The sequence below is a fragment of the Pseudophaeobacter leonis genome (assembly GCF_002087335.1).
GTDB classification, from domain to species: domain Bacteria; phylum Pseudomonadota; class Alphaproteobacteria; order Rhodobacterales; family Rhodobacteraceae; genus Pseudophaeobacter; species Pseudophaeobacter leonis.
This window is the reverse complement of record NZ_MWVJ01000033.1, coordinates 1-56,804: the sequence shown is the minus strand read 5'-3', so window position 1 is coordinate 56,804 and position 56,804 is coordinate 1. Positions and strand designations below refer to the sequence as shown.

The 56,804-nt window shown below is 58.7% G+C and carries 48 protein-coding genes, 1 tRNA gene and 9 pseudogenes; 30 read left to right on the top strand and 28 right to left on the bottom strand.

What is annotated here, in order from left to right; all coding sequences use genetic code 11:
• Positions 1 to 187: 187 nt before the first annotated feature.
• Both B4968_RS08730 and B4968_RS08725 read right to left on the bottom strand, forming a co-directional pair.
• Positions 188 to 934, bottom strand: a complete 747-nt coding sequence (locus B4968_RS08730) for a sensor histidine kinase (RefSeq protein WP_161492561.1) — start codon at positions 932 to 934, stop codon at positions 188 to 190.
• 199 nt (positions 935 to 1,133) lie between these two features.
• On the bottom strand, positions 1,134 to 2,588 hold the full coding sequence (locus B4968_RS08725) for an ABC transporter substrate-binding protein (RefSeq protein WP_083098262.1): 1,455 nt from the start codon (positions 2,586 to 2,588) through the stop codon (positions 1,134 to 1,136).
• Positions 2,589 to 2,708: 120 nt separating this feature from the next.
• On the opposite strand from B4968_RS08725, the gene B4968_RS08720 reads away from it, so the two are divergent.
• The 4 genes from B4968_RS08720 to B4968_RS08705 all read left to right on the top strand — a co-directional run bounded on the left by B4968_RS08720 (position 2,709) and on the right by B4968_RS08705 (position 7,899).
• On the top strand, positions 2,709 to 4,664 hold the full coding sequence (locus tag B4968_RS08720) for a sensor histidine kinase (protein ID WP_083098261.1): 1,956 nt from the start codon (positions 2,709 to 2,711) through the stop codon (positions 4,662 to 4,664).
• A gap of 38 nt (positions 4,665 to 4,702) precedes the next feature.
• Positions 4,703 to 5,131: a response regulator gene (locus B4968_RS08715; RefSeq protein ID WP_083098259.1), complete on the top strand. Its 429-nt coding sequence runs from the start codon at positions 4,703 to 4,705 to the stop codon at positions 5,129 to 5,131.
• Positions 5,132 to 5,765: 634 nt separating this feature from the next.
• Positions 5,766 to 6,548 carry a nidogen-like domain-containing protein gene (locus B4968_RS23015; protein ID WP_139792667.1) on the top strand — a complete coding sequence of 261 codons (783 nt, stop codon included), beginning with the start codon at positions 5,766 to 5,768 and terminating at the stop codon, positions 6,546 to 6,548.
• Complete coding sequence (locus tag B4968_RS08705) at positions 6,535 to 7,899, top strand: M10 family metallopeptidase C-terminal domain-containing protein (RefSeq protein WP_241525648.1); 1,365 nt, start codon at positions 6,535 to 6,537, stop codon at positions 7,897 to 7,899. Before B4968_RS23015 ends, B4968_RS08705 begins: the two co-directional genes overlap by 14 nt.
• A gap of 188 nt (positions 7,900 to 8,087) precedes the next feature.
• On the opposite strand, the gene B4968_RS08700 is transcribed toward B4968_RS08705, so the two are convergent.
• From B4968_RS08700 to B4968_RS08690, 3 genes and pseudogenes are all read right to left on the bottom strand, one after another.
• Complete coding sequence (locus tag B4968_RS08700; protein ID WP_241525647.1) at positions 8,088 to 8,492, bottom strand: TetR family transcriptional regulator C-terminal domain-containing protein; 405 nt, start codon at positions 8,490 to 8,492, stop codon at positions 8,088 to 8,090.
• A 166-nt stretch (positions 8,493 to 8,658) separates the two neighbouring features.
• Positions 8,659 to 9,759 carry a flavin monoamine oxidase family protein gene (locus B4968_RS08695; protein WP_083098254.1) on the bottom strand — a complete coding sequence of 367 codons (1,101 nt, stop codon included), beginning with the start codon at positions 9,757 to 9,759 and terminating at the stop codon, positions 8,659 to 8,661.
• Positions 9,759 to 10,423: pseudogene (locus B4968_RS08690) on the bottom strand (cupin domain-containing protein). The gene B4968_RS08695 and the pseudogene B4968_RS08690 overlap by 1 nt, the downstream one beginning before the upstream one ends.
• A 307-nt stretch (positions 10,424 to 10,730) precedes the next feature.
• On the opposite strand from B4968_RS08690, the gene glnE reads away from it, so the two are divergent.
• The 4 genes from glnE (at position 10,731) to B4968_RS08670 (ending at position 15,751) form a co-directional block, all read left to right on the top strand.
• Positions 10,731 to 13,529 carry a bifunctional [glutamate--ammonia ligase]-adenylyl-L-tyrosine phosphorylase/[glutamate--ammonia-ligase] adenylyltransferase gene (gene glnE / locus B4968_RS08685; protein WP_083098253.1) on the top strand — a complete coding sequence of 933 codons (2,799 nt, stop codon included), beginning with the start codon at positions 10,731 to 10,733 and terminating at the stop codon, positions 13,527 to 13,529.
• Complete coding sequence (locus tag B4968_RS08680; protein ID WP_083098251.1) at positions 13,513 to 13,785, top strand: hypothetical protein; 273 nt, start codon at positions 13,513 to 13,515, stop codon at positions 13,783 to 13,785. Before glnE ends, B4968_RS08680 begins: the two co-directional genes overlap by 17 nt.
• Positions 13,786 to 13,967: 182 nt before the next feature.
• Positions 13,968 to 15,182: an RSP_2647 family RNA methyltransferase gene (locus B4968_RS08675; protein ID WP_083098421.1), complete on the top strand. Its 1,215-nt coding sequence runs from the start codon at positions 13,968 to 13,970 to the stop codon at positions 15,180 to 15,182.
• A gap of 8 nt (positions 15,183 to 15,190) precedes the next feature.
• Positions 15,191 to 15,751 (top strand): RSP_2648 family PIN domain-containing protein, encoded by a 561-nt coding sequence (locus tag B4968_RS08670; RefSeq protein WP_083098250.1) that lies wholly within the window; start codon positions 15,191 to 15,193, stop codon positions 15,749 to 15,751.
• 13 nt (positions 15,752 to 15,764) lie between these two features.
• On the opposite strand, the gene B4968_RS08665 is transcribed toward B4968_RS08670, so the two are convergent.
• The 8 genes and pseudogenes from B4968_RS08665 to B4968_RS08635 all read right to left on the bottom strand — a co-directional run bounded on the left by B4968_RS08665 (position 15,765) and on the right by B4968_RS08635 (position 23,534).
• A complete protein-coding gene (locus B4968_RS08665; protein ID WP_083098419.1) occupies positions 15,765 to 16,760 on the bottom strand; it encodes an LLM class flavin-dependent oxidoreductase in 996 nt (331 codons plus the stop codon).
• Between the two features lie 93 nt (positions 16,761 to 16,853).
• Positions 16,854 to 17,540 carry a M48 family metallopeptidase gene (locus B4968_RS08660; protein ID WP_083098248.1) on the bottom strand — a complete coding sequence of 229 codons (687 nt, stop codon included), beginning with the start codon at positions 17,538 to 17,540 and terminating at the stop codon, positions 16,854 to 16,856.
• A gap of 91 nt (positions 17,541 to 17,631) precedes the next feature.
• Positions 17,632 to 18,861 carry a putative bifunctional diguanylate cyclase/phosphodiesterase gene (locus tag B4968_RS08655; protein ID WP_083098247.1) on the bottom strand — a complete coding sequence of 410 codons (1,230 nt, stop codon included), beginning with the start codon at positions 18,859 to 18,861 and terminating at the stop codon, positions 17,632 to 17,634.
• 5 nt (positions 18,862 to 18,866) lie between these two features.
• Entirely contained in the window at positions 18,867 to 19,229 is a 363-nt protein-coding gene (locus tag B4968_RS08650; protein ID WP_083098245.1) for a hypothetical protein, read from the bottom strand.
• Between the two features lie 251 nt (positions 19,230 to 19,480).
• Positions 19,481 to 20,666: pseudogene (locus B4968_RS08645) on the bottom strand (vWA domain-containing protein).
• Between the two features lie 20 nt (positions 20,667 to 20,686).
• Positions 20,687 to 20,854, bottom strand: coding sequence for a hypothetical protein (locus B4968_RS23705; RefSeq protein WP_162843567.1), 168 nt, complete (start codon positions 20,852 to 20,854; stop codon positions 20,687 to 20,689).
• Between the two features lie 42 nt (positions 20,855 to 20,896).
• Positions 20,897 to 22,294 (bottom strand): DUF2927 domain-containing protein, encoded by a 1,398-nt coding sequence (locus tag B4968_RS08640; protein ID WP_083098417.1) that lies wholly within the window; start codon positions 22,292 to 22,294, stop codon positions 20,897 to 20,899.
• 400 nt (positions 22,295 to 22,694) lie between these two features.
• The gene (locus tag B4968_RS08635) at positions 22,695 to 23,534 is read right to left on the bottom strand and encodes an AAA family ATPase (RefSeq protein WP_083098244.1); all 840 of its coding nucleotides are present in this window, start codon (positions 23,532 to 23,534) and stop codon (positions 22,695 to 22,697) included.
• A 186-nt stretch (positions 23,535 to 23,720) separates the two neighbouring features.
• Here B4968_RS08635 and dksA point away from each other — a divergent pair, with 186 nt between their 5' ends.
• Positions 23,721 to 24,143, top strand: a complete 423-nt coding sequence (gene dksA, locus B4968_RS08630) for an RNA polymerase-binding protein DksA (protein ID WP_083098415.1) — start codon at positions 23,721 to 23,723, stop codon at positions 24,141 to 24,143.
• Positions 24,144 to 24,241: 98 nt separating this feature from the next.
• Positions 24,242 to 25,414, top strand: a complete 1,173-nt coding sequence (locus tag B4968_RS08625; protein ID WP_083098242.1) for an FAD-dependent monooxygenase — start codon at positions 24,242 to 24,244, stop codon at positions 25,412 to 25,414.
• Positions 25,415 to 25,743: 329 nt separating this feature from the next.
• Here B4968_RS08625 and xth read toward each other — a convergent pair whose 3' ends face one another.
• Positions 25,744 to 26,550 (bottom strand): exodeoxyribonuclease III, encoded by an 807-nt coding sequence (gene xth / locus B4968_RS08620; RefSeq protein WP_083098241.1) that lies wholly within the window; start codon positions 26,548 to 26,550, stop codon positions 25,744 to 25,746.
• A gap of 366 nt (positions 26,551 to 26,916) precedes the next feature.
• Here xth and B4968_RS08615 point away from each other — a divergent pair, with 366 nt between their 5' ends.
• The 4 genes and pseudogenes from B4968_RS08615 to B4968_RS08605 all read left to right on the top strand — a co-directional run bounded on the left by B4968_RS08615 (position 26,917) and on the right by B4968_RS08605 (position 29,357).
• A complete protein-coding gene (locus B4968_RS08615) occupies positions 26,917 to 27,222 on the top strand; it encodes a DUF6749 family protein (protein ID WP_139792665.1) in 306 nt (101 codons plus the stop codon).
• Between the two features lie 119 nt (positions 27,223 to 27,341).
• Positions 27,342 to 28,163 (top strand): annotated as a pseudogene (locus B4968_RS08610) (DUF6902 family protein); the annotation flags it as partial.
• A 22-nt stretch (positions 28,164 to 28,185) separates the two neighbouring features.
• Entirely contained in the window at positions 28,186 to 28,542 is a 357-nt protein-coding gene (locus tag B4968_RS26110; protein WP_420916496.1) for a DUF6902 family protein, read from the top strand.
• Between the two features lie 5 nt (positions 28,543 to 28,547).
• Entirely contained in the window at positions 28,548 to 29,357 is an 810-nt protein-coding gene (locus B4968_RS08605) for a DMT family transporter (RefSeq protein WP_338153233.1), read from the top strand.
• 268 nt (positions 29,358 to 29,625) lie between these two features.
• Here the strand turns inward: B4968_RS08605 and B4968_RS08600 are convergent, their stop codons facing one another.
• On the bottom strand, positions 29,626 to 29,943 hold the full coding sequence (locus tag B4968_RS08600; protein ID WP_083098238.1) for a HesB/IscA family protein: 318 nt from the start codon (positions 29,941 to 29,943) through the stop codon (positions 29,626 to 29,628).
• Between the two features lie 107 nt (positions 29,944 to 30,050).
• On the opposite strand from B4968_RS08600, the pseudogene B4968_RS08595 reads away from it, so the two are divergent.
• The 9 genes and pseudogenes from B4968_RS08595 to B4968_RS08560 all read left to right on the top strand — a co-directional run bounded on the left by B4968_RS08595 (position 30,051) and on the right by B4968_RS08560 (position 38,211).
• A pseudogene (locus tag B4968_RS08595) lies at positions 30,051 to 31,202 on the top strand (deoxyguanosinetriphosphate triphosphohydrolase).
• A 225-nt stretch (positions 31,203 to 31,427) separates the two neighbouring features.
• The gene (locus B4968_RS08590) at positions 31,428 to 31,682 is read left to right on the top strand and encodes a YciI family protein (protein WP_241525645.1); all 255 of its coding nucleotides are present in this window, start codon (positions 31,428 to 31,430) and stop codon (positions 31,680 to 31,682) included.
• 214 nt (positions 31,683 to 31,896) lie between these two features.
• A pseudogene (argS, locus tag B4968_RS08585) lies at positions 31,897 to 33,643 on the top strand (arginine--tRNA ligase); the annotation flags it as partial.
• 363 nt (positions 33,644 to 34,006) lie between these two features.
• Positions 34,007 to 34,537: a hypothetical protein gene (locus tag B4968_RS24280; RefSeq protein ID WP_241525644.1), complete on the top strand. Its 531-nt coding sequence runs from the start codon at positions 34,007 to 34,009 to the stop codon at positions 34,535 to 34,537.
• On the top strand, positions 34,537 to 35,400 hold the full coding sequence (locus tag B4968_RS24275; RefSeq protein WP_241525643.1) for an SPOR domain-containing protein: 864 nt from the start codon (positions 34,537 to 34,539) through the stop codon (positions 35,398 to 35,400). The genes B4968_RS24280 and B4968_RS24275 overlap by 1 nt, the downstream gene beginning before the upstream one ends.
• On the top strand, positions 35,400 to 36,404 hold the full coding sequence (nagZ, locus tag B4968_RS08575) for a beta-N-acetylhexosaminidase (protein WP_083098236.1): 1,005 nt from the start codon (positions 35,400 to 35,402) through the stop codon (positions 36,402 to 36,404). Before B4968_RS24275 ends, nagZ begins: the two co-directional genes overlap by 1 nt.
• Positions 36,397 to 37,194, top strand: coding sequence for a segregation and condensation protein A (locus tag B4968_RS08570; protein WP_083098235.1), 798 nt, complete (start codon positions 36,397 to 36,399; stop codon positions 37,192 to 37,194). The genes nagZ and B4968_RS08570 overlap by 8 nt, the downstream gene beginning before the upstream one ends.
• Positions 37,191 to 37,869: pseudogene (gene scpB, locus B4968_RS08565) on the top strand (SMC-Scp complex subunit ScpB). Before B4968_RS08570 ends, scpB begins: the two are co-directional and overlap by 4 nt.
• 111 nt (positions 37,870 to 37,980) lie before the next feature.
• Positions 37,981 to 38,211 (top strand): hypothetical protein, encoded by a 231-nt coding sequence (locus B4968_RS08560; protein WP_162843566.1) that lies wholly within the window; start codon positions 37,981 to 37,983, stop codon positions 38,209 to 38,211.
• Between the two features lie 219 nt (positions 38,212 to 38,430).
• Here B4968_RS08560 and B4968_RS08555 read toward each other — a convergent pair whose 3' ends face one another.
• The 9 genes from B4968_RS08555 to B4968_RS08515 form a co-directional block, all read right to left on the bottom strand.
• On the bottom strand, positions 38,431 to 39,510 hold the full coding sequence (locus B4968_RS08555) for a 2'-deoxycytidine 5'-triphosphate deaminase (protein WP_083098233.1): 1,080 nt from the start codon (positions 39,508 to 39,510) through the stop codon (positions 38,431 to 38,433).
• 134 nt (positions 39,511 to 39,644) lie between these two features.
• Positions 39,645 to 39,721, bottom strand: a tRNA-Pro gene (locus B4968_RS08550).
• 76 nt (positions 39,722 to 39,797) lie between these two features.
• Entirely contained in the window at positions 39,798 to 40,028 is a 231-nt protein-coding gene (locus B4968_RS08545) for a hypothetical protein (protein WP_083098232.1), read from the bottom strand.
• Between the two features lie 7 nt (positions 40,029 to 40,035).
• Positions 40,036 to 41,319: a MerR family transcriptional regulator gene (locus B4968_RS25175; RefSeq protein ID WP_083098230.1), complete on the bottom strand. Its 1,284-nt coding sequence runs from the start codon at positions 41,317 to 41,319 to the stop codon at positions 40,036 to 40,038.
• Between the two features lie 79 nt (positions 41,320 to 41,398).
• On the bottom strand, positions 41,399 to 41,701 hold the full coding sequence (ihfA, locus tag B4968_RS08535) for an integration host factor subunit alpha (protein WP_083098229.1): 303 nt from the start codon (positions 41,699 to 41,701) through the stop codon (positions 41,399 to 41,401).
• Between the two features lie 93 nt (positions 41,702 to 41,794).
• Complete coding sequence (locus B4968_RS08530; RefSeq protein WP_083098227.1) at positions 41,795 to 42,766, bottom strand: beta-ketoacyl-ACP synthase III; 972 nt, start codon at positions 42,764 to 42,766, stop codon at positions 41,795 to 41,797.
• A 19-nt stretch (positions 42,767 to 42,785) separates the two neighbouring features.
• Positions 42,786 to 43,892, bottom strand: coding sequence for a phosphate acyltransferase PlsX (plsX, locus tag B4968_RS08525; RefSeq protein WP_083098226.1), 1,107 nt, complete (start codon positions 43,890 to 43,892; stop codon positions 42,786 to 42,788).
• 39 nt (positions 43,893 to 43,931) lie between these two features.
• Complete coding sequence (rpmF, locus tag B4968_RS08520; protein WP_083098224.1) at positions 43,932 to 44,138, bottom strand: 50S ribosomal protein L32; 207 nt, start codon at positions 44,136 to 44,138, stop codon at positions 43,932 to 43,934.
• Positions 44,139 to 44,359: 221 nt separating this feature from the next.
• Positions 44,360 to 44,902 (bottom strand): YceD family protein, encoded by a 543-nt coding sequence (locus B4968_RS08515; protein WP_083098223.1) that lies wholly within the window; start codon positions 44,900 to 44,902, stop codon positions 44,360 to 44,362.
• Between the two features lie 100 nt (positions 44,903 to 45,002).
• Between B4968_RS08515 and B4968_RS08510 the strand changes: the two are divergent.
• The 3 genes and pseudogenes from B4968_RS08510 to B4968_RS08500 all read left to right on the top strand — a co-directional run bounded on the left by B4968_RS08510 (position 45,003) and on the right by B4968_RS08500 (position 48,383).
• Positions 45,003 to 45,471: pseudogene (locus tag B4968_RS08510) on the top strand (outer membrane protein assembly factor BamE).
• A gap of 215 nt (positions 45,472 to 45,686) precedes the next feature.
• Positions 45,687 to 46,451, top strand: a complete 765-nt coding sequence (locus B4968_RS08505) for a GNAT family N-acetyltransferase (RefSeq protein ID WP_420916500.1) — start codon at positions 45,687 to 45,689, stop codon at positions 46,449 to 46,451.
• 102 nt (positions 46,452 to 46,553) lie between these two features.
• Positions 46,554 to 48,383 (top strand): annotated as a pseudogene (locus tag B4968_RS08500) (ABC-F family ATP-binding cassette domain-containing protein).
• 233 nt (positions 48,384 to 48,616) lie between these two features.
• On the opposite strand, the gene B4968_RS08495 reads toward B4968_RS08500, so the two are convergent.
• On the bottom strand, positions 48,617 to 49,372 hold the full coding sequence (locus B4968_RS08495; protein ID WP_083098221.1) for a 3-hydroxyacyl-CoA dehydrogenase: 756 nt from the start codon (positions 49,370 to 49,372) through the stop codon (positions 48,617 to 48,619).
• 62 nt (positions 49,373 to 49,434) lie between these two features.
• Entirely contained in the window at positions 49,435 to 50,382 is a 948-nt protein-coding gene (locus tag B4968_RS08490) for a GNAT family N-acetyltransferase (RefSeq protein ID WP_083098219.1), read from the bottom strand.
• Positions 50,383 to 50,409: 27 nt separating this feature from the next.
• On the opposite strand from B4968_RS08490, the gene B4968_RS23465 reads away from it, so the two are divergent.
• Positions 50,410 to 50,565, top strand: a complete 156-nt coding sequence (locus B4968_RS23465; protein ID WP_161492560.1) for a hypothetical protein — start codon at positions 50,410 to 50,412, stop codon at positions 50,563 to 50,565.
• A gap of 474 nt (positions 50,566 to 51,039) precedes the next feature.
• Here B4968_RS23465 and tyrS read toward each other — a convergent pair.
• A pseudogene (tyrS, locus tag B4968_RS08485) lies at positions 51,040 to 52,297 on the bottom strand (tyrosine--tRNA ligase).
• A gap of 226 nt (positions 52,298 to 52,523) precedes the next feature.
• Here tyrS and B4968_RS08480 point away from each other — a divergent pair.
• Positions 52,524 to 53,630 carry an anhydro-N-acetylmuramic acid kinase gene (locus B4968_RS08480; RefSeq protein ID WP_083098401.1) on the top strand — a complete coding sequence of 369 codons (1,107 nt, stop codon included), beginning with the start codon at positions 52,524 to 52,526 and terminating at the stop codon, positions 53,628 to 53,630.
• 72 nt (positions 53,631 to 53,702) lie between these two features.
• Here B4968_RS08480 and B4968_RS08475 read toward each other — a convergent pair whose 3' ends face one another.
• Positions 53,703 to 54,131, bottom strand: a complete 429-nt coding sequence (locus B4968_RS08475; protein ID WP_083098218.1) for a cupin domain-containing protein — start codon at positions 54,129 to 54,131, stop codon at positions 53,703 to 53,705.
• 54 nt (positions 54,132 to 54,185) lie between these two features.
• Between B4968_RS08475 and B4968_RS08470 the strand changes: the two genes are divergently transcribed.
• A complete protein-coding gene (locus tag B4968_RS08470; protein ID WP_083098216.1) occupies positions 54,186 to 55,604 on the top strand; it encodes a protein adenylyltransferase SelO in 1,419 nt (472 codons plus the stop codon).
• Between the two features lie 260 nt (positions 55,605 to 55,864).
• Positions 55,865 to 56,563, top strand: coding sequence for an endonuclease/exonuclease/phosphatase family protein (locus B4968_RS08465; protein ID WP_083098214.1), 699 nt, complete (start codon positions 55,865 to 55,867; stop codon positions 56,561 to 56,563).
• Positions 56,564 to 56,804: the final 241 nt, after the last annotated feature.

Below are 56,804 nucleotides of genomic sequence, written 5' to 3'. Positions count from 1 at the left end.
AATTTTGTGTTTTTTGGATGATGATTTTCTACTTAAAGTATCGGGATGGCTGAATAAGTAAGGGTTTTGATTATCAGTTTCGGACGAATATTAGAAAATTTTAATAAGTAACTGTAAGCCCTGTGTTACTGGGCCGGTATTGCGCGGGGGGCTGGTTCTGTTTGTGGCTGCATTCGCCTATGGCAGATTATTGTGCGCTGTCGCTGTCGCTGTCATGTATTGGAAGGGAGACCCCAAACACAGAGCCGCGTTTTTCCGCAGGCGAGCTGTCGACCCAGATGTTTCCACCGTAGTGGTCGCAAATTTTCTTGCAAATTGATAATCCCAGGCCGCTGCCTTCAACCTGATCCCGTGACTTTAAGGTTTTCATCATTTCGAAAATCTTGTCCTGCCACTGTGGCTCTATTCCAGGGCCATCATCCGAAAACAGGATTTTCACAAACCCATCTTCAATATGAGAATTTATTTCCAGCCGACCGTGATCCTGATCACTGTGTTTGATCGGGTTCGAAATCAGACATTTGAAGAGGGCTGTAAGATCATGTTTGGACATACGCAGGGTGCAGGGCGACACATTGTTAATGATGTCCCATGTCTCCGGATAGGCAGTCTCCTCCAGTATCCAGCTCAGAACCTTGGAGGGATCCAATGTTGCAAGGCCTTGATAGCGGCCAACACGGGAGTATTCCAGGAAGCCCTGCATCATGTTTTCCAGGCGATTTGAGTGGCGGATGAGCAGACGCAGGTGGTTATTGATCTCTTCTGGCAGAACGATATTGGCATCGGACAGATCTTCAATAATCCATTGCGGTATATCCGAGATCGCACGCGTAGAGCCCCCCAAATCATGTGAGATATGGTACATGATTTTGTCGAATTCGGCCTGCAATTTTTCGGCCTGCAGGTTTTCAGTCTGTAATTTTTCGGTCTGCATCTGGGGGGTTGTCACTGCCATAGTCGGGGCTTAGAGAGCCATCCATCAATTTGTCTCGCCGCTTTGTTTTCTCACTGACCAGAGATTATGAGCCATTTGTGAACATCAGGTTATGTGGTTTGAGGGCGGGGCGCAGTGAACAGCGTTCACCCAGGTCTGGTTCAGCAAAAGTCCGCCGGTTAAGCAATAGTCCGCCGGTTCAGGAATAGTCCCTCAGCCGGTTGCGGACCGCCAGGGGATACTTGCCGCGCAGCTGCATCCACCGGTTCTGTTGCTTTTTCAGACCGGCCCGCGCCGAGATCAGCGACCAGCTTTCGCTGACACGTTTCAGCGCTTTCTCCGGAGATATCTCCCGGCGCAAGGCGCGGTTCAAGCCGTCGCTCAAGACCTGAAAGTACTCTCCCTGATGGGCAAGGTACAAATCCGGGATCGCGTTTTTCATACTGGTGGCATGCACATCCAGGAAGGCGTCAGAGTAGGTTTCGCGGATTTCGGCATCCTCATAGTGTTCTGGCCGGAAGGGATCAAAATATCCCTTTTGTTGCCGTACGGACCGTGTCGACATCTCTGAGCTGGAGGCAAAGAGCGCAAAAAGATAGGCGATTTCAGGCTCTTTTGAACGCGAGGTTACCACATAGTTCCAGCCCCAGTTGAAGTAGGGGGTCAGCAGCAGCTCGCCATCGACAATGCCACCCGGCGTCGGTCCAAAGGCCATCTTGCCGCGCATCTTTGAGGTGGGCCCATTGAGATACTTTTGGGTGCCGCCCCAGCCAATATTGCAGTAAACATTGCCCTCAGCGTAGCGTTTCCAATTGTCAAACAGCCCAAGAGTGGAGGCTTCGTGGCAGAGGTGCTCGGTGAACCGAATAAGATCCTCAAGCGCGGTGACACCGGCCTCGGCATCAATTTGGGGCACCAGAGTCTCGGACAGGGGCCAATAGCCTTTTGCATGAAACCGAACCCACCATTCCCAGGCGACATAGCCTGGGGTGCGAAACAGAACGCCACCGGCCAGGTCTTCATCGGGGCGGTTGAAAAATTTGATCTGTTGGTCCAGCTGCTCCCAGGTCTCGGGGATGTCCAGCGGGTAGCCAAAGGTGTCGGAAAACCGTTTTTGTTCGCCGTCATCCTTGAGCAGGTCCTGATGGTAAAACATCAGATAGGCATCGCCATCCGTCTGAAACCCGTAGGTTTGGCCATCAAAACTATCGCCTGTTGGATAGAGCACACCCTGTCTGAAATCGTCGGGTTCGTGTTTGTCTGCATAGTCTGAAAGAGGGATGATCGCGCCGGTTGACACAAGGTCAGGCCTGCCAAACGTCGCGGGAAGTGCGAGGTCATAACTGCCTGCATCGCTTAGGGTGTCCAGGGTGAGCTGAACGTTGATATTGTCCACCGGAGTTTCAACGGGCTTGACCAGAATGCCTGTCGCTGCTCTGAATGCTTCAATAGCGGGATTTACGTTGGCGCTGCTTCCTTGTGGCATTAAGAGGCCAAGCTCTACGTTGCGCCCGTCAGCCAAAGCAGCCGCAGCCTGTGCTGCGTACTCATGCAGGGCAGCTTGCGTGCGCGCAGAGGGCAAACGAGGCGCTGTCACAGCAAAGGCCGCTGAGGAGAGGCCAAGGAGTGTCCGTCGACGTGTCAAGTTTTTCATATGACTTCCTTGCACTGAAACGCCCGCTAATACAGATAGTTATGGGGTAATACACTTAACAGGGCATTAATAATTTTAAGTTTACATGTTGGGTGCATCAGGGGGCAACGGAAAATATTAATGCTTGGACTTTTATCAAAGTTAACGACGCGCTGGAGGACAAGTGTTGTCTTTAAGTTGAGCGTTGCGACCTCTGCCATAGTCCTTCTTGTTGCAATGCTGCAGTTAATTGTTGGAACCCAGATCATTCGACTGAACGGCGCTCAGGCGTCGATATTAACAGATTCGATACCACTGTTGGACAAGGCACAGAAATTTTCCAAGCTGACGGCACTGACAGTAAGTGAGACAAAGCTTTTGGAAGAGCACCTCACAAAGACTGAATTGGATAAGCTGCGCATCCGATATCTTAAGAATGACGCAGAGGCTCAGGTCATCTTTTTTGATATCCTTTCACTTGATAGAGATCGCTTGGATACCGCTCTGTTTCAGTACATCCGGGATGAATTCGTCGCGGCAAACGAGGCCCTGTTTCAAAATCAGTTTACACAACGCGACCTGGAGCGTGAGGTTCAGGAATACAGTGCCTACCTTTTAAGCCTGACGAGCAGTTTTGAGGATATTATTGACCAATTGCTCATTGTATCCTCAACCGAGGTATTGTCCCGGTCCGCTGACCTTGGTGCCACCAGCGGGTTGGTGCAAAAAGAGTTGGATATGTTTCTGGTTTTTGCGCGGGAAGTCGAAGTTCTGAACTCTTTGAAAAGTGGCGCGGTCGATTTTTCCAATATGATTCAGGGCCGCTTTGGTCAGTTAAGCCAACATGACGTAAGCGCTCTTGCCGACAGGTTGAATTTCCGACTGAAAAGCACCTCTCTCTCTTTGACCCTGCTGGGAAATTCCGAGGCACGTGCCAAACTGGCGCAACTGGCCTCGGAGCTGAGCAAAGGTTTATTTTCTGACCCGGGATATCTCTATTTTCTACGAGAGCTTCAGGCCTCTCGCGAGGATGTTGAGACGCTCAAGCGCCATAGGGATGCTACGGTGTCTGACATCGGGGACCAGGTTCAGCTCATTATGCAAGAGGCAACGGGGAGTTTTAGGGCAGATATTGCGCTGACATCCAGGCTGACGCAAAATATCAAGCTGATTGGCATTGCCACAACCGTTGTCGTTCTTGCGGTGCTGGTTTTGTTGAATGGTCAGGTCATTAATAAACAGATCAGCCAACGTTTCACCTTGCTGACCGAAGATGTCCTGAATTTCGCACGCGGCAACTACGCCCATGAAATTCGGGTCAGTGGCGAGGACGAACTGGGAGATATAGCCAATGCGCTCAACGTGTTCAAAGAGCAGGCCGCCGAGCTGGAACGCTCAAATGCCGAGCTGCAGCGTTTTGCCTATGTCGCCGCGCATGATCTGCGTTCTCCGTTAGATGCGATTCAGGATCTGGCGACCTGGACGCTTGAGGACGAGCGCGACGACCTTTCTGCGGCCTGTATTGCGAATTTGGAGTTGTTGATAAAACGCAGCGCGCGCTTGTCAGCCCTGCAGGCCGACCTTCTTACCTATGCGCAAGTGGGCCAAATCGACACAACCATCGGACCAATCTCGTTGAGCGAGGAGGTCAATAAAATGTCCGACATGCTGGACCCGGGCGGCGACTTCCAGATCACGCTGCTGAATGATCCTGGAACGGTCGTCACCTATAGTCTCCCCTTGCGGCAAATCCTGCTGAACCTTTTGACCAATGCGATCAAGCACCATGATCTGCCCACAGGTAAAATCGTGGTGACATTCTCTCGCAGTCCGGGTGTTCTGCGATTTGCGGTCGAAGACGACGGCCCCGGCATTGAGCCCCGGTTTCAAAAGCGAATTTTTGGATTGTTCAAAACCTTGAAGTCGCGGGACCGGGTCGAGGGCAGTGGCCTTGGCCTGGCTTTTGTGCTCAAGCTCACAAGCCGGTTGGGAGGCAAGATTGAGGTCGAATCTCATGCCCCTGAGCAGCGCGGAACCCGGTTTATTTTTGAGATTGCCGACTTGTGCGAAAATGATAAGGTCTCTGATGTAGCATAGATCAGTAACGTGTATATTGAGGCGAGGTTTTCGAAACTATGGACTTTGAACCGGTAAAGTTCCTGATCGTTGATGATGACGAAGTCAGCATCATGAAAATCAAGCGGGCGATCAAGAAAGCCAATCTGGGCAACCCCGTTTTTGTTGCTATGGATGGCATTGAAGCGCTTGAAATGTTGCGCGGAGACGCCGGCCAGGAGCGGATTACCCAGCCCTATATTGTGACCCTCGACATCAATATGCCGCGCATGGACGGGCATGAGTTTCTGAAAGAAATTCGAGAGGATCCAAATCTTCACAATGTGGTGGTCTTCGTTCTGACCACGTCTAACAGTGAAGCCGATATTCAGGCCGCATATGAAAAGAACGTCGCCGGCTATATTCTGAAGGAAAATTCAGAATACAGCTTGATCGAAAAGATCAACATGCTTGAGCGGTTCTCAAACCTCGTTGTTCTGCCGAAATAGTGTCCTGCCGCAATCCGCTGCTGCCGGGTGGGCATGTTCGGACTGCTCATGCTGCAATCTGGTGGCTTGCAGCCGACCTTTGGGAGGCGCAGTTCATGTGAAGGATGCGCTGCCACAGGAGCTGATGCCATGGGCTGCCATGGGCCTGCGCAACACGGCGGCCTCACCGTCAGTTACGCATCCTGTTGTTACCAGAGATATTTTGGTCCGCTGTCCGACGCTGCCTGATCTGCCTCACATCGCTCGTGAAAACATGGCCTGCGAAAGCAATGGCCTGTGAAAACAATGCCTGTGAAAAAGTTTGTTTCCTGCAAACAAAAGGGAATAGTATGACTGAAAGTGTCGAAATTTCTCCCGCCTGATCTATGTCAAAGAAAAAAATTCATCGCAAATTTAACATACAAGTATGGGGGTGGCTTGGTCGCAGGTTCGGGGACAGGAGCGCAGGGAAACAGTTGTTCAAAACTGCATCTGCCCCGGAACACATTCGATGCTTGCCTCAGCTGCCTTTGCCTCAGCTGCCTTTGCCTCAGCTGCCTTTGTCTCGGCGTCCTCTGGGCGTTCGGGAGGTCCGGTTTGAACACTGGACGAGGGCATTCACCAGCTTGATTACTGCTTGAAAGGGCCAAATCCAATGCCAGTACGTCAGACCTATGAATCCCTCCTCGTCAGCGGCACCGAAGGCTGGCACAACGGCAGCGGCACGATCACCTATTCCTTTCTGGGGACCGAGATGCCCAGCTACTACCGCGAGATAGATACGGATGGGGATGGGACCGATGATGCCTGGAATGTGGGCAGTGACACGGTGCCGTTTGACAGTGATTTCTCCATGACAGTCGAGCAGCGGGCAATGGCATCGCAGGCCATTCAGGCTTGGAATGAAGTTGCCAACGTCAACCTGCAGCACGGTACCATTGCGCGCGGCGGCACCGGCGATGGCACTGGCGACCAGGTCAGCGGCGATGGCACCCTGGTCAATGCGGGGGGGATCGCACTCTCCGTCAATGATGACGGATCCTCGCTGGTTGATATGTCGGCGGTCTTTGAAGATGGGCTGAACTTTTTTGGCGCCGAATATGATGCCAGTGAAATCTATGTGAACACCAATGGCAACATCACCTTTGGAACTGGTCTGAGCCAGTATACCCCCTCGGGCATCTCGGCTGGTAGCACGCCCCTTATTGCGGCGTTCTGGGCTGATGTGGACACCCGGGCGGGCGCCCCGATCTATGTCGATGTTGACGCCGAGGCCGATGTGGTCACGATCACCTGGGACAATGTTGGGTTTTTCAGCGAGCACGCGACGCCCAGCAATTCCTTCCAGATGCAGCTGTTTGACCGTGGGGAAGGCGATTTCGACATCGTTTTCCGCTACGAGGATATCAACTGGTCCTCGGGAGATGCCTCCAAATAGTGATGAGACGTTTGACGGAACCGGTCTGGGTGGTACCCCGGCCCGCGCGGGTTTCTCAGCCGGGAATGGCGCCGATTTCTTTGAGCTACCGCAATCGGGCAACGAAAGCGCCATTTTGGATTTGGAGAATACCACCGGGAATACCGGCGTAGACGGGCTCTGGGTCTTTGAAGTGCGCGGCGGCGCTGTTGTCGGCGATATCGCCTTTGGCAGCGCCGAGTTCGACGATGTCGATCTTTATGGCTTTGTCTCGAACTTCCCCAATCCGGATCACCTTGGCGATCGGCCTTCGCGGGCGGGTGACCTGTGGAGCAACCGCTCCAACGAGGACCAGTTCGTTCAGGATGTCGGCGAGAATGGCGGGCCGGTCTTTGGGCACACCAGCTGGAGCACCTATCTGCATGAGATGGGCCATGCGCTGGGGCTGCGTCAACCCAATGAAAGGCCCAACAATCCAAACACCAATGGCCAATATACGGTGATGTCCTATGTGCCGCACCCTGAAGAGGCTGATGACGCGCTGGTCGATCAGGCCTATTCGCTCACGCCGATGCTCTGGGATATTCAGGCGCTGCAGGATCTTTATGGCGCGAACACCGAAACCCGGACCACTGACACGGTCTATTTCGGAATTGGAGATGGTCTCGCAGACGAGTTCGAATATCAATATGCCACCAACACGGACAATGATCTTGGCATGCAGGTGCTGGGGGAGGACGGGGAATACCGGGATGTGATCCTGACCATCTGGGATGCCGGTGGCCACGATTTGATCGATGCCTCTGATCTGGAGACGTCCAGCCGCATTGATCTGCGTCCCGAACACTATTCTTCGATTGGGGAGATCGACGACAATGTCGCCGTGGCTGCGGCTGTGCGCGAAGGTGGAGAGGTGATCAACTTTATTGAGGATGCCTGGGGCGGCAGCGCCAATGACCGGTTGATCGGCAACAATGCAGACAACGCGCTGCATGGCAACGGTGGTCGCGACCGCCTGGACGGCGGCAAGGGCCACGATCTGTTGCTTGGTGGCGAAGGAAATGACAAACTGTTTGGCAATGGTGGCCATGACGTCCTGGATGGCGGCGCTGGCAATGACCGCTTGACCGGCAACCGTGGCGCTGATGACTTTGTCTTCTCCGAAGGCCGTGACTATGTATTTGGTTTTCGTGGCCAGGATCAGGTCGATTTGAGTGACGCCAGCGGCATTACTGACTTTTCCGATCTCATGCTCAACCACACCACTCAGGGCAGCAGAGGCGTGGTGATCGAGGATGATTTCGGCAACAGCATGCGCCTGACAGGGGTTGATCTCGAAACCCTGGAGGCTGGCGATTTCATTTTCTTATGATCGCGTCGTTTTGATGTTCTTGAGCGCAGCTTTGCAAAAGGCTGCGCTCATTTTTGTCTAGGCGCGCACCCTGTGAAAAGAGCTGCGCACAGAGTTGGCCGTCAAGTGACGCCAAAAGGAAGCGAGGCCAGCAGCGCCCCAATACTGAAACAGCCCGGCGAGGTGCATGTCCTTAAATGTGCATGTCTTTAACAGAGGCGGTCGCGAAAGGCCTGCGTGGCGATGTCGAACCGCGTCGGATCCCCTGTCATTCGTGCAGAAAGCTGCGCCCCCTCAACTAATGCCAGAGCTGCGGCGGCCTCGTGTCTGGGCGCGCCAAACCCCTTTGGCAGGCTTTGGTATGTCTGCGCCTGTTCAAACCGCAGCCTCAGCCAGTGCTCTACTGCGCGGCGATACTGGGTGATCTCGTGCCGGGTTTCAGGGGCCAGGCCGTCGCGGCTCACGATAAAGGCAATGCACAGACAAAGACTGCCCCCCTCCTGCAGCGCCGCCCGGTAAAGATCGACAAAGGCGCAAAGCTGTTGTTCGGGCCGCTCCATCGCCTCTACATAGCGCTCAAGCTGCAGCAGCACCTCAGTCGCGTACCGCGCCATGAGGGCGGTCAGAAGGTCGGATTTGGCTGGAAAATGGTAGTGAATGCTGGCTTTGCGGATCCCAACCTCTGCGCTCAGGTCGGAATAGCTGAAACCATCAATCCTTTGCGGCGGACCTGCTGCTCGGCGGCAAGCAGCAGTTTTTCTCTGGTGTCAGAGGCCACCATCAGATCAGCTCTTTCTTCATATCGGCGGCGGTCTGTTCGGCCGCCGCAAGCGCGCCTTCCAGATAGCCTCCCATTTCGGGGGCGACTTCGCTCACACACAGCGACAGCCGACCGCCCCATATGCTGTGCAGGGCCACTGGCAGGCCGTAGGCGGGATGCTGGTTGGGCGGGATCAGGTCGCGTGGGGTTGCGGTGTGCCTGTCCTGGGCCCAATCCTGCAAAACGGTTTTGATGGGATGCGCGGCCTGCGGCCCAAAAATGCGGCTCAGCTGTGCCAGCGCCGCGCGAGTAAGCTTCGCCTCTTGTCCCTGGCCCTGACGCGCCACAGCAGAGGTTCCGACAAAACCAAACAGCGCGGCAGGTGAGGCAGGCTCCGGCTTTTGTCCCGAGAGGGCACCGGGGGCTGATGCGTCGTGAATTTCAGCCAATGGACCACTGCGGCTCATGGCATCCCCGGATAAGCCAGCCTCGCGCCAAAACGCATCCTTATAGAGGGCGACAAATTTGGCATGTCCGCCCATCCAGGTTGGAATATTTTGCAAAGCTCGCAGCTGCTCTCGGCTCAGCGCAGGGGTAAAAGAAATCTCAGCCGCAAGGCGCGGGGGCAGGGCCAGGATAATCTTTCGGGCTTGCCAGCGCTGACCAGAACGAAACCGGATCTCACCGGGCTGCGTGATGGCCTGCACCTCGTGATCAAGGTGCAGTCTTTCTGAGGGCAGCTGCTCTGCCAGTCCCTTGATCAGGCTCCCCATGCCGCGCTTTAGTCGCCAGGAGCCCTGCATCGAGGCAAAGCCCATGTTGCGAAAAACCTCGCCGGTCTCGCTCTCATAGGACACCGCGCCCTTGGCATATTGATCAAACCTTTCCAGGCCGAGCGCCTCGGCAAGTGCGGCGATCCTGTGTTGACCGGGCCAAAACCACGCGGGGCCAAGGTCAAATGCAGCACCGTCGTGCTGCAAGGAGTGAATGCGGCCGCCAAAGCGACTGCGTGCCTCGAACAGCTGAAAGTCGCAGCCTTCGCGGGCCAGATTGCGGGCCAGATGGCGGGCCAGAGCCAAGCCGGACAGCCCGCCACCTATGATGGCAATATCCGTTTGCATCAGACTGCGGGTGGCTTGGCAAACGGCAGATGCCCGGTCTTCATCCAGAGGCGGGCGCCTTGGCACCGGCTGAGGCGGGCAGAGCCTCGCCTTCGGGCAAGCGCAGCCAGGACCCCTGCGCAAGCGTGTCGCCCGCGTCAGTAATGCCACCCAGGACCAGGATCTCAATGCCGCCGGGGGCCAAAACCTCAAACCGGGCGCCAGGATCGAGCTGGTGATAGCTTACCACTTCGCGGGCATCCCGGTGCAACTCGTGCGAGGCATGACCCTCACTTGTCGCGCTGAGATCTGCGGCCATGTCCTTGCGAAACTGGCGGCGGTCCTCCATGTCAAACTGCCAGAGTTTGACAAAGATGGTGCAACCCGCCTCAGAGCCCGGTGTATGGCTGGTTGTTGGCGGATTGCGCACATAGGTGCCTGCCGGGTAGTCGCCATGTTCGTCCTGAAACACGCCCTCCAACACGATAAATTCCTCACCGCCCGTATGGGTATGGGCAGAGAAATGGCTGCCAGGCGCGTAGCGCACAATGGAGGTGGCCCGGGCGACTTCGCCACCGATCCGGTCCAACATCCGGCGATCAACCCCGGCCATAGGAGAGGGGCGCCAAGGCTCATCTGCTGCGTGAACCAGAACGCGTTTGTTGAAATCTGCATTGATTTCCATTGCCTTGTCTCCAATTCTTAATCGTACGGCGCAGCCTTGGGGCACCATGATCAGGGATGCATTCTGTGGTGGGTCTCATTTTGTCTACCTACTGGTAGGTTGAAAATTGATTGACGTAAAGATCCCGCTGATCACAGTTTTGTGGCATCACCTTTGAACGCTGATCTGTTGGCGGCAACAGGCCTGCCCCTAAGCGGGCAAAACGGGCCTGTCTTTTCACCGGCTTTTCGCCGGGTTTTGCGCTTTCTTGTCGCTCTGGCAGCGATGCCGCATTGACGCGACAGCGGCAGCAGAACAGTGTCGGCGCATGACTGATCGCCTCAAAATATCCCGCCTTCCCCGCGCCTATGATCCAGCCCTAGGCGCAGAAACCCGTGAGCTGGTTCAAGGCCTGGATAAGGACTGCGCGCAGCTGATTGCAGGGGCCGCAGGATCCAGCCCCTATCTGCGGGGATTGATTACGCAGGAGGCGGACTGGATTGGGCCTGGCCTTGCGGCGCCCAGGGCGGCGTTGGCCGAGGTGTTTGACGCCTGTCGCGCCCTGGCACCGGATCAGATGAAGCCGGGTCTGCGTCAGGCCAAACGCAGAGTGGCGCTGTTGACGGCCCTTTGTGATCTGTCGGGCGGCTGGAGCCTGGAAGAGGTGACCACCGCCCTGACCAATTTTGGCGCACTCTGTGTTGATGTTGCTCTCAAGGCGGAAATAGCCACCTTGATCCGACGCAAAAAACTACCGGGCATGAGTGAGGCGGATGTGGAGACCGCGGGCGGGCTGTCGGTTCTGGCCATGGGCAAGATGGGGGCCTATGAGCTGAACTACAGTTCAGATATTGATCTCATTTGCCTGTTTGACGAGACCCGATACGAGCCGGATGTGTTTTTTGAAGCGCGTCAGGGCATGGTCCGCGCCACCCGCAATATGTGCGCCATCCTGAGCGATCGCACTGCCGATGGCTATGTCTTTCGCACGGATCTCCGGCTGCGCCCGGACCCGGCGGTGACGCCTGTCTGCCTCGCGATGGAGGCGGCGGAGCGCTATTACGAAAGCCTTGGGCGGACCTGGGAGCGGGCGGCCTATATCAAGGCACGCCCCTGCGCCGGGGATCTGGCTGCGGGTGAGGCCTTTCTGAAAACCCTGCGTCCCTTTGTTTGGCGCCGCCATCTTGACTTTGCCGCCATTCAGGACGCCCATGACATGCGCCTGCGTATTCGCGAGAACAAAGGCACCGGTGGGCTGGTAACCGTGCCGGGGCATGACATGAAGCTGGGGCGCGGCGGTATTCGCGAGATCGAGTTTTTCACCCAGACCCGTCAATTGATTGCGGGCGGGCGGGACGAGAGCCTGCGTCTGCGCGGCACGGTCGAAGGGCTCGAGGCCCTGGCAGCTAAAGACTGGATCCCGCAGGAGGTTGCCGCCAGCCTGAGCACGCATTACCGCGCGCACCGCGAGGTGGAGCACCGGATTCAGATGGTGCATGACGCGCAGACCCATAAGATGCCAAATTCGGCAGAAGGTATTGCGCGGGTTGCCTGCCTGATGGGGCAGGACCCGGCGGCGCTACAGGCTGAAATCCACCGCCGCCTGGTAGAGGTCCATGATTTGACCGAGGGCTTTTTTGCCCCTGATGTGGCCCCATCTGCAAGGCCGGATGTCCCCGAGGATCTTGACGAGGCCGTCATCGGGCGCTGGCCAACCTATCCTGCGTTGCGCTCACAGCGTGGCGCGCAGATCTTTGAACGCCTTAAACCGGAATTGCTGAGCCGCCTGGCGCGCACGGCAAAACCTGCCGAGTCTCTGCTGGCCTTGGATGGCTTTCTGGCGGGATTGCCCGCTGGTGTGCAGTTGTTTTCCCTGTTCGAGGCCAATCCGCAGCTGCTGGATCTGCTGGTGGATATTGTGGGAACCTCACATCCGCTGGCGACCTTCTTGTCGCGCAACTCGGGGGTCTTTGATGCTGTTATTGGCGGATCCTTCTTTGAGGACTGGCCCGGAGGTCTCGCCCTGACAGAGGAGCTAAAGGCGGTTCTGGCGCTGGAAGACGACTATGAGACCCAGCTTGATGCCGCCCGGCGCTGGTGCAAGGAATGGCATTTCCGTATCGGCGTGCATCACCTGCGCGGGCTGATTGATGGGAAAGCGGCCGGCGCGCAATATGCCGAGCTGGCAGAGGCGGTGATTGCTGCCCTGTTGCCGCGGGTTATTGGCCAGTTTCCCCTCAAACATGGCCCGCCCCCGGGCAGCGGCCCAATCGTCATCGCGATGGGCTCCCTTGGGGCCAACCAGATCAACGCCCAGTCTGACCTCGATATCATTGTGGTTTATGATCCGGAGGGGCTAGAGACGTCGGAAGGGCGCAAGCCGCTGGCGACACGCGCCTATTATGCGCGGCTGACCCAGGCGCTGATTACCGCGCTTTCGGCCCCAATGTCACAGGGGCGGCTCTACGAGGTGGATATGCGGCTGCGTCCCTCTGGCAATAAGGGACCTGTGGCCACCAGCTGGTCTGGCTTTACGCACTACCAGGAGAACGAGGCCTGGGTCTGGGAGCATCTGGCGCTGACGCGGGCCCGGGTCGTGGCTGGATCTGCTGATCTGATGGCGCGGTTCAATAGCTTCCGTAGGGGTGTTCTGGCGCAGGACCGGGCAAAAGACGCGGTGTTGGGCGAGGTCGCCAATATGCGACGCCGACTTGCTGCTGCCAAATCCCCAACGGGGGTGTGGGACGCCAAAACCGGCGCGGGCCGGATGATGGATATCGAACTGCTGTCGCAGGCCGGGGCCCTGTTGGCGGCAGCTGAGAGCCGCGACGTCGCTTGTGGGCTGCAACAGGCCGTCGCTTGCGACTGGCTGGATGCCGCAGATGCGCTGGTTTTGCAAAAGTCATACGCCCTATACTGGTCGGTGCAAACCGCCGCGCGGCTGGTGACGGGGGCGACGTTGGACCGGCAGGCTTTGGGCGAGGGGGGCGCACAGTTTTTGAGCCGCAGTGCTGGTTTTAATAGATTGGAAGACCTGGAGCAGGCTCTGGAGCGGGCGTATCAGGACTGTGCCGAAATTATATCGCGGACCTTAGGAAAGGGGAGCGCCCATGCAGAGCCTGACTGACCTCGACCATAAGCAGTTGATCCGTGAAGCCTACCGGATTGAGGGGATCACCGCGAGCCAATGCCGCAGCATTTTTCTGGACTGGGCGCTGAGCCTGCCGGTGGGGCAGGACAGTGGCGCGGCCATCGAACAGCTATTGGCGCATTACAGGGGGGAGGCGTCAGCTCACCCCATGACAGAGGTGCTTCAGCAGGGGCTGGCTGAAATGGAGCAACCACGCCGCCGTGGCGGCTGGCGCGCGCGGCCCAGAGACTAGCCGGAGATTGGCCAGAGACTAGCCGGAGACTAGCCGGAGACTGGCGAGCGCAGCATACGGGGGTGGGCCAGACCGCGTTGCAATGATTTCTTGCGGCACTGCAGTGGGCGCATGCCATGGGGCTGCATCACGCCGATCTGCGCCCCCTTTCCCTGTTGTCGGGATGGGTCTATGAGAGAGCTATGACAGCCACATCCTCCGCGCCCGAGCGCGCCCGCGTAAAACTCCTGCCCAAAGCCAATGCCCGTGCCCTGCGCCACGGCTTTCCCTGGGTCTATTCCAACGAGCTGGTCACCGACCGGCGTACCCGCAAGCTTGAGCCCGGCAGCCTGGCCGTTCTGCTGGATGAGGCCCAGACCCCGATGGGCACAGTGGCGGTCAACCCGACAAGCAAGATTATCTGCCGGATGCTGGATCGCAACCCCGATGCGGTGATTGACCAGGCCTGGTTCGCACAGCGTATCTCGCAGGCTTTGGCCATGCGCGCACAGCTCTATGATGCGCCCTTCTACCGTTTGGTGCACGCCGAAGCCGACGGGCTTCCTGGGGTGGTGATCGACCGTTTTGGCAGCACCTGCGTGGTGCAACCTAATGCGGCCTGGGCCGAGATGCATCTTGAGGCTCTGACGGCCGCCCTGGCAGAGGTCACGGGCTGCACCACCATCCTCAAGAATGCGTCGGGGCGCACCCGTGGCCTTGAAGGTCTGGACGACGTCAGCACCTGTTTGCTGGGGGAGGCACCTGTCGCGCCAGTTGCGGTCGAGATGAATGGCGCCACCTATATGGCAGATCTGATGGGCGGACAGAAAACCGGCCTGTTTTACGATCAGCGTGACAACCAGGCCTTTGCCGCACGTCTGGTGCCGCAGGGTGGTGAGGTTCTCGACGTCTTTTCCCATGTTGGCGGCTTTGGTCTGGCGATGCGTGCTGCCGGTGCTGGCTCTGTCACCTGTGTTGATGGCTCGGCCGCGGCACTGGCTTTGGCGGCACAGGGGGCCGAGGCTGCTGGTTTTGCTGACAGCTTTGCAGCGCTGCAAGGGGACGCCTTTGATCAGCTGGCCAATCTGGCTGAGGAAGGCCGCAGCTTTGATGTGGTGATCTGTGATCCACCCGCCTTTGCGCCTTCAAAACAATCCCTTGAGGCGGGTTTGCGCGCCTATGAACGGATTGCCAAGCTGGCAGCCCCTCTGGTGAAACCCGGTGGATACCTTGGCCTTTGCTCTTGTTCACATGCTGCGGATCTGTCTCGGTTCCGCAATGCCTCGGCACGGGGCATTGGTCGCGCCGGGCGCCGTGGGCAGCTGATCCATACGGGCTATGCCGGGGCGGATCATCCGCAATTGCCGCAGCTGGCCGAGAGCGGCTACCTCAAATCCGTGTTCTTCCGGCTGGATTGAGAGCCGCGATGAAGCTGCTGTTGGACACCTGTGTGCTCTACCCGACCGTGATGCGAGAAATGCTGATCGGTGCGGCAAAACACGGGTGTTTTACACCGCTGTGGTCGGCGCGTATCCTCGAGGAATGGCGCCGCGCCGCCCTCAAACTCGGACCCTTAGGCGCCGCCCAGGCCGAGAGCGATCTGGCCTTGCTCAAGGCCGCCTGGCCCGATGCCAGTGTGCCCCCTGCGCCGGGGGTTGAGGCCCGGCTCTGGCTGCCGGACCAAAACGATGTACACGTGCTGGCCAGTGCCATCAGCGGCCATGCCGATGCCATTGTCACCCTCAACAACAAGGACTTCCCCCGCAACACACTTGCTGAGGAGGGGCTTGAGCGGCTTGGCCCCGATCAGCTGCTGTATGATCTTTGGCTCAAAGACACCGCCGGGATCGAGGCGCTGGGCGCGCGGGTGCTGGCCGAGGCCAATCGGTTGTCTGGCGGTGGCTGGGAAATTCGCCCATTGCTGAAAAAGGCCCGCCTGCCGCGCCTTGCCAAAGCCCTGGCCGGGCTGAGCGGCGGACGGTCTTGAGAAGTCGGCGTTGTTAGATCGTCGCTAACGCCTCAGCCGCAATCTCAAACGAGCGCAGCCTTGCGCTGTGGTCATGGATCTGACCGGTGATGATCACCTCATCCGGTGCATAGCGCTCGACAATCTGGGCGAGTTCACGCCGGACCGTATCCGGACTGCCTGTGGCCGAGACCGACAGGGCCTCGTTGACACCAGACAGCACCGCAGCCGACAGGTGTTCGGTGATATCGTCTACCGGGCGCGGCAGTTTGCCGGGTTGTCCCAGGCGCAGCCGGGCAAAGGCCTGCTGCATCGTGGTGCGCAGCCGGATGCCTTCGGCGTCGCTGTCGGCGCCAAACACATTCACCGCGATCATGGCATGTGGACGATCCAGAAAGGCAGAGGGCCTAAAGGCGCGGCGATACAGCTCCAGCGCCTCTTCCAGTGCCTGCGGTGCAAAATGCGAGGCAAAGGCATAGGGCAGCCCCAGCTGCGCCGCCAGCTGTGCGCCATAAAGGCTGGAGCCGAGGATCCAGACCGGCACATTGGTGCCCTGACCGGGAAAGGCGCGCACCTTGGCCTCGGGATCCAGTGGCCCAAGAAAACCAATCAGATCAATCACATCCTGCGGGAAGCTGTCAGCTGCACCATGGCCAGAGGCCATGCCACGGCGCAGGGCATAGGCGGTCTGCATGTCGGTTCCCGGGGCGCGGCCCAACCCCAGATCAATGCGATCCCCGTAAAGGGAAGCCAGAGTGCCAAAGGCCTCGGCGACCATATAGGGCGCGTGATTGGGCAGCATAATGCCGCCAGCCCCGACCCGGATTGTTTTGGTCTGGCTGGCGATATGGCCAATCAGCACGGCGGTGGCCGCAGAGGCAATACCGGGCATATTGTGGTGCTCTGCCAGCCAGTAGCGCGCATAGCCCCAGCTTTCGGCCTGTTGCGCCAGATCCGTGCTGTTTTGGAAGGACTGCGGAATTTCACTGCCCTCGGGCACCGGGGCAAGGTCAAGAAGAGAGTAACGCATCAGGGGGTCCAATCAGGCTTCCAGTCACGGGAACTTGAGAATTGGGATCTTCGCGCGCCTTTGACAAGAGCTGCCTGAAAAAATGACGTGATGTCAGCTGTTTTTCCAACCGGCCTCAAGCCGTTCCAGCGCGGCGATGCGCTCGGCGGTTTTTGGGTGCGACATCAACCAGGCAGGCGCCATACCTGCACGCGACTGGGTCAGCGCCTCAAGCTTGAGAAACAGGCTCTTTTGTGGCTCAAGCCCGATGCCTGCCTTGGCCAGCAGGGCGGCGGCATATTCATCGGCCTCGTATTCGTCGCTGCGCGACAGACGGGCCGCGAGCAGATTGGCCAGCAGCCCGGCAATCCAGGGGCCGACAAAGGGCACATAGCGTCCGAGGATCATCATCAGCGCGGTGCGCAAGGCGTTCTGGCCAGAGAAATCAATCACGCGTTTCTTGGCATGTCCCAGCGCCACATGGCCCAGCTCATGGGCGATCACCGAGGCAAGCTCTGCCTCACTCACTTCGCCGCTTTGGTATTTGCGGTAAAAGCCACGGGTGATGAAAATGCGGCCATCCGGTGCAGCAAGCCCGTTGACCGGATCGACCTCGTATATAAACACCGGGATCCGCTCGATTTCCAGTGCGGCGGCCATGCGGTCGGTCAGGCGGCGCAGTTTGGCATCGGCCAGCTCGGTAGAGCGCGCATCGAGTTCACGATGCGTGCGCCAGACAGAAATCCGGTACATGACAAGGCCGTAAACCACAGCGAGGATAATAGGGGTCAAGCGTAGCATGCGCTAGATATGCGTGCGCAGCGAGGCCATGGCAAGGGGCATTGCCAAAAGCCGCCAGACCTCAGGCGGGAGCGAATGCTTTACGCTGCTTTTACCCGGCCTTTGGCATCTCGGCAGTTCCCTGTGTCGGGAGGGCTGTGTCACGCCGGTAGAGTTCAGACCATTTTGTTTCCAGCAACCAGTCGGTTTCTTCTGCCGTCATGGGTTTTGAAAACAAAAATCCCTGACCCAGCGGGCAGTCAACACCCTGTAAAAACGCAAGATCACTGGTGGACGCAATCCCTTCGGCCGTTACAGACAGATTAAGCCCCTGTGCCATCGCCAGAATTCCGGCAACGATTTTTTGATTTTCCGGGCTTTCGCTGATGTCGGAGACAAAGCTCTGGTCGATCTTGATCCGGTCAAAAGGCAGTTGGCGCAGGTTGGACAGCGAGGAAAACCCGGTGCCAAAATCATCAAGCGCCAGCGTGACCCCCAGTTGACGCAGCTCCCGGATGGATTTTTTGGCCAGCTCAAAGTCGAGCATGATGGCGCTTTCGGTGACTTCTATTTCCAGTCGGCGGGGGTCGAACCGGGTCTTGTTCAGCACGTCTTTCACTGTGCTGACCAGATGCGCATCGCGAAACTGGTTTGGCGGGAAGTTTACCGCCAGTTTGAGCGAGGCATCCCACTCGCGTGCGGCCAGGCAGGCGTTTGTGAGGATCGTCCAGCCCAAAGGCGCAATCAATCCAATGTCTTCCGCGATGGAAATGAAAATATCGGGAGAGATCATTCCACGGGTCTTGTGCTCCCATCGTGCCAGGGCCTCAAAGCCGCAGAGCTGATTGGTTGCGATGTCAAAAACCGGCTGGAAATGGGCGTCAATATCTCCATCGCGAACGGCCTGTCGCAGATCCTGTTCCAGAATGCGCCGCTCCTTGGCCGCGCTGTCAAGCTGCTCATCATACCAGGCAAAGGTTCCCCGGCCGTTCTTTTTGGCAAAATGCAGCGCCTGATCTGCGCAATGCAGCGCTGACGAGGGCTCCAGATCCTTCTCAAGGCAGGCCAGGCCAATGCTCGACCCGATGGAGAGCTTGATTTCATTGTAGATGAAAGGGGAGGCAACAGAGGCGGCAATCCGTCTCGCGACGCTTTCAGCCTTTTCTGCGCCGGTTCCGGGCGCCAGCGCGACTGCGATTTCATCGCCCCCCAGTCGCGCGACAAAATCACCGGCAGCCAGTTCCTTCTGCAGCCGTTTTGCGGTTTCGCTTAAAACAAAATCTCCGCAGGCGTGACCATGCAGGTCATTGATCGCTTTGAACCGGTCCAGGTCAACCATCATGACTATCAGCCCGTCCAGATTGCCGCTCCGGCGTATTTGGCCAGATGGCTGGTGTAGGCGCGGCGGGTGGCCAGACCGGTCAGGGAATCGTGGCGCGCAATGCGTTGCGCCTCCAGTTCTGCCAGATCGCGCTCTTTTACTGTGCGTGACAGCGTTTTTGCGTGCAGGAAAAGGTAGCAAAGCAAGGCAGCCAAAACATTCAGGCTCAGGACTGCAATCTCATCAAGTGCCCAGTTTTCATGGGCGCGGCTAAAGTCATAGAACCTCTCGAACAACTCCAACTCAGCGCTGATACGAAAGCAGATGAGTGTTGCTACGACAAAGGTGAGCTCTAGCTTCAGCTGCCTGAGACGGTCAAAAAAGCGCAAAATTACGAGCCCCCAAAATCTGTTTAGAAGCTTTTCGTAGCAGAGAGACTTCTAAGATTAAGTTGATGATTTGCGAGCTTTTTTAGATGTTTGCAGGTTTTTGGCGCCAGTAAAAATACCGCCGCTACAGCCGCGTCATGGCCCCTAAAAACTGCGCCCCAGTAGCTGGCCTTTAAGACTGGGCCTTCAAGACGAGGCTCTCAAGACTGGGCCTTTAAAACTGGCCCCTCACGGTGCTGGGTAAAGATTCGCTACCTCGTGAGGTCACGCATGCCGCGCTCCAGCCCGTCGAGGGTCATGGGAACCATCCGGTCTTCAAAAATCTCGCGCACCATGCCTATGGACTGGGCGTAGTCCCAATGGGTTTGCGGCACCGGGTTGATCCAGAGATGCGATTTCCACTGCTGCCGCGCGCGCTCAAGCCAGACCTGGCCTGCTTCTTTGTTCCAGTGCTCGTTGGCGCCGCCGGGATAGGCGATCTCATAAGGGGACATCGACGCGTCGCCAACAAAGATACATTTGTAGTCGGGCCCATAGGTGCGCAGGACCTCGTGCGTCGACATCTGGGCGTCCCAGCGGCGCCGGTTGTCGCGCCAGACGCCCTCATAGAGACAGTTGTGAAAGTAAAAATATTCCAGATGTTTGAATTCGGTGCGGGCGGCCGAGAACAGTTCTTCCACCACCTTGATATGCGGATCCATCGAGCCTCCTACATCGAGAAACAACAGCACCTTTACGGCATTGTGACGCTCGGGGCGGGTTTTGACATCCAGATAGCCATGCTCTGCCGTTTAACGGAGGGTGTTGTCGAGATCCAGCTCTTCGTGGGCACCTTCACGGACCCAGCGGCGCAGGCGTTTCAGCGCCACCTTGATGTTGCGGGTGCCCAGCTCAACATCGCCATCGAGATTACGGAACTCGCGTTTGTCCCAGACCTTGACGGCGCGCTGATGGCGGCTTTCTTTCTGGCCAATCCGCACCCCTTCGGGGTTATAGCCATAGGCGCCAAAGGGCGAAGTGCCGCCGGTGCCAACCCATTTGTTGCCGCCCTGATGCCGCCCCTTTTGGTTACTCAAGCCGCTGTTTCAGAGTCTCCATCAGCTTGTCAAAGCCGCCCAGGGCTTCGATCTCGGCCTTTTCCTCGGCGGTCATGTGCTTTTCAGCCATTTTGCGCAGCCATTCTTCGGGAATGTCTACGGCCTCCATCACGGCGGAATTGGGGATCGCTTCCAGCCCCTTAAAGGTGGCGGCAAAGGCGCGGTCGAATTTGTCTATATTGCGCTCATCCTTGACCATGGCGGCGCGGGCCAAAAAGTAGAACGCCTCGATGTCATAGGTCACCAGGCCCTTTTTCATCCCCTCAAGGAACGTAAGATATTCCCGCAGCGAGACCGGGATTGCGGCCCCGCGCAGATTTTCAAAAAAGGGCTGAAACATGGCGTGTCTCCTGCGAGGGTTTAGGCCAGTACGCGATGGATCACGATGGTGGCGATGACCCCGACAATACCAAAGGCGATGGCATAGACCGCGCCATATTGCAGCATATCGGCGATATTGCCGCCACGTTTTCGCGCCTGAAAGACACCAAGAAGGACACCGAGCAGCACTGCGCCAATTACGATCATGTTTTATCCGCCTGTTTTCGCGCGTTTGTTAGTTGGTCATTGTCAGTTGGTAGAGGGGCGCAGATCTGCGACTTCCCGCATCTTGGATTGCACCGCCCATTCCGGGCCAAATCCGTAGCGCGCCCATCCAAGGCTGTCCAGCCTGACCGTATTGGCAGTGGCAAATTGGCCCAGCAGATCCAGGGCTTCGGCCTTGATCAACAGCGAGGTTGCCAGCAGCGCAGCATTTTCATGGCGCATCGCCACGGGCAGGACCGGGTTTATCTGTTGCAGGGCAGCTTCTCCGTTGCCGAGGGCGATCTCATAGGCGGCCATGCGCGGACGAATGATCGCCTGGTGCAGATCACTGCCTGGCGACTGGCGGAGAAAACTGAGCGCGGTTTGAAAGTGGCGTTGGGCCCGTTCCGGCTCATCCGCCTGGATCATGCGTCCCAACACATAGTGGCTATAGGCCCGGCGGTGGTCGGACCACCCAAGGTCCCGGGCCAGTGCTACAGCCTGATTAGCAGCGCGTTTGCGGCCGTTGAGGCTGCTGCCGGGACCAAGGGCGGCCTCAATTGCATTGATCCAGCTGCGCGGCGTTGCGGGCAGGGGGCGCGAGGCAATGCGCGTGCCCGCCGGATTTAGCCGCGCCAAAAGCCCTGGCAGCACTGCCGCGACCTCGCGTCGCCTCATGCCGATGCGCAGTTCAGGCGCATAGCTGGCGCGCAAAACCAACATGTCAAACCCGGTGAGCACCGTGTGGACATTGTCATCATTAAAGACGGAATCGGACAGTCGATAGAGATCATTCAGCGGGCCAATCGCCTGCGCCAGCTCCTCGTGCAGGCAATCGCGGGCTTCCTGCGGGCTCACATCTATCGGAATAAACACGGCGAGCCTGTCGCGGCTGCGCAGCTGGGACCAATCGGTATCCGGGCTGCGCCGTTTACGCCGCAAGTCAGCCAGTGAGTCGACATTGGGCACGACAAAACACGCCGCCTGTGGCAGCGCCCGCTGGATTTCACGGCTGGTGACCGCCTGCAGGGTGATCTCGGCCGGGCCAGAGCTGACCGGTTGAATGTTGATGTCGGCCTCATTTTTGAGCCGCGCCAGGATACGGTTGAGGTCCTGCATAAACCCGGTGCTGGGCGTGCCGGTCACGCGCACCCGTATCGGGCGCTCAAAGCGGGTAAACACCGGCAGCACAGTGCCGCCTTCAAGGCTAAAGTGGAGGTCGAGAAAATCCCGGGCAATATCGCGGTTCGAGCGTTGTGGCGGCAGCGGTCTTGGCGTCGAAAAGGACTTGGCCGGGGGCAGGCTGTTGCGGGCGAGTGCTGCCCGGCTGGCCGGGGTCTGGTTTTCCGGAAAGCCAGAGGCGGCCACAGAGGCGGCCACAAGCACAGCTATGCCTAGCCGGGTTGCGGCGCGACCAAATCGGCCCAGGGTGGCAATAAACATGGCGGCACTCACCATGGCGCGCGTCCATTGGGGGCTTTGCAGCGGCCACATTGCGCCGCGCCCCAGGCGGCTGGTTTCTGGGTCATGCCTGAAACTGCAATCCGGTCTGGTGCAGCTGTTGGGTCGTCTTGAAACTCTACGGGCATCTCAGGGGCTCCAAAACGGCTCAAAAATTGGCCCGAAAACACCCGAGCAATAGATCGTTCCCAAATGATAGGACAAGAGGGGGGGGATTTGAAGAGACGGCAGCAGCTGCAAGAAACAGGTTGGTTGTTCTGGCAACGGTTCGCGTCAAACCTCGGCGTGGCATGTCGTGTCGTGCTGGGCGCGGCGTTGTCAGGTCAGCCAAGACTGACTGGGCTGACCTGACAACAGAGTAGGGCTGTGCTCTGCGCGGGTGCTAGCGGCGGCCGCGCGCCATAAAGGCAAGGCGTTCAAAGAGATGCACGTCTTGTTCGTTTTTCAACAGAGCGCCGTGCAGTTTTGGCCAGGCATCCGCCCCATTGCGCGCCAGATCCTCCGGGCTCAGATCTTCGGCCAGCAACAGTTTGAGCCAGTCCAGAACCTCGGAGGTCGAGGGCTTTTTCTTGAGGCCGGCCGTGTCGCGGATTTCATAGAACTGGGTCAGCGCCGTCGTCAGCAAAGCCTCTTTGATGTCAGGGTGATGCACGGCCACGATCTTTTTCATGGTCTCGGCATCCGGGAACTGGATGTAGTGAAAGAAGCAGCGGCGCAAAAAGGCGTCTGGCAGCTCTTTTTCGTTGTTCGAGGTGATGATCATGATGGGACGGTTCACTGCCCGGACCGTCTCGCCGGTTTCATAGACGTGGAACTCCATCTTATCGAGTTCCTGCAAGAGATCATTGGGGAATTCAATGTCGGCCTTGTCGATCTCGTCGATCAGTAGCACGACCTTCTCACCGGCTTCAAAGGCCTCCCAGAGCTTGCCCTTTTTGATGTAGTTCCTCACATCATGCACGCGCTCTTCGCCAAGCTGGCTGTCGCGGAGCCGGCTGACCGCATCGTACTCATAGAGGCCTTGCTGGGCGCGGGTGGTGGATTTTACATTCCACTCGATCATGCGCAGCCCCAGGGCATCAGCCACTTGACGCGCCAGCTCTGTCTTGCCGGTTCCCGGCTCGCCCTTGACCAGAAGCGGACGCTCCAGCGTCACGGCAGCATTGACCGCGATCTTTAGATCATCGGTGGCGACATAGTCTTTAGTCCCTTGGAATTGCATAAGTAATACTGTTCCCCTGGTTGCAGTCTTGCGATCTGGCGCATTTAGCACGGTTTTAACCCGGTCTGTTTACTATTGTGTAGTGACAATCGGCTTGTCAGAAGATAAACGCAGCGGCATGGGGAGCCAGGACGTATGGCAAAAATAGAAGACACATACAGAATGGACGATACCGAAGGAGCCGAAATGAAACAAGAAATGTTTCTGCCGGAAGACTACCGTCCGGCCGAAGACGAACCTTTCATGAATGATCGGCAGCTTGAGTATTTCCGTCGTAAGCTTCTGAACTGGAAGCAGGATTTGCTCGCTGAAAGCCGTGATACCATTGAGGGGTTGCAAGATATTACTCGTAACATTCCTGATGTCGCTGACCGCGCCAGCGAAGAAACTGACCGGGCACTGGAGTTGCGGACGCGGGACCGCCAGCGCAAATTGGTTTCCAAAATTGACTCTGCGATCCGCCGGATTGATGAGGGGGAATACGGCTACTGTGAAGTGACCGGTGAGCCGATTTCCCTAAAACGGTTGGATGCACGGCCCAATGCCACAATGAGCCTTGAGGCGCAGGAACGTCATGAGCGGCGCGAAAAAGTGCATCGCGACGACTGACAGTGCCAAGATTCAGGTGAAAAACAACGACGCCGGGGCCTGTTGCTCCGGCGTTTTTCGTTTATGCACAGCTGAACAGCGCAACGCAGCAGGGCTTGATGACACTGAAACACCTCAATATCACGATTGGTGGCGCCGGGATTGGCGGCCTGTCGGCGGCTTTGATTTTGCAGCGCAAAGGCGCGCAGGTCACAGTGCTGGAGCAAGCCGAAGCCGTGTCGGAAGTTGGCGCCGGGCTGCAGATCTCGCCCAACGGGGTGGCTGTGCTCAAAGCGCTTGATCTGGGCGATGCTCTGGCCTGGGCCTCGCAGCGCGCCCGCGCGGTTGTCTTGCGCTCTTATCAGCAGGGTCGCGAAGTGGTGCGCCTGGATCTGGAGCAATATGCAGGGGATCTGAGATTCTATTTTGTGCATCGGGCCGATTTGATCCGAATTTTGGTTGATTCGGCGCGCGATGCAGGTGTTCAGGTGCGGTTGCTGCAAAAGGTGCAAAGCGTGGGTTATGCGCCAAAGCCGGTGGTGCATCTTGCCAACGGGGCGCAGTGTGGTGGCGATTTGGTGATTGGGGCGGATGGGCTGCACTCAAAGACGCGTAGGGCGCTGAATGAAGTGGGCCAGCCCGCGTTTACCGGGCAGGTGGCCTGGCGGGCGATTGTGCCCAATCACGCAAACCTGCCTGCTGAGGCACAGGTCTTTATGGGCCCCGGGCAACATCTGGTGGCCTATCCGCTGCGCGATGGCTCATTGGTCAATCTTGTCGCCGTGCAGGAGCGCCGCGCCTGGGCGGAGGAAGGCTGGCATACAGCCGACGACCCAGAAAACATGAGACGTGCCTTTGCGCGCTTTGGAGGCGAGGCGCATCAGCTTTTGTCACAGGTGCGCGACTGTGCGCTCTGGGGGTTGTTTCGTCATCCGGTGGCGCCCCATTGGCACCGCGGCGCTGTCGCGATTTTGGGCGATGCTGCGCATCCAACACTGCCCTTTATGGCGCAGGGCGGCAATTTGGCATTGGAAGATGCTTGGGTGCTGGCGCATGCGCTAGAGGCGAGCCGTCACGATATACCCGCAGCACTGGCCGCGTATCAGGACCGTCGCAGAGCGCGTGCTGTAAAGGTCGTGGATGCGGCCAGTCGCAATGCCTGGAAGTATCATTTGCGCGCGCCTCTGAGTTGGCCTGCGCATCAAATCCTGAAACTGGGCGGGCATTTTGCGCCTCAGCGGATGGTCGAGCAGTTTGACTGGATCTATCGCCATGATGTGACGGCATCATAGGACACGCTGGCTGATTTGCTACTTTTTCTCAGGGGGCTGGATTTTGGCGCCTTTCCGTTGGGGTCTCAATCCAGGGTTTGGGGGTGTGGAGGTCTATTTTGGCTGTTTCTACCTAGGTCTCATGACTGGCTTTGAGGCGAGGTGGCGCTCCCGCCCGGAGTTGGGCCTTTACAGGCCCATCCTCCCGTTGGGCATAGCGCCGCGCCTTGCGCGGCGTGCGAGCCTGGACAGCCGGTGCGCAACAAAGTTACCTGGGAGCGCAGGGCTACCTCAGAGCACAGGAGCGGGGGCAGGAGGGGGAAATTGCGCAGGAGCCTTTTTGCACAGGATCAGATGTCCAGCTCGACCCAGATCGGTACATGGTCTGAGGGCTTGTCACGGCCGCGGATCTCTTTGTCGATCTGGCAGTCCAGCAATAGGTCTGCGGCCTGCGGGCTGAGCAGAAAGTGGTCGATGCGAATGCCGTCATCCTTGTTCCAGGCTCCGGCCTGGTAGTCCCAAAAAGAATAGTGGCCGGGGCCCTGATGGCGCGCCCGAAAGGCCTCGGTAAAGCCCAGGTTGACAATGCGCTGATAGGCGGCGCGGCTTTCGGGGCGGTGCAGTGCATCCTCGATCCATGCTTCGGGCCGCTTTGCATCCTCGGCCTGCGGGATAATATTGTAATCACCGGCCATCAGAGCCGGCATTTCGCTTTTCAGCAGCGCCTGAGCACGGGCTTTCAGGCGCTCCATCCAGGCCAGTTTATAGGCGTATTTGCCACCAGCAACGGGGCTTCCATCCGGGTTGAGTTCAACCGGGTTGCCATTTGGCAGGTAGAGGCCGCAGATGCGCAGCGCCTGCTTGCCCACAACCGTAGCCTCGATCCAGCGCGCCTGGAGGTCGTCGTCGTCCCCCGGCAGGCCACGGCTCACATCCTCCAGCGGAAGTTTTGACAGAATGGCGACCCCGTTAAAGCCTTTTTGCCCGTGGGTTTCGACGTTGTACCCACGGTCTTCAAAAAGCGCGCGCGGAAAGGCTTCGTCCACGGATTTGACTTCCTGCAGCACGACAACATCGGGCTGCGCCTCGTCGAGCCATTGCGGCAGGGCGGCGGCGCGCGCCTTGATACCGTTGATGTTAAAGCTGGCGATTTTCATTAAGCGTCTCCTGCCACGGCGATTGTGATGCTGAGGCTGATCTATCGCTGAATAGTCGCGGTGGAGCAAGGGGGCGACTGTTTTTGCGAATCAAAGGTGAGAATTACGCCCCGGCTAACCGAGGTTTTGCATCCGTAGTCTATGCAACCTGCGGGAGCTTGCCTTGCTTTGCGTTTGCAGGGCTGTGGATAAGGGGGGATAGGGTCTGGGGATTGAATTAGTTATTTGAAAAGTAACATGTAAATATGGATAAAAGTTAAGGTTGGTAATTCCTGTATAGCAGCCATGGGTTGAAAATTTCTATTTTAAGGGGTGTTTGGTCATGCAAGCGTCTTGGGGTGACTGTTGAAATCTATGGAGGTTCCCATGACTGCTTTGTTAAAGTCCCAAACCGCTAGTGTTGTTGTTGCTCAGGTTGATGCTGAGGCCGGGGCGCACAGCCTGTTTCACGGCGATGGGGTTGAGCTCTATTCTTCTGGATCGGCGCCGCAGATGAGCGACAGCTGGACAGGTGAGGGCACGATGCTGTTTTCCTCGGGCTCGGCACCTCAGGCGAGAGGGGACCAATCGGCGGGCGCGCTGGTGGAGCTGTTCTCTTCCGGCTCCTCCCCGGCAACAGCCGCAGGCGTTGAGACCGGCGAATGCGTCGGCCTGTTTTCTTCCGGCAGCTAAGGCCCGGCAGCTAAGATCTCGGCGCGCGCCACAAAGGTTGGCGCGCGCCATGCCCGCCCCAGTTGGCATGCCCTGTAAAAGGCGGGGATGAGCACAGAAAACATGAAGAGAAGGCAGAAATGGCGCAGATCCTGAGGTTTCCAAACAAAAATGAGCCACAAAGCCGCGCGCAGACCTATGGCCGGTTGATTGCTGCCTTTGCCCAGGGGCGCCGCGACCAAAAGGATGTCTTCTGGCTCAAGGAAAACGCCGAGCTGCTGAATATTCTGCACTGCACAGGCGCGCTGCACGGCGCACCGCTTTTGCTCAGTGAGACCGCCCTTGCACCGCTGCGCGCGTTCTACGCAGGGGCTGCGCGGCATCTGTGTTTCTTTCGCCAATACTACCGGTTTATCCTCTCCATCTGCATGGATCTTGAGGATCTTGGCCTGGTTGGGGATGGCGTTGGGCATGGCCGCCCACATTCAGGGTTTGGGTCTGGGATGTCTCAGATGGGTCAGGTGCCGAGCGAAGCTTTGGCCCAATGGGTGCACCAGCAGGATCTTCCGGCTCATGAGCTGTCGGATCTGCAACGGGCAGAGGCCCGTCGGTTGCTGGCGCGTCGTGGGGTGGAGCTGGAGGTCCCGGGGCTCAATGAGCGGCTACACCGGTTTATGGACGCCACGGCCCAGTTCGCTTTACCCAACCGCAAGGCGGCCTATGAGCTGACGCATATCGTGTTCTATCTGAGCGACTATGGACGGTGTGATCCGGGACTTTCGCCTGCGGCGAGGCAAAGCCTCAACCATGTTGGAACGCTGGCATTTTTGGACCGCGACGCGGATCTGTTGTCTGAGGTCTGCATTGCCTTGCGGTATAGCGGACAGACCCCCTCAGAGCTCTGGGAGGCCTGGTTGCTGAACCATCACCGGGGTTTTGCGCTTTTGGCTGACGAGGTTCAGAGCGCGCCGCAGCTCGCTCAGGATGACTATCACATGTTTCTTGTTCAGCAATTGGCATCAGGCGCTGCGGGTTGGCCCGGCCTTCCAACATGCGGTTCCGGAGGGGGCATTGCGGTTTCAGGCCCCGGTGCAACAGGGGATTTTGCACAGCCTCTCGCAGGCGGTGTTTTCCGTCGGGGACACTGCCGCAGACTGGGCAACAGACTCGGCAGCAGACTGGCAGTCTCTGCGCTCTCGGGTTGCGGCCGAGCTATCTGAGGCCGACAATGCGCTCCTTGGCGCGGCAGAGCAAAGCTGCATGGATTTCGAAGTTTTCTTTGAAGGGTTTGCGCGTCTGGGCACAATTGGAGCTGAGCCTGCGCAGGCCGCGAGAAGATGATCCAGATGTCCAAACCGCTGGTTGGGGCATTAATGGTGGTTGTCTACACCGGTGTTATTTCTTCGGCGGATGGCATCACAAAATTGCTTGCGGGCAGCTATGAGGCGGCCCAGATTTATGCGCTTTCCGGTGCCGTGATTGCGGTTTTGTCGGTCTTGGTCTGCTGGTGCCACAAGATCTGGCCTATAGAGCGTTCAGGGCATCAGGGGGATGGCAAGCCTGATGCGGGAGGCGGCGTTTGGCGCACAAAATGTCCGGGCGCCATGGCCCTGCGCAGTTTGGCGACGTTGCTTGCCGCCTCGTGTTTCTTTTATGCGTTCCGCCTGCTGCCCTTTGCGCAGGTTTTTTTGTTTATCGGGCTGATGCCGCTGATGGCTGGCGCTTTGTCGGGCGTCATCCTGCGCGAACGGATCAGGCCGTCGGCCTGGATCGCACTGGTGGTGGGGTTTGTCGGAGTACTGTTCCTGTTCCCCGGTGGTGTGTCTTCGATCTCTGCTGGGCATTTTTTTGCTCTGATGGCTGCGGGTCTTGGGACGCTTTCGATGATTATGGCCCGCTACATCAGCCGGTTTGACAGCGATCTTTTGCCACAGGTTTTCTATCCTAATCTGGCCCTGTGCCTGGCCATGTTGCCGCTGTTGCCGCTGGTCTGGCAGCCGATGCCCATTGGGGATCTGGCCTGGGCACTGTCCTATGCGGCCTTGCTTTTTGCCGCGCGTTGGCTGGCGGTTGCGGCCCTGCGCCTGTTGCCTGCCTATGTGGTGATGCCCCTGATGAACCTGCAATTCATCTGGTGCTGTCGATTGGGGCGGTGATCTTTGGCGATGCCGCCAAAGCAGGGAACCTGGATTGGCGGCATCATTGTGATCGCGTCCGGGCTGTTCCTGCTAAAGGGGCAGGTGTTGCCAGCGACACCCCACCGGCGCATCTTTCGGCGCGCTCGGACAGAGGAGGCATCGCGCCGCGACCCTGTGCTTGAACGCGATCCCGTGCTTGAAAGCGGGTAGGCGGGCGGCGATAGCACAGAGGCTCACCGGCCCGTGCGGACCCTTGCTACCCGGTCCGAGCCGACCCTTGCTACATCTAAAAAGAGGTGCCGCAGCCGCAGCTGGAGGAGGCATTGGGGTTCTCGATGGTGAAACGCGCGCCAATCAGCTCTTCGCTAAAGTCGATCACCGCGTTTTCCAGAAACGGCAGTGAAATGCTATCAAACACCACCTTTTCGCCCTGTTTTTCGAGCACAAGATCGTCGTCCTTTGGTGCGTCCAGTGCGATTTCGTATTGAAAGCCCGAACAGCCCCCGCCCTCAACGGCGATACGCAGCGCCTGGCCCTGCGTCGCAGCACCAATTTCAGTCAGGCGGGCAAAGGCCCGATCGGTTACTTTTGGTGGCAGGTGCATATGGTCTCTCCCAATGCTGTATTGCAGTGCTGTCCATTATATAGAAAGGTGCGGCCAATACGACAAGATTTCATGACGACAAGATTTCGTGGGGAGAAAGATTAGTGTTGCATGCCTCTTATGCCACCAAACCGGATCAAAGCCGGGGTCGGCTGATCTGCGAGGAGGAAAGCAGCTTTCCTCCCCCTATCAGCGCGACCGGGATCGGATCATCCATGCCAGTGCCTTTCGCCGCCTGAAACATAAGACCCAGGTCTTTGTTGAACATGAGGGCGACAATTTCCGCACCCGCCTGACGCATTCAATCGAGGTGGGGCAGGTCGGCCGCACCATTGCGGCTGCGCTGGGTCTTAATCAAGAGCTGACTGAGGTCTGTGGCGCTGGTACATGATCTGGGGCACACGCCCTTTGGTCATACCGGAGAGGACGCGCTGCATGCGCTGATGGCGCCTTACGGGGGCTTTGATCACAATGCCCAGGCCATCCGCATTGTTACCTGCCTTGAACGTCACTATGCCGAGTTTGATGGCTTGAACCTCACCTGGGAAACCCTTGAAGCGATTGCCAAACATAACGGGCCTGTGCTGGGCGAGTTGCCCTGGGCGCTGGCGGAATGTAACGCCGCGATGGATCTTGAGTTGCACACGCATGCCAGCGCCGAAGCACAGGTTGCCGCTCTGTCGGATGATATCGCCTATAACAATCACGACCTGCACGACGGGCTGCGTGCGGGGCTGTTTCGGGATGACGAGATCACCCACCTGCCAATAATAGGCGCGGCCTACGCTGAGGTTGACCGCAAGTATCCCGGTCTCGATCCCCTGCGCCGCCGCCATGAGGCGCTGCGCCGGGTTTTTGGCGTTATGGTCGCAGACGTGATCGACACGTCGCGCCAGGCCCTGACTGAGAGCGGCGTTCAAAGCGTCGAAGAGGTGCGGGCACTGGGGCGGCCTGTGGTAGTCTTTTCACCAGATTTGTGGCGGGATCTGAAGGAAATCCGCGCCTTTTTGTTCCGTCGCATGTACCGCGCCCCCTCGGTGATGGAGGTGCGGGTCCGCATGGCGCGCGTGGTCGAAGCGCTTTTCCCCTATTTTCTGGCCAATCCTTTGCAGATGCCAGAGCGCTGGCATGAAGAGATCAAGGCCGCGGAAGGTGACGTCGCATTGGCGCGCATTATCTCGGACTACATTGCGGGCATGACCGACCGGTTTGCGCTGCAACAGTATGAACAGCTCAAGCAGGCGGGACTGATCGCCTAAGCCTCCAGAGGGAATACTGGCGGAGGGCTGTTGGCGCAGTCTTGTCACAGGGTGTCTTGGCACTGGCTGACTTGGCACTGGCAGTAACGCTGATGAAAACTGGCCCTATGATGGCACGTGCCTTGGCTTTTTCTATGGGGCGAGCGCGAACAACAGGTCAGACATCACTATGATACAGAACTTGCTATGAGGCAGTGGACCGTAAGCTTTCAGGATGCGCCGGAGATGACCCGGATCCGGGCAGATAAGGCCCGTCGAGTGGCCCATATCGCCTTTGTGCGGGCGCAGCCGCACCTGCAGATCGGGGGCGCACTGGCGATGCGCCCGATGCAGGACTTCCCGGCTGCCATCTGGAATGTCTCAGCTGAAAGCCGGACAGATGTCGAGCGGCTGATTATATCTGATCCCTACTATGTCGCCTCTTTGCGCCGCTATAAGATCACAGAGTGGGACGCTGTAGCGGTCGGCCAAACCGTATAGTTAGCCACTGCTGCATTGGAGAGTTACCGGTCCAGCTGCCTCAGCGGCGCTGGGAACAGATAGCAGCCTTGGGTAAAATTCTGGCAGCACCGATGGATCTGCTTTATGGCTGGAACGGCCGCAGGGGCGCGCCAGACGCAAAGTGACGCATAGAAAGGTTGACCCTTGGGCTAGGCATGATAAGCCGCAAAGCCGAACCAATGGGACGCCAGAGATGAACCTTTTTTCCGATATCCGCTCGCTTGTGATCGACAGCCTCACTGCAATGACCGCTGAAGGCGCGCTGCCTGAGGGGCTGGATTTTGCCAATGTGGCCGTCGAGCCACCACGCGATGCCGCGCATGGGGATATGGCGACCAATGCGGCCATGGTGCTGGCAAAACCCGCCAAGATGAAGCCGCGTGACATTGCCGTGGCTCTGGCTGCAAGGCTGGATGCGGACGCGCGCATCACCTCGGCTGAGGTGGCTGGCCCCGGGTTCCTCAACCTGCGTCTGGCGCCTGCCGTCTGGCAGGGGGTGCTGGGGGCGGTTCTGCAGGCGGGGCTTGACTTTGGCCGTGCGGGTCTGGGGCAGGGCAAGACAGTCAACGTCGAGTATGTCTCGGCAAATCCCACCGGTCCCTTGCATGTGGGCCATACCCGTGGCGCGGTTTTTGGCGACGCACTTGCCTCGCTGCTGGCCTACGCCGGCTATGAGGTTACCCGCGAGTATTACATCAACGATGGTGGCGGTCAGGTGGATGTTCTGGCGCGCTCAGTCTACCTGCGCTACCTGGAGGCCCACGGCCAGGAGGTTGCTTTTGCCGATGGCACCTATCCCGGTGACTATCTGGTGCCTGTCGGACAGGCCCTCAAGGACAAGGTTGGGGATGCCTATGTTGGTAAGCCCGAGGAGGTCTGGCTGGCAGAGATCCGGGAATTCTCAACGGATGCAATGATGGATCTGATCCGGGCTGACCTCGCTCTGTTGGGCATCGAGATGGATGTTTTCTACTCGGAAAAATCCCTCTACGGCACCGGCCGGATTGAGGCGGCGCTTGCATCTTTGGAAAGCAAGGGGTTGATCTATCAGGGCGTTCTTGAGCCGCCAAAGGGCAAAAAGCCTGACGATTGGGAGCCACGCGAGCAGACGTTGTTCAAATCCACCGATCACGGAGACGATGTGGATCGGGCGGTGAAAAAATCGGATGGCGCCTGGACCTATTTTGCACCCGATATTTGCCTATCACTATGACAAGATCAGCCGTGGCTTTGATGAGCTGATTGATGTTTTTGGCGCCGACCATGGTGGCTATGTCAAACGGATGAAGGCTGCTGTCTCGGCACTGTCCGATGGCAAGGTACCGCTGGATATCAAGCTGTGCCAGCTGGTAAAGCTGTTCAAGGACGGCCAGGAATTCAAGATGTCGAAACGGGCGGGGACCTTTGTCACCCTGCGCGATGTGGTTGAGGCTGTGGGCGCGGATGTCACCCGCTTTATGCTGCTGACCCGCAAGAACGACCAGGGGTTTGATTTCGATCTCGACAAAGCGCTGGAGCAATCAAAGGACAACCCGGTTTTCTACGTGCAATACGCCAATGCCCGGATTTGTTCCACGCTGCGCAAGGCGGCGGAGGTCGGATTTGAGACCAGTGATACGGTCCTGCAAGGCGCTGATCTCAGGCTGAGATCAGCCATCCGGCGCAGCTGGCTGTGTTGCAGAAACTGGCAGAATGGCCGCGCCAGGTCGAAATTGCTGCCCGCAGCAACGAGCCGCACCGGATCGCCTTTTACCTCTATGATCTCGCATCCGAGCTGCACACGCTGTACCATCTTGGGAAGGCAGAAACTGGTTTACTATTTGTTAACGAGAGCAGCGAATCGGCAACACATGCCAATTTGGCGCTGGCGCGCAGCGTTTCCATTGTTATTTCCGCAGGGCTTGGTATTCTTGGCGTCAAACCCGGCGCAAGAGATGCGAAAACAAAACCGCCACACCGCCGGACTGAGGCGGTTCAAGAGACCCAAAAGCAGCCAGCGAGAGTGATCTCGTCTGGTGCTGCGGGCAGTGAGGCGGATTATGGCGTATTTTGCGCAGGCGGGCGCCGGTCAGGCCAATTCCAATGGTGTCACCCGCAACGAGGGCGCCAATGATCAATATGCGCAGCCGCAGGCGCCAGACCCACAGCCGCAGGCGCCAGGCCAGCGGGCGGGCGGGCCACGAGTGACAGTGCAGCCACATTTGGCTGTTCGGACTGCTTTTCCCGCTCACTCTCATTCGGATCCGCGACCCCAGTCTCCTGTGTCGCCTTCTCCTCAGGTTAGGTCGAACAGTCTCTTCCCTGTGGAAGGTCCGGACTTGCACGCCAACTACCGGCCAAGCGTTCTGGAGGGAGACGCGGATCAGGACGTCGCCGTCTCGGTCTCCTTTTCAAATCCAGGCCCGACTGCCGAGGCTGTTCAAAAACCAAAATTGCAGGACTACGTCAGCGAAGACTACGCCGTGCCCGGCATCGGGGCACAGAGTTATGGTGTGTCGTCCAGCGATGCCGCATTTGGCGCTCAGGGGTTTGCGGCGCAAAGCTACCCTGATCAGAACTTTGCTGATCAGACGTATGCTGATCAAGAGTATGAAGCCGCCAATGACGCCTATCAGAACACGGCGGCGACTGCGTCGCAGGGGTTGGCCTATGGCGCGGCACAGCAGCATAGCTATGGCTATGAGGCTGAGCCAACTGAAGACTACGGCTATGACGACACGAGCTATCCGGCGCCGCTTGCCCGTTCTGGCGTGGCACGGGCGGCCAGCCTTTTGGGCGCGGTTGCCTCCCTTGCGATTGTCGTTGGGATTGGGGCCGGGGATATAGTTTGGTGATGCGCGATGTCAGCGGTGTTCCGGTCGTGCGCGCGGTTGATGGCCCAATGCGGGCGCAGCCTGCAAATCCGGGCGGCAGTCAGGCGGACCATCAGGGGCTGGCCGTGAACTCTGTGGCAGCCAACGGCGCTGCCGAAGCACCGGCTGACCGGCTGACCCTGGCACCGCAACCCATTGAACTGGCGGAAGATGACAAGCCGATGTCCCGTCTGGCGATACCAATGGACGATTTTCAGCCCCAGGTGATCAACCAGGGGGCCGCGCAGACGGCGCAGGTCTCTGAGGCATCGGTGGCGGCCTATCGCAACGGCGATATTGACGCCTTGGTGGCAGAACTCACCGATGGGATTGAACCGTTGGGAGAAAGAGCGAGACCGGTTGCTGCGACCCCGCTGGCGCAGGCGCCTGCCATCGTCCAGCCGACACCGCTTGTACCGATCGAAATTGCCGCTGTCAGCGCGGCTTCCGCCCCGGTCTCTGCCCTGCGCAGCGCGCCAGGTATCAAAATCTCACTGCGGCCCAATCTGCGTCCGGCGCGTTTCAGCTCTGCTGTGGCGCAGCCTGCTGCGGGCGCAGCTCGGGCGACTCTTGAGGCCGACCCCAATAATCTGCCTGCCGGGACACGCCTGGCCCAGCTTGGCGCCTATGAAAGTGCAGAAGTCGCACGCGCAGAATGGGATCGGATCTATGCCCGGTTTGAGGACTACCTTGAGGGTAAGACCCGGGTGCAGCGCGCCGAAAGTGGCGGCCGGACGTTTTATCGTTTGCGTGCCATGGGGTTCGCCGGGCTGTCGGACGCACGTCGGTTCTGCTCCACATTGGTGGCCAGCAATGCGGATTGCATCCCGGTCACCACGCGCTGATGGCGATTGGGGCGACCATTCTCGATGCCGAAGGGCTACGGCTGACCGCAGCTGAAAAGGCATTTTTTCGCGACGCCAACCCTTTTGGCTTTATCCTTTTTGCCCGCAATATCGCCAGTGCGGATCAGGTTCGCAACCTGTGCGCCGAGCTGCGGGAGACGGTCGGGCGTCAATGCCTGATCACCATTGATCAGGAGGGCGGACGGGTGCAGCGCCTGCGCAGCCCGCTGGCGCGTGAGTGGATGTCACCGCTGGAGCATGTGGCCACAGCCGGGGAGCAGGCGGCACGGGCGCTATATCTGCGGTATCGGCTGATTGCGCAGGAATTGTATGATCTGGGTGTCGACAGCAACTGCGCGCCGGTTGCGGATCTGCTGTCACCTGTCACCCATCCGTTTTTGCAAAACCGCTGCTACGGCGACAGTGTTGAGCAGGTAACAGAGCTGGCCCGCGCGGTTGCTCAGGCGCATCTTGATGGCGGCGTGTTACCGGTGCTGAAGCACATGCCCGGACATGGACGGGCCACTGCAGATAGCCACAAGGATCTGCCGCATGTGGCGACGGCATTGCCCGAGCTTGTAGCGCAGGATTTTGCGGTGTTCCAGAACCTGAATGACCTGCCGCTCGGCATGACAGCGCATCTGGTTTATGAGGCGCTGGATCGCCAGCCAGCCACCGTATCAGCAAAGGTCATGGCGATGATCCGGCGCGATATTGGCTTTGACGGGCTGATCATGAGCGATGATATCTCCATGAAGGCCCTGCAGGGCACGCCAGCGGAAAATGCCGCTGCTGCCCGCCGCGCAGGCTGCGATCTGGTGCTCTATTGCAATGCCAGCCTGGAGGACCGTCGCGCCGTGGCCGAGGCCGCCGGAGAGATGGATGCAGCCGGGCTTGTCCGGGCCGAGGTCGCTTTGGCCCAAAGGCTTTCTCCCAAGGCGCTTGACACAAGAGGCGCTGAGGCCGAACTTGACGCCCTGATGGGCGGAAAGGTCTATGTCTGAGCAGAACCTGTTTCACGAGGTCACCTCGCAGTCGGTCGAAGAGAGGCTGGCGGCCGAGGCCCTGATCGTTGATGTCGACGGCTTTGAAGGGCCGCTCGATCTGTTGTTGAGCCTGTCACGCACCCAAAAGGTCGATCTGCGGCGTATTTCGGTGCTGGAGCTGGCCCGTCAGTATCTGACCTTTGTGGAGCACGCCAAGGAACTGCGGATTGAACTGGCAGCCGACTATCTGGTTATGGCGGCCTGGCTGGCCTATCTGAAATCGCGCCTGCTGCTGCCGCCGGACCCCTCCGAGGAGGGCCCGTCAGGGGCAGAACTGGCCGCACATCTGGCCTTTCAGCTTGAGCGGTTGCAGGCGATGCGCGATGCTGCCGCCCGTCTGATGGGACGGGATCAAATGGGGCGAAATTTCTTTGCCCGCGGTCAGAACGAAGACATTCAGCGTATTCGCACCGTGACCTATTCTGCCAATCTTCTTGATCTGATGCAGGGCTATGCCCGGATCCGCACCAAGGATGATTTCCGGCCTTTTGTAATGGACCGCGACAGCGTCTTTACGATGGAAGAGGCACTGGAGCGGATGCGCGCCCTCCTTGGTTTTACGGGGGATTGGACAGATATGTTGAGCTACCTGCCTGATGGCTGGCACAAGGACCCGGTCAAGCGGCGCTCGGCCACGGCGGCGACCTTTGCCGCCTCCTTGCAACTGGTCAAGGAAGGGCGGCTTGAGATTCGCCAAAATGAGGATTTTGCGCCTATTCAGCTGCGCAGCCTGGACGGGGACAGATGACGGATATTCACAGCGCGACGCCACCCGGCGCACAGCAGAGCGACAGCGACAGCCTGTTTGACGCACCACCAATGGCCGAACAGGAACGTATGGTCGAAGCGGTGCTGTTTGCCAGCTCGACCCCGGTGACGCTGCGGGATCTGGAGAGCCGGATGCCGCATGGCTGCAATCCGGGTGAAGCGGTGGAACATCTGCGCAAACGCTACGAGGGACGTGGCGTGCGGGTGGTGCGGGTCGGTGACGCCTGGGCCATGCGCACCGCACCCGACCTTGGGTTTTTGATGCAAAAAGAGATTGTTGAGACCCGCAAGCTGAGCCGTGCCGCGATTGAGACGCTGGCAATCATCGCCTATCATCAGCCAGTGACCCGCACCGAGATTGAGGAAATTCGCGGTGTTTCAGTGTCGCGCGGCACAGTGGATCAGCTTTTGGAGATGGAATGGGTCCGCATCGGTCGGCGGCGGATGACACCGGGGCGTCCGGTGACCTTTGTGGTGACACCGGTGTTTCTTGACCATTTCGGACTAGAGAGCGCCCGCGACCTGCCCGGTCTGAAAGAGCTGCGTGCGGCGGGTCTTTTGGAAAACAGACCGCCTCCGGGATCTCTGCCACTGGGGCAGGGCGGCGGATGACGATGACGAGGTCGGTGATCAGCCCGAACTGTTTGGAGACTGAAAACACTGATCGCTGCTAGTAAGGCGCGGTCAAGGAATTGCCCGATTTTGCTGCTAGGGTTTTTCAGAGCCCAGTGATGCAGCCGGGAATGACGGATGTTGGAGAGCAATAATGAACCTTGATATGATCCTGAAAATGGTGATGCGTCGCCTCCTGGGCAAAGCCGTCAATGCCGGGGTGGACGCTGGTCTTGGCGCATTTTCAGGGAGCAAACGGCGCAGGTCTGCACAGGCAGGCCAGATGGGCAACGCGGTTGAAACCGAAGCAGAGACTGAGGCCCGCGCCGAGCGGGAGCGCATTCGCGCAATCAGACAGGCGCGTCGGGCAAAACGGAACCAATAGAGGCAGGCCTCAGGCTCAGCATGGATTCCAGTGCTTCCAGCAGGCGCAGGATTGCGCGGGCGCGCCCGGCCGCTCGCCAGACCACTAAAGGCAAGCGTTGCACCCGCAGCTATGTGAGGCTTTCAACCCATCTGGAGCGGGCTTTGCAGGCAGATCCTGCCCTGTCACATTCTGGCCTGAAGGTTTGCTAGCCCCGAGGTTTGTTAGCCAGATGACTTGTTAGCCAGGTGACTTGAAGTGTTTTGAGAGTTTCAGCCCCTGGCCCTGATAATTGGAGGCAATACCGGCGCCATAGAGCTGTTCTGGCAGCTCTGCCATGCGTTCATAGACCAGACGCCCCACCACCTGCCCATGTTCCAGCACAAAGGGCGCCTCGTGACAGCGGACTTCCAGCACGCCGCGTGATCCGGTGCCACCGGCGGCATCATGGCCAAATCCGGGATCAAAAAACCCTGCATAATGCACCCGGAATTCTCCGACCATGGCCAGATAGGGCGCCATTTCGGCGGCATAGGCGGGCGGGATTTGGACGGCTTCGCGGCTGACCAGAATGTAAAAGGCACCGGGGTCGAGAATGATTCGGCCAGAGGTGCTGCGCACTTCCTCCCAGTAATCCTGCGGATCATAGGCGCCGATCCGTTCCAGATCGATGACGCCAGTGTGCGGCTTGGCGCGATAGCCAACCAGATCTGACCCTGGCAGGCGCAAATCGACAGAGAACCCCAGCCCATCCTCAATGACAGCCGTGCCATCCACCAACGGGCTTTTGGCGTGCAGCTCTGCGAGTTCAGTGTCGCTCAGTACCGCCTGGCCGGCGCGGAAACGGATCTGGTTCAGGCGCATGCCGGGGCGCACCAGCACAGAGAAAGAACGCGGGCAAATCTCGGCATAAAGCGGTCCGGTATAGCCGGGTTTGATCCGGTCAAACTCCACGCCGCCATCTGTAATGGTGCGGGTCAGCAGGTCGAGGCGACCGGTTGAGCTCTTTGCATTCGCCACCGCCGAGATACCCTGTGGCAGCGCCAGCCCCTCCATCAGGGGCACAAGGTAGACGCAGCCCTTTTCCAGCACGGCGCCCTCGGACAGATCAATGCGGTGCATCTCAAATTCGCTGATGCGATCTGCGACGCTGCAGGCTTTGCCAGCCAGGAATGAGGCGCGCACCCGATAGGCGACGCTGCCCAGACGCAGGTCAAGACTGGCGGGCTGTATCTGGCCATCGATCAGGGGAGAGGACAGGGTGATCTCACCGCGTTCCAACATTTTTTCAATGGCTTGGCTAGGTAGAACGCCTGTCATGATCCATCTTCCTCTGCGTCGGGGCTATTGGCATTTCCGACCGATACCACCTCTTTGGTGATTTGGCAAAACCTGTGAAAAGGACGGCTAAAATGCAAAAAACCGCCTGAGTGAATTTCACTCAGGCGGTTTTTTGGTCGGGCTAGCAGGACTCGAACCTGCGACCTTCCGTCCCCCAGACGGACGCGCTACCAGGCTGCGCCATAGCCCGTTGATGACGGGTTCTACTGTATTTCCGGGCGGGAGCAAGGGGGTAATCCCAGTTTTTTTCTATCGCGGTGAATATTTTAACGCGCAGTCAGCAGTGCACGCAATTCAGCGGCGCAATTGGCCACGTCTGCCTGAATATGCGTGGGCAGAACCGTGGTTTGATCGAGCAGCGACAGGATGCTTTGCGACCAGTCGGGCTGCGCTGAAGTTTCGGCCTCGTTGATCTCGGCAATTTCTGGCGTCTCTGCCTCTGGCGACTCTGGGGGCGCGGCAGCATCCGGCTGTGCTGCCAGATCAGAGGTCTCCACTGTCGGCTCAGCTCCCGGCCTCAGGCAATGGGTCCTCAGGCATTGGGTCCTCAGGCGATGGGTCCTCAGGCAATGGGTCCTCAGGCATTGGATCCTCAGGCGATGGATCCTCAGGCATTGGATCCTTAGGCATTGGATCCTCAGGCGACGGATTCGCGGGGAAGGGTGAGACCGCAGAGGGGTCTTCGGCCATCGGGCTCTGATCAGGCTCTGTGCTGGCCAGAGGATCGTCGCTGGTGGTGAGCTGCTGTGTCTCCAGGTCATCCGGCGGCGAGACTGCTAAGTCGGCGAAAGCAGTTTCTGGCGGCGTGTTCTGCGCATCGTTTGGCTGCGCGGCCTCTTCGACGGGGGCGATGTCAGCATCTGACATGTCCAGTTCGGGCATGATGTCGGGCATGCCACCTTCTGACATCTCATCTTGAGACGGCGTTGAGGCAGCCGCTGCGTGTTCATCAACTGAATCTTCTGGTGCGGCAGCAACAGGAGCGTCAAGCTCCATATGCATCTGTGCCGGGGCTGCTGAGATAGGGTCGTCTGCGACAGGTTCAGCGGCTGCGTGTTCTGCAGGATCGCTTGCGGCAATGAGATCAGGTTCGGATCCAGCTGACGTCACCCCGGCCTGATCATCCGGCTCTGCGACAGAAAGATCTGCCTGAGGTATTTCTGCGCTGGCGGCCGGCACAGAGGGCGTGGTCTCTTCGGTAGAGGCGGGGGGCTGCGTCTCTGCAGCAACGGCACCAGCACCAGCGCCGGGCGTGGCGGGGCTCTCCTGCCAGGCCACAGGCTCGCTTGGCGTCTCCTGGGCTGCGGCCTCTTGCGACGGATCTGCTTTTGTTGTTGCAGGCGTTGATAAAAGAGCGGCAGCAGCAGGGTCGAGAGGCAGGCTTTCATTCAGGGGCGCAGAGCCTTCCGAGGCGGTCTCGTCGGGGGATGCATAGGCGGGTTTGGGTTCGGCGCCGCCTGATTTTTTGCTTGCCGCCCGCGTGGAGCTGCGATGCGCGGGGGGGCCGTCCGCATCCAGATCGTGCGACAGCTGACTAACATGTCCAACACCAAGGTCGCGCAGGATCGTCTGAACTTCCTTGATCGACAGGCCGTCTTCATGCAGCAGTTTTTGAATTCCGCCCAACAACAGCATATCGGCAGGGCGATAATAGCGCCGCCCACCAGCCCGTTTTACGGGTTTGATCTGAGAGAACTTACTTTCCCAAAAGCGCAGAACATGCGCCTGCACGCCGAGCCAGTCCGCGACTTCGCTGATGGTGCGAAAGGCGTCCGCTGATTTTGACATCTGGTTGGTTCCGTTGATCTTGCTCCGGGAGAAGCATTTCTATGGTTTTCAACCCCGTTGCCGGGGCTGAGCAGGGCCGCTATTTGCGGTTTCCGTCTGCCACCCGATCTTTCATCAGATGCGAGGGGCGGAAGGTCAGCACGCGGCGGGGCTGGATCGGGACTTCCTCACCGGTCTTTGGATTGCGGCCAACGCGTGCAGATTTGTCGCGCACACTAAAGGTGCCAAACGACGAGATTTTAACCTGCTCGCCCTGCACAAGGGCATCGGACATGTGTTGCAACATGCTCTCTACCAGTTGTGCGCTTTCGTTTCGAGACAGGCCAACCTCGCGGAAGACAGCTTCGCTCAGATCCATGCGTGTTAGAGTTTTTTCGCCCATGCTAATCCCCATTGTTTGTCAAAGCATAGGGGTAGGGGAATTTCCCTGTCAATATCAATGAATTGCAGGGGGGCTTGTTTCACGGCCAGGTAGCTACCAGCGCAACACTACTGCGCCCCAGGCCAGGCCACCGCCAATTGCCTCGGTGACAATCAGATCGCCAGCTTTGATTTGGCCGCGTGATTTGCCCACTGACAGGGCCAGGGGAATCGATGCCGCAGAGGTATTGCCGTGGTCTTGCACGGTCACGACGACCTTTTCCATCGACATCCCCATCTTCTTTGCGGTGCCCTGGATGATGCGGATATTGGCCTGATGCGGCACGATCCAGTCGACATCTGCGGTGGTCAATTCGGCGCGTTCCAGCGCAGTGGTCGCCGTTTTTGCCAGCTTTTCCACCGCATGGCGGAACACCTGGTTGCCCTGCATGCGCAAATGGCCGGTGTTTTGGGTCGAAACCCCACCGTCCACATAAAGCAGATCCTTATAGCGCCCATCGGAGTTGAGATCCGTGGAAAGGATGCCGCGATCCTCTTTGGAGCCGGTTGCTGACTGGGCTTCAAGAACAAGTGCGCCAGCCCCGTCGCCAAACAACACGCAGGTAGAGCGGTCGCTCCAGTCCATGATCCGGCTGAAGGTCTCAGCGCCAATGACCAGAACCCGGTTGGCCTGACCCGATAGAATCAAGGCATTGGCATTGGTCAGAGCATAGACAAACCCGGCACAGACAGCCTGGATATCAAAGGCGAATCCCCTGGTCATGCCCAGTTTGGCCTGCACCATGGTCGCCGCCGAAGGAAATGTGAGATCGGCAGTAGAGGTTGCCAGAACGATGGCATCGACGTCCTCCACCTCAAGACCGGCATCCGCTAGCGCGGCCAGCGCGGCGGCGGTGGCCATATCCGAAGTGGTTTCCCCCTCGGCGGCAAAATGGCGGCGTTCAATGCCGGAACGCGAGCGAATCCAGTCGTCAGTGGTCTCAAGGGAGGCTTCGAATTCCGCGTTCTCCACCACCCGCGCAGGGAGGTAATGCCCTGTGCCAACTACTACCGCACGTCGCGTCATTCTGGGCCTGCCTTTGGTCTTATTTGATGGGATGCTCAGCATCCTGTGGAACAGCTTTATCTTGGGTAGGCTCGACCACGGATGCAACCCGCGCCGCCAGCTTTTCTGCAAAGCCGTGCTGGGCCAGGTGGAAGGCCAGTTTTATCGCCGCAGAGACCCCGGTTGCGTCGGCGCCACCGTGGGATTTCACCACCGTGCCATTGAGCCCCAGAAACACGCCACCATTGACCCGGCGTGGGTCGATCCGCTTTGCCAGTCGCGCCAGCGAGGTATAGGCAAGTATCGCGGCCATGCGGGACAGGAACGAGTATTCAAATGATTCGCGCAGGGTCGCGCGCAGTAGTCCTGCAGTGCCTTCGCCGGTTTTGATCGCAACATTGCCAGTGAAACCATCCGTCACAATGAGATCAACCACATTGCCGGGAATGTCGCTGCCTTCGACAAAGCCGACAAATTCGTATTTTGCCTGCTCTGCATGTGCCGCAATCAGCGCATGGGCCTCTTTGAGTTCCGCATGGCCTTTGTGCTCTTCTGTGCCCACGTTCAGCAGACCGACGCGCGGCAGCGCGATATCCATTGAATTGCGCACATAGGAGGTGCCCATCAAGGCAGATTGCAGCAGATCGCGGGCATCAGCACGCACGTCAGCCCCGACATCCAGCATCACATTGAAACCCTGCGGATTGCTTGAGGGCCACAGAATTGCAATGGCCGGACGATCAACGCCAGGCATCTTGCGCAGGCGCAGCATCGACAGCGCCATCAGTGCGCCGGTGTTGCCACAGGAGACGGCGCCGGCCGCTTCGCCGGTTTTGACCGCATCGACGGTGGCCCACATCGAGGTGCCCTTGCCGTTGCGCATCACCTGGCTTGGCTTGTCGTTCATGGTGACAACCTTTTGGGCGTCACGAATTTCGACCCGTCCATCCAGGATACGTTTCTTGGCCACCAGGGGTTTCAGCTGCTCAACAGGGCCATGCAGCAGAAAGCCAATGTCGGGATTTTTCTGGGCTGACATGGCGAGACCGGCCACCACAGCAGTGGGGCCGGCGTCTCCGCCCATGGCGTCAACCGAGATCACAATGCGGTCGGATTTTGCCAGTGGTTGATCGGGTTTACCCGTCATGCAAAAGTCCGCCCCGCAAGATGTGTGATCGTCGCGATTTTATGCCGCGTCTTCGTCGATTTCAACGTCGTCATTCATGGCAACAATGTCTTTGCTGTCATAGTTGCCGCACGAGGGGCAGACGTGGTGTGGACGCTTCAGTTCACCGCAGCTTGAACATTCGTTCGGGTTTGCAGCAACCAGAGCATCGTGCGCGCGGCGGTTGTTGCGGCGCGACTTGGATACTTTATTCTGTTGGACGGCCATGTCTCAACCTTCGTATTTTGGGGCCTTGGGATTATGCCCGCGGCGCGTTTTACATTTGTCGTCTTGATCAGTAGGCGAGCGTTTAGGCCGCAGCCTGTCCGATGTCCAACCAAAAATTCCGATGAGCGCGCGAAAATACTTAGAATCTTCGTCTGCGCAAGCGGTTTTTTAGGCTAGCTGGCCGGATGATGCCACCCGAAAAAACCCAGTTTATGAGTTTTTTAAGCCTCGCCATCCTGTTTGAGCTGATTCTTTAGCGCCGCCAGCCCGGCAAAGGGTTTGGTGTCCTCGTCCTGCAGGGGGGTAACGCCGGGTTGGCTGTAAACGGCCTCTCCCAACGCGGCACCCTCTTTGCGCGGGTAGGGCGGGATCAACAGGGCCAGGGCTTCTGCCATGACCGCAAAGGGATCAATGGTGTCTCCAAGTGGCTCAACCCGCTCATCCGCATCCATTTCCACCTCCGGATCATCGGGTTCCGAAAAGTCCGAAACAAAGAAACGCTCGACCTTTTCTTTGTTTCGGGTGGTCACCGGCTCAAGCGTCACCACGCAATCTTGCAACACAGAGACACCAAGTGTGGCAGATAGCTGCCAGTCACGGCGGCCTTTGGTGCGGATGTTGCCGGTGAAACGCAGCTTGCGTAATCCCTTGATATTCAGCTCATCTGCCAGTGTTTCAAGCGTCTTGGCATCTGGCCGCAGATCAAAAGCAGTCGGCCTGTTCCGCGCCAGATCGGACACCCTCAGGGCGGTGCTGTCAGTCATGTTGGGAACTTTCGTTTCTTGAACAGGAAGCCCGCATTAGGTAATTCGAGTTCAAAGGCGTGTTCAAGCCAGAGGCGAGACAGTAGTTGTGGAGAGCATCATGAATGCACAAAAAGACCAGCTGAAAACAGTGGTGAAATATGCTGTCCTGGCGCTTGCGGCGGCAAGCTTGACCGCCTGTAGCGCGATCTATCAAAAACATGGCTATGTTCCGACCGAAGAACAACTGGCCGAGGTCGTGATTGGCGTCCATACCAAAGATTCGGTGGCCGAGAGCATCGGCGTGCCAACCGCCTCTGGTGTGCTGAACGATGGCGGCTACTACTACGTGTCGACGCTGATGCGCACACGCGGGGCGGGGGCGGCAAAACCAGTGACGCGGTCTCTGGTGGCGATCAATTTTGACTCGCGCCAGGTGGTTTCCGGCGTGGAACGCTACAGCCTTGAGGACCGGGCGGGCTATCCCGCTTGAGCGCCGGGTCTCCAGTTCGAGCGTTGAGAACAAGACTTTTCTGCGCCAGTTGATGGGCAATCTGGGCAATTTCAATCCGGGTAGCCTGATTGAATAATCGGGCACTCTCTATTTCAGCGCTGTTTTGATTTCAGGGCTGTTTTGCCATGTCGCGGGGGCAGGGCGCAGGCGGATAGCTGTTACAGAGATCCAGGCGTAAGGAGGGGGCAGGTGTCAGAAACGCAAGACAGGCTGACAGCTGCTTTTGAACGGTCGCGCAGTTTTCCAAACAGCAGTGCCTCACAGGCCACTGGGGTGCTGGGGTCAGCTGGGGTGCCGGGGCCAGAAGGCGTGCTGCTGGAAAAAGGCGACTACCGCGCGCGTCTGTCTTGCTCCGCCGAGGATCTGTCTGCTGCCCGTCATCTGCGTAGCCACTGCTTTCAGACTGCAGCATTGGATCAGGACCGCTTCGATTCTTTGTGCAAACATGTTTTGATCGAAGAGATCTCGACGGGTGATCTCGTGGGCTGTTTCAGGGTCATGTTGCTTGAGGAGGCTGGCGCGGTCGAGCTGAGCTATTCGGCGCAGTTCTATGATCTTGCCTGTCTCAGACAGTTTTCCGGCAAAATGATGGAGCTGGGGCGCTTTTGTGTCGCGCCGCTCCGGCAGGACGCAGATATTTTGCGTCTGTCCTGGGGGGCTGTGACACGGCTGGTTGACCAGAATGAGGTTGCTCTGCTGTTTGGCTGCGCGTCTTTTGCCGGCACCAATGCCGAGACCTACCGTGAGGCACTGGCGCTGCTGCAACATCGCCACCTTGCGCCTGAAGGCTGGAGGCCGGGAGTGAAGGCGCCGCAGGTCGTGCGGTTTCTGGATTTGCTAAAGGGCAGGCCAGCTTCGCAAAAACCGGATTTGAAGCGCGCACAGATGCAGCTGCCGCCTCTGTTGCGCAGCTATCTTGCCATGGGCGGCTGGGTTGGCGACCATCTGGTGATCGATCCTGAGCTCAACACCTGCCACGTCTTTACCGGACTAGAGGTGACAAAGGTTCCCACCAGCCGTCAGCGCCTGTTGCGCGAGGTCGCAGCCGCGCCATAAGGCTATTTTTAGGCGCTGCGCACTGGCGTGCATTTGACGCGAACCGGACTGCCCGCGCGGCAGAGCGTTGACCTTGCGGCCTGCGCGGTTTAGCTGGCTCATATGGCACGTATTCCTCTTTTACAAATGACTGGTATCTCCCTCACATTTGGCGGCGATCCCATCTTTTCAGATCTTGATCTGGTGGTGCAACCTGGAGACCGGGTTGCGCTGGTTGGCCGCAATGGGTCCGGAAAATCCACCCTGATGAAGGGTGATGGCGGGACTTGTTGAAGCAGACAAAGGCAGTCTTGTGGTGCCGCCTGGCCGCTCGGTCGGCTATATGGAGCAGGATCCGCAGATGACGGGTTTTGCCACCCTGGGAGATTTTGCCGCCAGTGGGCTGGAGCCGGGTGAGCTCTATAAGGTTGAGCGCGCCGGCGAAGGGTTGAAGTTTGACCCCGACCGCCCTGTGGCCACCGCCTCTGGCGGGGAGCGTCGCCGGGCTGCTTTGGCCAAACTGATGGCTGAAGCACCGGATCTGATGCTGCTGGACGAGCCGACAAACCACCTTGATATCGAGGCGATCACCTGGCTGGAAGCAGAACTGAAATCCACCCGCGCCGCCTTTGTGCTGATTTCGCACGACCGGGCCTTTCTGCGGGCGCTGACCCGGGCCACGCTGTGGGTCGATCGCGGCCAGGTGCGGCGGCAGGAAACCGGTTTTGAGGGCTTTGAGGCCTGGCGGGACAAAATTTGGGAAGAGGAAGACCAGCAGCGCCACAAGCTGAACCGGCTGATCAAAAGCGAAAGCCGCTGGGCGGTTGAGGGTATCTCGGCGCGGCGCAAGCGTAACATGGGCCGGGTGCGCGCCCTGCATGAGCTAAAGGACCAGCGCTCGGCGCAGATCAATCGCCAAGGGGCGGCCGAGCTGGCGCTGGAGTCGGGGCCAAAATCCGGTCGCAAGGTGATCGAAGCCGAGGGCCTGACCAAATCTTATGGCGACAAGGTAATCGTAAGCGATTTCTCCCTGAAAGTTCAGCGCAGTGACCGGGTGGCCTTTGTCGGACCGAATGGCGCCGGCAAGACCACGCTGCTAAAGCTGTTGCTGGGGCAGGAGGAGCCGGATGCGGGCACGGTCAAACTGGGGACCAACCTTGAGATTGCGCTGTTTGACCAGACCCGTGATCAGCTGGATCCCAATGCAAGCCTTTGGGAAAACCTGACCTCGGATCCTTTGCTGGGGATTTCCGGCAAGGCGGATCAGGTCATGGTGCGCGGGGTGCCCAAACATGTGGTTGGCTACCTCAAGGAGTTCCTGTTTGACGAAAGCCAGGCCCGTGCCCCGGTGCGCTCGCTGTCTGGTGGCGAGAAAGCGCGGTTGCTGCTGGCACGTCTGATGGCGCGGCAAAGCAACCTTTTGGTGCTGGATGAGCCGACCAACGATCTGGATGTGGAAACGCTCGATCTGTTGCAAGAGCTGTTGGACGGCTATGACGGCACCGTGCTTTTGGTCAGTCACGACCGGGATTTTCTCGACCGGGTTGCCACCACCACCATCGCCATGGAGGGCGACGGCAAGGTCACGGCCTATGCCGGCGGCTGGAGCGACTATATCAGTCAGCGCGGTGGGCTGCCGGGGAGCGGTAAGGGCGAAAAACAAAATAAAAACAAGTCACAAAAGGCCAAGGCTCAGTCGGAATCACAGCCCGAATCTCAGGCCAAGGATGCTCTCAGCTTTAAGGAAAAGCACCGTCTGGAAGCCCTGCCGGCTGAGATGACGCGCCTGGAGCAGGAGATTGCCAAGCTGGAGCAGCTGATGGCGGATCCGGCGCTGTTCAGTCGTGAACCGGTCAAGTTCAAAAAGGCCACCGAAGCCCTGGTCGAGCGGCAGCAAAGCTGGCCTCAGCCGAAGAAGAATGGTTGGAGCTGGAGGAAAAGTCGGAGGGCTAGGAGGACCTGCGCTGCATATTGATTAACGATTGTTAATAATTGGTTAGCGCAGCTTCTTAATCCAAAGGCTGGCCTGCCCGCGATGCAGGCCTTTCCTGTGCAGTATCAGGCAGGGCCGACGCCGGGAATAAAGAAGCCGGGATTAAACCGGTGATTACAACTGAACGGGCACTGAACTTTCGTCCTTTCAGTGCCCGCCCGGTCGCATTAGGGTTTGATGCCTTACGAGCAGATCACCGCATCCGCAGCGCGCCATCAATGCGAATGACTTCGCCGTTGAGATAGCCCATCTCGGTGATGAACCCTGCCAGACGGCCGTACTCGGCGGGATCACCCAGGCGGGCAGGGTTTGGCACATCTGTGGCCAGCTGCTGCTGCACCTCTTCGGGCAGACCGGCCAGCATTGGGGTCATGAAAATGCCGGGGGCAATGGTCATCACCCGGATGCCGCTTGAGGCGAGATCGCGCGCCATGGGCAGGCACATGCCGACCACACCGCCCTTGGAGGCTGCATAGGCGGCCTGGCCTTTCTGGCCATCAAAGGCGGCAATAGAGGCCGTGTTGATGATCACGCCACGGGCGCCGTCGGCCTCGGGGGTGTTTTTGGCAATCTCAATGGCGGCAAGGCGGGCGACATTGAAGGTGCCGACCAGATTGATGTCGATGGTGCGCTGATAGGCGTCCAGCGGATGGGCACCATCGCGGCCAATGGTCTTGATGCCATAGGCGATACCGGCGCAGTTCACACAGGCCGAAATGCGCCCCATCTTTTCAACCGCAAATGCGAGGGCTGCGGTGACCGAGGCCTCGTCTGTGACATCGGTTTGCACAAAATACCCGCCGATTTCAGCGGCGACAATCGGGCCGCGTTCAGCATCCCGGTCGAAAATGGTGACTTTGGCGCCATTACTGGCAAAATGGCGGGCGGTGGCTTCACCCAGGCCAGAGGCGCCTCCGGTGACAATGGCGCAGGTCTGTGCAAGTTTCATGAGCGGAGCTCCTTAAGGTATCTGAACATATGTTCAATAAATACCAGATGCCGCCACTCTGTCTAGCGCGACGTGGCGCTCATTCGTTTGCGATCAAACCGTGCCAGCGGCGACAGAATGCGCCCCATGGGCGGCCAGAGGAGCCAGGTGCCGCCAAGCTGGGACAGCCTAGCGCCTGTTCCGAGCTTAAAGCGGGCCAGGCCGGGCGCGTCTTCTGTATTGATCACGCCGAGATCGAGATGACGGCAGCCTTTGGACGCCAGCCAGCTCATCGCGTCCCACATCAGCAGGTTATGCGCAGACAGGGCCTTGCCGCGCGCGCTGCTGTGGGCGATGTGATAGGTGGCACCTGCTCCGTGGCGCAGGATCAAAACTGCCGCGATCACCTCTTTGCCCTCAAAGGCCTGAAAGAGTTTTGCCTGACCTTTGTTTTGCTGAGCATAGGCTAGGGTTAGCGCCACGGGCCAGCTGCGATAGCCGCGACTGATCTGTTGGGCAAGATCAGCGGCAAAGAGCCAGTGATCCGGATTTAGCGGCATGTTTTGTCGGCTGGTTCGCACTTGTCCGGATGTGCCATAGGACTGAGAGCGGGTCAAACGGTTGCGCCATTTTTGGTGCAAGGCTGCTTGACGCTGCTCTTGGTCTGGCAGCAGGTCTAAAACGGCGACATGCGCCGGGCTCACAAGAGCCAGCGCGCCGATTTGCCCGAGCTGCGGCGTCGGGCGGTCAGGGGACAGAATCACAGGGGTGCGGCCGAGGCCATTTGCCCGCAGCGCATTGACCAGGGATTGGGGGGGTGAAATCTGCGCGCGGTTTACCATCGCAAGGGTGGGTCCTGCGTTGAGCCGCCGCCGGGTCACCAGAATGTTGTCCATGTCTTTCAGAACCAAAGGCTCTTGGCCATTGGCACGCAGGGCGCGTTCAAACTCAGGGGTTTGCGACAAGGCACGCAAGGTATCGCCCTCTTTGGTCGGGGGGAGGAGACTGTCTGAAATTTGAAAGTCCAGCATGGCTCTATTTACCAATCAGAAACCTAAATGATGGTTAATGAGGGCATGAAACAACACCCTTCGGTTTTGGGCCATACCGCCCCCAATCCGCGCCTCACACTGGCGGCGGCCTTTGTACTGGCGACGGTCCTTTCTATCCCTGTGTTTCTGATTTTGACGCTGTTGGAGGCTTTGTTTTGGTAAGGCACCCTCGTCGGCGCAGGGCAAGCGAGCGCTCCCGTGGCCGCAGTTGCCTTGGGCAAGCCAAGACAACAGCGGCCTTTGGGCATGGCACTGCGCCAGGCGCAGTGCGGTTGCGCCATTGTCGTGAGGTCACGAGAAATAATGCAATGGCCGGGTGGGAGCGGATCGCTTGCGCACCGTAGTCACGCGAACAGGCCCCGCAGTCTGACTTGGCGGTCTGACAAATCTGGCCCTGTTTTGCTGTACCGCGCGACCGCGCCGCGCTTTAGCGCGGCGCCGGGCCCAACAAAGCAGGGAAGCCCGAATGGGCTGCCCGGAATTGGCGGGAGAGCTACGGGGTTCGACCTGCGGGGCTGAACTTACGGAGATGTGCCTGCGCGGGTGGGCCTGGGGCAGCAATCAAGCTGCAATCAGGCAGGACAACAAACGGCACACCTAGCCCACCGGTCTTGAGCTGGACTAAGCAATAATTTTTTAGTCGGTCAGCTGAACCAACGCATGGCGCTTTTTGCCAGCGCTCAGTTTTATCGGGCTGGACAGGGCGGCTGCATCAATAATCAGGCCGGCATCCGCAAGGGGCGCATCATCCAGCTTGGCGCCATTCTCTGAGATCAGACGCTTGGCATCTTTGCCGGATTTGGCCAGACCTGATTTGACAATCAGCTGAACGATCGAGATCCCATCGCCAAGCTCTGCGGCAGACAGGGACAGCGTGGGCAAATCATCGCCAACGCCGCCCTTTTCAAAGACCTCGCGCGCGGTGGCTTCCGCCGCCGCTGCGGCCTCGGCCCCGTGCAGCAGGCCTGTCACCTCATTTGCGAGGATCACCTTGGCTGCATTGATCTCTGAGCCTTCCAGCGCGCCCAAGCGGTCACATTCCGCCACAGGCAGCTCGGTATAGAGCTTGAGGAAGCGGCCAACATCCGCATCGGTGGTGTTGCGCCAGAACTGCCAGAACTCATAGGGCGAGCGCATCTCCGCATTGAGCCAAACCGCACCATCCTGGCTTTTGCCCATCTTTTTGCCATCGGACGTGGTCAAAAGTGGCGAGGTCAGCCCATAGATCGAGTTGTCCAGCACCCGCCGCGTAAGGTCGATACCATTGATGATATTGCCCCACTGGTCAGAGCCTCCCATCTGCAGAATACAGCCATAGCGGCGGTTCAGCTCAAGGAAATCATAGGCCTGCAGGATCATGTAGTTGAACTCAAGAAACGACAGCGACTGCTCGCGGTCCAGGCGCGATTTGACAGATTCAAACGCCAGCATCCGGTTGACCGAGAAATGACGGCCAATATCGCGCAGGAACTCAAGGTAGTTTAAGATCATCCAGCCATTCGGCATTGTTCAGCATCAAGGCCTTGTTGGGCGCATCACTGTCGTAGTCGATATAGGCCGAAAACACCTTTTTGATGCCGGCGATATTGTCATCGATCTGCGCCTCGGTGAGCAAAGGCCGCTCGTCAGCGCGAAACGATGGGTCCCCCACCTTGGTGGTGCCGCCTCCCATCAGGGTGATTGGCTGGTGACCCGTTTTCTGGAACCAGCGCAGCATCATGATCTGGATCAGCGAGCCCACATGCAGGGATTTTGCCGTGGCATCAAAGCCGATATAGGCCGGGCGCACACCCTGCATCAGGGCCTCATCAAGGCCTTGATAATCGGTGCAGTCAGCAAGGAACCCGCGTTCCATCATGACAGCGACGAAGTCCGATTTTGGGTGATAGGTCATAACATGCCTCGGCTTGTGGTTTGCGCCGTGTTGTATAAAACGCAAATGCCCCACATGGAACCTGTTTTCCCGACTAATTTGCGGCTGTATTCTGGCCCTGTATTCTTGCTCTGTATTCTGGCCCGGTATCATGGCAGGTAACAGCCTGCTAAGCAGGAGCGGAACAATCCGGGACGCGCGGCGGTGATCGCGGCGGTGATCCCAGGATCAGAACACGAGGCAAATGATGAGCAGAGCGATCGCAAAAACAGGGAAGGTGCGCGCTTTGGGCGCCATGAGCGGCACCTCGCTGGACGGGGTGGATGTGGCCGTGGTCGAGACCGACGGACATCGTATCTCGGGGTTCGGCCCAAGCCGCTATCATCCCTACAGCGCAGCTGAGCGCGATGTTCTGCGGCGCGCTCTTGGGGTGTGGCATGGCCCAGAGGTTGCCGCCGCCACCAAGGTGGTTGAGGCCGCGCATCTGAAGGCGCTCACCGGGTTTGAAGGCATTGAACTGATAGGCTTTCATGGCCAGACCCTCGCCCATGCGCCCCGCCTGCAGGGGACATTGCAGGTGGGTGATGGCGGCGCTCTGGCTGAGGCGCTGAAGCTGCCAGTGGTCTGGGATTTTCGCACTGACGATGTGAAGTTGGGCGGTGAGGGAGCGCCCTTGGCGCCATTCTTCCACTTTGCCTGCGCAAAATACATCAAGGCCGAAGAGCCATTCTGTTTCCTGAATCTGGGCGGTGTTGGCAATATCACCTATGTCGACCCGCGCTTTGACAGTCCCGAACAGGTGGGCGCGCTGCTGGCCTTTGACACGGGACCTGCAAATGCGCCGATCAACGACCTGATGCAGGCGCGCCTGGGGCAGCCCTGCGACGAGGATGGCCGCATCGCCAGCTCCGGCACCGTTGAAACTGGCGCGCTGGAGTTGTTTCTGGCCGAGCCGTATTTTTCAAAGATTCCACCTAAGTCTCTGGACCGAAATGACTTCTCTGAAATGATCGAGCTGGTTACAGAACTAAGTGATGCGGATGCCACCGCCACGCTCACCGCCATGTGTGCGGCCTCGGTTGCGCAGGGTGTCGAGCATTGTCCACAACCGCCTTCGGTGGTTTTGGTCACGGGGGGAGGGCGTCATAACCCGGTCCTGATGCAGATGCTGGCTGTGTCGCTGGACTGTCCGGTCAAACCGGTTGAGGACGTCGGGCTGGATGGGGATATGCTGGAGGCGCAGGCCTTTGGCTATCTGGCAGTCCGGGTGGCGCGCGGGCTGGCGACCTCTTGTCCCAGCACAACCGGCGTCAGTGCCTGTGTCGGCGGCGGCGTCATTAGTGAGCCTGACTAGGCTGGGCTAGACTTGGCTAGACCTGGCTTGGCCGGGGCGTAGAGGCGGCGTAGAGGTTTTACGACACCCTTCCTAGACAGTCTTGTGGCGCGGAATGTCAAAGTCTGGCGGGGCCAGATCGAAACCCTCAAACTGAAACCCCGGCGACACCGTGCAGCTGACCAGGGTATAGTCGCCGGTACTGCGGGCGGCCTGCCAGTGGCCCTCGGGGACGATGAGTTGCGGCTCTCCCTTCGTCAGATCGGGGGTGAGCAGATGCTCATCGGCGGGGCCTGTGTCGTTCTGGGCAAGGGACAGGATGAGCGGGGCTCCGGCATGATACAGCCAGATTTCAGCCGCATCGACCCGGTGCCAATGGCTGCGCTCACCTGCGCGCAACAGGAAATAGATGCAGGTGCCGCTGGGCCGACCCGGGTTTTCAGCCGCCCATGTCTGGCGATACCAGCCTCCCTCTGGATGCTGGGCGAGTTGCAGTTTTGTAATGATTTCTTCTGCAGTCATGCCTGACCTCACCTTCGCACTGGTATTCTTGTATTTGCAGCATATCTTTGCTGCATGACAGTGCAAATCCCGTTTGACAATTCATATGCCAGGCTGGGCCCTGGTTTTTATACAAAGCAGTTGCCGGAGCCGGTACGGGCGCCGCGCCTTATTGCTTTTAACCAATCCCTGGCCGCGCTGTTGCAGGTCGGGACCGGTGATTTGCAGGAAATGGCAGAGATTTTTGGTGGCAACCAGACGCCCCAGGGCGCAGAGCCTTTGGCGCAGGCCTATGCGGGACACCAGTTTGGCAACTACAACCCGCAGCTGGGCGATGGGCGTGCGCTCTTGTTGGGAGAGGTCCTGGGCACGGATGGCAAGCGCTATGATATCCAGCTCAAAGGTGCTGGCCGCACAGCCTATTCCCGTCAGGGGGATGGCCGCGCCTGGCTGGGGCCTGTGCTGCGCGAATATGTTGTGTCCGAAGCCATGCATGCGCTGGGTGTGCCGACCACCAGGGCGCTGGCAGCGGTGGCGACGGGAGAGACGGTCTGGCGCGAAGGCGGCTTACCCGGCGCTGTTCTGACGCGGGTCGCCTCCAGTCATCTGCGGGTTGGGACCTTTCAGTTGTTTGCGGCGCGCGGAGAGATCGAGGCACTGAAGACACTTACCACCTATGCGATTGCGCGTCACTACCCCCAGGCGCAGGGTCCCATGGGGCTGTTGCGCGCGGTGCGGGATGCGCAGGCCGGATTGATTGCGGCCTGGATGTCAGTGGGCTTTATCCACGGGGTGATGAATACAGATAACTGTGCTATCTCTGGCGAGACCATCGATTATGGCCCCTGTGCCTTTATGGATGCCTATAGCGCCGAGCAGGTTTTTTCATCCATCGACCGCATGGGCCGCTATGCCTACTCAAACCAGCCGAGTATCGCGGTGTGGAATCTGGCCCAGCTGGCCACAGCGTTGATTCAGCAACTGGATGAGCCGCAAGCCGCCGTTGAGGAAGCCACTGCGATCATTCATGCCATGCCCTCTTTGATAGAGGCAGAGTGGCTGCGCCTGTTTCGGCGCAAGATCGGGCTCTCGGCAGTTATGAGCGGGGACCTGGAGCTGGTGTCTGACCTGTTGCAGCGGATGGCTGAGGGACGTGCGGATTTTACCAATACCTTCCGTGCCCTTAGCGATGGCGGCGCGCGCGAAGAGTTTGATGATCCGACTGTTTACGACGTTTGGCACGCGCAGTGGATGCAAAGACGGGCGAACGAACACGGGTCAGAAGCGCTGATGCAAAGATGTAATCCGGTCTACATCCCGCGCAACCATCGCATTGAAGAGATGATATCGGCCGCAGTTTCCGGTGATTTTTCTTTGTTTGAGCGCTTGAACAGAGTTCTGGCCACGCCGTTCTCGGCGCAAGAGGGTGAAAGCGATCTGCGTCGTTCACCCGCATCAAACGAGGTTGTCAGGGCAACGTTTTGTGGCACCTGACAGAGGTTTTCCTGAACCGGAGTGCTCCCGCCCGTCGATTGGCTTTTTTGCAAAAGCCTTCCTCCCGTTGGGGGTGGCGCCGTGCTGCAAGCACGGCGCCACCCCCAACCGCTCCTGTTGCATCTTGATGCAAATGGCGCGGGCGGGAGAGCTCGGCCTTTAGTCTATGAACATAGACCGAACTGAGGATAGTGGTCACGGAAGCGGTGGCCTTTTGGGGCGCCATGAGGCACGACTGTAGACAAATTTTGGGATGTTTCATGTCTGAAAATACGCTCCGGCTTGCCAGTTATAACATCCAGAAATGTATTGGGCTCGATCTGCGCCGCAAGCCGCGCCGCATTTTGCAGGTGCTTGACCAGATCGGTGCCGCGCTTGTTGTGCTGCAAGAAGCAGATAAGCGCCTGCCACCGCGACCCGCAGCTTTGCCGCAGTTTGTCCTCAACGAGGCCGGATGGCAGGCGGTGGATCTGGGCGGCGCCGGCTCGCTCGGCTGGCATGGCAATGCAATTTTGTGGAAAGGTCAGGGCGTAGAACTGCTGGATCAGGGCCATATTCCACTGCCTGGGTTTGAGCCGCGCGGTGCTGTCTGGGCCAGCTTTCAGACCCAAATCGGACCCTTGCGGGTTGTCGGCGCGCATCTTGGTCTGACCGCAGGGGCACGGCGCGAGCAGGTGCAGCGCATAGCGCAGCACACGCGGGACTGGGCGGATATGCCGACTGCCTGGGCCGGGGATTTCAATGACTGGGCGGTAAAGCCAAGCTTCTGCGCCCTTGCCCCTGAAATGACATTCCTGCCACCAAAGCCCAGCTTTCCCGCGATCAGACCGCTGGCCCCCTTGGACCGAATCGCACTTGGCAAAGGGCTCACAGCAACCCGTTCGGGGGTGCACCTGGCACAGCCAGCCCATATTGCCTCGGACCATTTGCCGATCTGGGCTGATCTGGTCGCTGGCTAGAAGCCCGTATGGCGCGCCTCTCCATCAGCTCTGTTGAACACGTACACTTGCGCGCATGGATTTCACCGGACATAGCGCGTTCTTAAGAGAAGCCCCCAAGAAAAAAGGCGCCCTGCACAGTGCAGAGCGCCAGATTTCACACTTTATGGTTTAGCTAACAGCGGCTTTGAGCCGCTGTCGGCAGCAGGTTGCCGGCATCAGGTCGCCTGACGACGCTGGCCACCGCCGGGTTTGCCGCCCG

Coding starts and splice junctions, on each gene's coding strand:
- B4968_RS26110 (WP_420916496.1), top strand. CDS start 28,186: ATGACTATCACATGTTTCTTGTTCAGCAATTGGCATCAGGCGCTGCGG.
- B4968_RS08615 (WP_139792665.1), top strand. CDS start 26,917: ATGACTGCTTTGTTAAAGTCCCAAACCGCTAGTGTTGTTGTTGCTCAG.
- B4968_RS08640 (WP_083098417.1), bottom strand. CDS start 22,294: ATGTTTATTGCCACCCTGGGCCGATTTGGTCGCGCCGCAACCCGGCTA.
- B4968_RS08705 (WP_241525648.1), top strand. CDS start 6,535: ATGCCTCCAAATAGTGATGAGACGTTTGACGGAACCGGTCTGGGTGGT.
- B4968_RS08680 (WP_083098251.1), top strand. CDS start 13,513: ATGCAGAGCCTGACTGACCTCGACCATAAGCAGTTGATCCGTGAAGCC.
- B4968_RS08530 (WP_083098227.1), bottom strand. CDS start 42,766: ATGACGCGACGTGCGGTAGTAGTTGGCACAGGGCATTACCTCCCTGCG.
- B4968_RS08495 (WP_083098221.1), bottom strand. CDS start 49,372: ATGAAACTTGCACAGACCTGCGCCATTGTCACCGGAGGCGCCTCTGGC.
- B4968_RS08570 (WP_083098235.1), top strand. CDS start 36,397: ATGTCTGAGCAGAACCTGTTTCACGAGGTCACCTCGCAGTCGGTCGAA.
- B4968_RS08465 (WP_083098214.1), top strand. CDS start 55,865: ATGTCTGAAAATACGCTCCGGCTTGCCAGTTATAACATCCAGAAATGT.
- B4968_RS25175 (WP_083098230.1), bottom strand. CDS start 41,319: ATGTCAAAATCAGCGGACGCCTTTCGCACCATCAGCGAAGTCGCGGAC.
- B4968_RS08715 (WP_083098259.1), top strand. CDS start 4,703: ATGGACTTTGAACCGGTAAAGTTCCTGATCGTTGATGATGACGAAGTC.
- B4968_RS08695 (WP_083098254.1), bottom strand. CDS start 9,759: ATGCAAACGGATATTGCCATCATAGGTGGCGGGCTGTCCGGCTTGGCT.
- B4968_RS24275 (WP_241525643.1), top strand. CDS start 34,537: ATGCGCGATGTCAGCGGTGTTCCGGTCGTGCGCGCGGTTGATGGCCCA.
- B4968_RS08480 (WP_083098401.1), top strand. CDS start 52,524: ATGAGCAGAGCGATCGCAAAAACAGGGAAGGTGCGCGCTTTGGGCGCC.
- B4968_RS08720 (WP_083098261.1), top strand. CDS start 2,709: ATGCTTGGACTTTTATCAAAGTTAACGACGCGCTGGAGGACAAGTGTT.
- B4968_RS08730 (WP_161492561.1), bottom strand. CDS start 934: ATGCAGACCGAAAAATTACAGACTGAAAACCTGCAGGCCGAAAAATTG.
- B4968_RS08660 (WP_083098248.1), bottom strand. CDS start 17,540: ATGCTACGCTTGACCCCTATTATCCTCGCTGTGGTTTACGGCCTTGTC.
- B4968_RS23705 (WP_162843567.1), bottom strand. CDS start 20,854: ATGATCGTAATTGGCGCAGTGCTGCTCGGTGTCCTTCTTGGTGTCTTT.
- B4968_RS08555 (WP_083098233.1), bottom strand. CDS start 39,510: ATGACAGGCGTTCTACCTAGCCAAGCCATTGAAAAAATGTTGGAACGC.
- nagZ (WP_083098236.1), top strand. CDS start 35,400: ATGGCGATTGGGGCGACCATTCTCGATGCCGAAGGGCTACGGCTGACC.
- glnE (WP_083098253.1), top strand. CDS start 10,731: ATGACTGATCGCCTCAAAATATCCCGCCTTCCCCGCGCCTATGATCCA.
- dksA (WP_083098415.1), top strand. CDS start 23,721: ATGAAACAAGAAATGTTTCTGCCGGAAGACTACCGTCCGGCCGAAGAC.
- B4968_RS08515 (WP_083098223.1), bottom strand. CDS start 44,902: ATGACTGACAGCACCGCCCTGAGGGTGTCCGATCTGGCGCGGAACAGG.
- xth (WP_083098241.1), bottom strand. CDS start 26,550: ATGAAAATCGCCAGCTTTAACATCAACGGTATCAAGGCGCGCGCCGCC.
- ihfA (WP_083098229.1), bottom strand. CDS start 41,701: ATGGGCGAAAAAACTCTAACACGCATGGATCTGAGCGAAGCTGTCTTC.
- B4968_RS08490 (WP_083098219.1), bottom strand. CDS start 50,382: ATGCTGGACTTTCAAATTTCAGACAGTCTCCTCCCCCCGACCAAAGAG.
- B4968_RS08725 (WP_083098262.1), bottom strand. CDS start 2,588: ATGAAAAACTTGACACGTCGACGGACACTCCTTGGCCTCTCCTCAGCG.
- B4968_RS08665 (WP_083098419.1), bottom strand. CDS start 16,760: ATGCGTTACTCTCTTCTTGACCTTGCCCCGGTGCCCGAGGGCAGTGAA.
- B4968_RS08560 (WP_162843566.1), top strand. CDS start 37,981: ATGAACCTTGATATGATCCTGAAAATGGTGATGCGTCGCCTCCTGGGC.
- B4968_RS08605 (WP_338153233.1), top strand. CDS start 28,548: ATGTCCAAACCGCTGGTTGGGGCATTAATGGTGGTTGTCTACACCGGT.
- plsX (WP_083098226.1), bottom strand. CDS start 43,892: ATGACGGGTAAACCCGATCAACCACTGGCAAAATCCGACCGCATTGTG.
- B4968_RS08590 (WP_241525645.1), top strand. CDS start 31,428: ATGACCCGGATCCGGGCAGATAAGGCCCGTCGAGTGGCCCATATCGCC.
- B4968_RS08670 (WP_083098250.1), top strand. CDS start 15,191: ATGAAGCTGCTGTTGGACACCTGTGTGCTCTACCCGACCGTGATGCGA.
- B4968_RS08470 (WP_083098216.1), top strand. CDS start 54,186: ATGACAGTGCAAATCCCGTTTGACAATTCATATGCCAGGCTGGGCCCT.
- rpmF (WP_083098224.1), bottom strand. CDS start 44,138: ATGGCCGTCCAACAGAATAAAGTATCCAAGTCGCGCCGCAACAACCGC.
- B4968_RS23465 (WP_161492560.1), top strand. CDS start 50,410: ATGATGGTTAATGAGGGCATGAAACAACACCCTTCGGTTTTGGGCCAT.
- B4968_RS08655 (WP_083098247.1), bottom strand. CDS start 18,861: ATGATGGTTGACCTGGACCGGTTCAAAGCGATCAATGACCTGCATGGT.
- B4968_RS08675 (WP_083098421.1), top strand. CDS start 13,968: ATGACAGCCACATCCTCCGCGCCCGAGCGCGCCCGCGTAAAACTCCTG.
- B4968_RS08600 (WP_083098238.1), bottom strand. CDS start 29,943: ATGCACCTGCCACCAAAAGTAACCGATCGGGCCTTTGCCCGCCTGACT.
- B4968_RS23015 (WP_139792667.1), top strand. CDS start 5,766: ATGCCAGTACGTCAGACCTATGAATCCCTCCTCGTCAGCGGCACCGAA.
- B4968_RS08475 (WP_083098218.1), bottom strand. CDS start 54,131: ATGACTGCAGAAGAAATCATTACAAAACTGCAACTCGCCCAGCATCCA.
- B4968_RS08635 (WP_083098244.1), bottom strand. CDS start 23,534: ATGCAATTCCAAGGGACTAAAGACTATGTCGCCACCGATGATCTAAAG.
- B4968_RS08625 (WP_083098242.1), top strand. CDS start 24,242: ATGACACTGAAACACCTCAATATCACGATTGGTGGCGCCGGGATTGGC.
- B4968_RS08700 (WP_241525647.1), bottom strand. CDS start 8,492: ATGGCGCGGTACGCGACTGAGGTGCTGCTGCAGCTTGAGCGCTATGTA.